At 53.4% G+C, this 57,671-nt stretch carries 42 protein-coding genes, 1 tRNA gene, 1 pseudogene and 2 CRISPR repeat arrays (1 of these 46 running past the window's edge); of the genes and pseudogenes, 27 read left to right on the forward strand and 17 right to left on the reverse strand.

From position 1 onward, the window contains the following. Positions 1-759: 759 nt before the first annotated feature. The 8 genes from csx2 (at position 760) to csx16 (ending at position 11,295) form a co-directional block, all read left to right on the forward strand. Complete coding sequence (gene csx2, locus MOY_RS11235; protein WP_009099766.1) at positions 760-1,986, forward strand: TIGR02221 family CRISPR-associated protein; 1,227 nt, start codon at positions 760-762, stop codon at positions 1,984-1,986. A gap of 54 nt (positions 1,987-2,040) precedes the next feature. Then, positions 2,041-3,315 (forward strand): RAMP superfamily CRISPR-associated protein, encoded by a 1,275-nt coding sequence (locus MOY_RS11240; protein WP_009099768.1) that lies wholly within the window; start codon positions 2,041-2,043, stop codon positions 3,313-3,315. Continuing rightward, positions 3,312-5,300 carry a type III-B CRISPR-associated protein Cas10/Cmr2 gene (gene cas10, locus MOY_RS11245; protein WP_009099770.1) on the forward strand — a complete coding sequence of 663 codons (1,989 nt, stop codon included), beginning with the start codon at positions 3,312-3,314 and terminating at the stop codon, positions 5,298-5,300. The genes MOY_RS11240 and cas10 overlap by 4 nt, the downstream gene beginning before the upstream one ends. Positions 5,301-5,324: 24 nt before the next feature. Then, complete coding sequence (locus tag MOY_RS11250) at positions 5,325-6,545, forward strand: type III-B CRISPR module-associated Cmr3 family protein (RefSeq protein WP_009099772.1); 1,221 nt, start codon at positions 5,325-5,327, stop codon at positions 6,543-6,545. Positions 6,546-6,606: 61 nt separating this feature from the next. Beyond that, entirely contained in the window at positions 6,607-7,500 is an 894-nt protein-coding gene (cmr4, locus tag MOY_RS11255) for a type III-B CRISPR module RAMP protein Cmr4 (RefSeq protein WP_009099775.1), read from the forward strand. Further along, positions 7,487-8,017 carry a type III-B CRISPR module-associated protein Cmr5 gene (cmr5, locus tag MOY_RS11260; RefSeq protein ID WP_009099777.1) on the forward strand — a complete coding sequence of 177 codons (531 nt, stop codon included), beginning with the start codon at positions 7,487-7,489 and terminating at the stop codon, positions 8,015-8,017. Before cmr4 ends, cmr5 begins: the two co-directional genes overlap by 14 nt. Then, entirely contained in the window at positions 8,017-9,210 is a 1,194-nt protein-coding gene (gene cmr6, locus MOY_RS16700; RefSeq protein WP_009099779.1) for a type III-B CRISPR module RAMP protein Cmr6, read from the forward strand. The genes cmr5 and cmr6 overlap by 1 nt, the downstream gene beginning before the upstream one ends. Before the next feature lie 839 nt (positions 9,211-10,049). Next, a CRISPR array of direct repeats spans positions 10,050-10,696; the repeat unit is 36 nt; unit sequence GTCTTAATCCCTTTGAAGTCAGGGAAGTGTCCGGAC. A gap of 305 nt (positions 10,697-11,001) precedes the next feature. Continuing rightward, a complete protein-coding gene (gene csx16, locus MOY_RS11270; protein ID WP_009099783.1) occupies positions 11,002-11,295 on the forward strand; it encodes a CRISPR-associated protein Csx16 in 294 nt (97 codons plus the stop codon). A 150-nt stretch (positions 11,296-11,445) separates the two neighbouring features. On the opposite strand, the gene MOY_RS11275 is transcribed toward csx16, so the two are convergent. Continuing rightward, positions 11,446-15,111, reverse strand: a complete 3,666-nt coding sequence (locus MOY_RS11275) for a hypothetical protein (RefSeq protein ID WP_139029315.1) — start codon at positions 15,109-15,111, stop codon at positions 11,446-11,448. Positions 15,112-15,368: 257 nt separating this feature from the next. Between MOY_RS11275 and cas6 the strand changes: the two genes are divergently transcribed. The 3 genes from cas6 (at position 15,369) to MOY_RS11290 (ending at position 17,932) form a co-directional block, all read left to right on the forward strand. Beyond that, positions 15,369-16,334, forward strand: coding sequence for a CRISPR system precrRNA processing endoribonuclease RAMP protein Cas6 (gene cas6, locus MOY_RS11280; protein ID WP_009099787.1), 966 nt, complete (start codon positions 15,369-15,371; stop codon positions 16,332-16,334). Between the two features lie 91 nt (positions 16,335-16,425). Further along, positions 16,426-17,211: a DarT ssDNA thymidine ADP-ribosyltransferase family protein gene (locus MOY_RS11285; protein WP_009099789.1), complete on the forward strand. Its 786-nt coding sequence runs from the start codon at positions 16,426-16,428 to the stop codon at positions 17,209-17,211. A gap of 10 nt (positions 17,212-17,221) precedes the next feature. Next, positions 17,222-17,932: a macro domain-containing protein gene (locus MOY_RS11290; protein WP_009099791.1), complete on the forward strand. Its 711-nt coding sequence runs from the start codon at positions 17,222-17,224 to the stop codon at positions 17,930-17,932. A gap of 63 nt (positions 17,933-17,995) precedes the next feature. Beyond that, positions 17,996-18,713: a CRISPR direct-repeat array (repeat unit 36 nt; unit sequence GTCTTAATCCCTTCAAAGTCAGGGAAGGATCCGGAC). 120 nt (positions 18,714-18,833) lie between these two features. On the opposite strand, the gene cas2 is transcribed toward MOY_RS11290, so the two are convergent. The 4 genes and pseudogenes from cas2 to MOY_RS11310 form a co-directional block, all read right to left on the reverse strand. After that, positions 18,834-19,157 (reverse strand): CRISPR-associated endonuclease Cas2, encoded by a 324-nt coding sequence (cas2, locus tag MOY_RS11295; RefSeq protein WP_009099792.1) that lies wholly within the window; start codon positions 19,155-19,157, stop codon positions 18,834-18,836. After that, positions 19,154-20,091, reverse strand: a pseudogene (gene cas1 / locus MOY_RS17780) (CRISPR-associated endonuclease Cas1). The gene cas2 and the pseudogene cas1 overlap by 4 nt, the downstream one beginning before the upstream one ends. Positions 20,092-20,107: 16 nt before the next feature. After that, positions 20,108-20,386, reverse strand: a complete 279-nt coding sequence (locus MOY_RS11305) for a CRISPR-associated endonuclease Cas2 (RefSeq protein ID WP_009099800.1) — start codon at positions 20,384-20,386, stop codon at positions 20,108-20,110. Between the two features lie 3 nt (positions 20,387-20,389). Further along, positions 20,390-20,614 carry a hypothetical protein gene (locus tag MOY_RS11310; RefSeq protein WP_009099803.1) on the reverse strand — a complete coding sequence of 75 codons (225 nt, stop codon included), beginning with the start codon at positions 20,612-20,614 and terminating at the stop codon, positions 20,390-20,392. A 180-nt stretch (positions 20,615-20,794) separates the two neighbouring features. Here MOY_RS11310 and csm6 point away from each other — a divergent pair, with 180 nt between their 5' ends. Continuing rightward, on the forward strand, positions 20,795-22,030 hold the full coding sequence (csm6, locus tag MOY_RS16715) for a CRISPR-associated ring nuclease Csm6 (RefSeq protein WP_009099805.1): 1,236 nt from the start codon (positions 20,795-20,797) through the stop codon (positions 22,028-22,030). A gap of 611 nt (positions 22,031-22,641) precedes the next feature. Here the strand turns inward: csm6 and MOY_RS11320 are convergent. From MOY_RS11320 to MOY_RS11340, 5 genes are all read right to left on the reverse strand, one after another. Continuing rightward, positions 22,642-22,718: transfer RNA gene (locus MOY_RS11320), tRNA-Arg, on the reverse strand. Between the two features lie 72 nt (positions 22,719-22,790). Beyond that, positions 22,791-24,122, reverse strand: coding sequence for an ATP-binding protein (locus MOY_RS11325; RefSeq protein ID WP_009099807.1), 1,332 nt, complete (start codon positions 24,120-24,122; stop codon positions 22,791-22,793). Between the two features lie 344 nt (positions 24,123-24,466). Further along, positions 24,467-25,618 (reverse strand): lipocalin-like domain-containing protein, encoded by a 1,152-nt coding sequence (locus tag MOY_RS11330; protein ID WP_009099809.1) that lies wholly within the window; start codon positions 25,616-25,618, stop codon positions 24,467-24,469. Next, positions 25,615-28,098: an ABC transporter permease gene (locus tag MOY_RS11335; protein ID WP_009099811.1), complete on the reverse strand. Its 2,484-nt coding sequence runs from the start codon at positions 28,096-28,098 to the stop codon at positions 25,615-25,617. The genes MOY_RS11330 and MOY_RS11335 overlap by 4 nt, the downstream gene beginning before the upstream one ends. Further along, entirely contained in the window at positions 28,095-28,760 is a 666-nt protein-coding gene (locus tag MOY_RS11340) for an ABC transporter ATP-binding protein (protein ID WP_009099813.1), read from the reverse strand. The genes MOY_RS11335 and MOY_RS11340 overlap by 4 nt, the downstream gene beginning before the upstream one ends. 493 nt (positions 28,761-29,253) lie before the next feature. Here MOY_RS11340 and MOY_RS17575 point away from each other — a divergent pair, with 493 nt between their 5' ends. The 14 genes from MOY_RS17575 (at position 29,254) to MOY_RS11410 (ending at position 48,657) form a co-directional block, all read left to right on the forward strand. Continuing rightward, complete coding sequence (locus MOY_RS17575) at positions 29,254-30,771, forward strand: SrfA family protein (protein ID WP_009099815.1); 1,518 nt, start codon at positions 29,254-29,256, stop codon at positions 30,769-30,771. Positions 30,772-30,801: 30 nt separating this feature from the next. Continuing rightward, complete coding sequence (locus tag MOY_RS11350) at positions 30,802-33,882, forward strand: virulence factor SrfB (RefSeq protein ID WP_009099817.1); 3,081 nt, start codon at positions 30,802-30,804, stop codon at positions 33,880-33,882. Continuing rightward, positions 33,879-36,620 (forward strand): putative virulence factor, encoded by a 2,742-nt coding sequence (locus MOY_RS11355; RefSeq protein WP_009099818.1) that lies wholly within the window; start codon positions 33,879-33,881, stop codon positions 36,618-36,620. The genes MOY_RS11350 and MOY_RS11355 overlap by 4 nt, the downstream gene beginning before the upstream one ends. Then, positions 36,610-37,725 carry a hypothetical protein gene (locus MOY_RS16720; RefSeq protein ID WP_009099819.1) on the forward strand — a complete coding sequence of 372 codons (1,116 nt, stop codon included), beginning with the start codon at positions 36,610-36,612 and terminating at the stop codon, positions 37,723-37,725. Before MOY_RS11355 ends, MOY_RS16720 begins: the two co-directional genes overlap by 11 nt. After that, positions 37,722-39,722 (forward strand): vWA domain-containing protein, encoded by a 2,001-nt coding sequence (locus MOY_RS11365; RefSeq protein WP_009099821.1) that lies wholly within the window; start codon positions 37,722-37,724, stop codon positions 39,720-39,722. The genes MOY_RS16720 and MOY_RS11365 overlap by 4 nt, the downstream gene beginning before the upstream one ends. A gap of 32 nt (positions 39,723-39,754) precedes the next feature. Beyond that, entirely contained in the window at positions 39,755-40,453 is a 699-nt protein-coding gene (locus MOY_RS11370) for an ABC transporter ATP-binding protein (protein WP_009099824.1), read from the forward strand. Further along, positions 40,437-41,666 carry an ABC transporter permease gene (locus tag MOY_RS11375; protein WP_009099826.1) on the forward strand — a complete coding sequence of 410 codons (1,230 nt, stop codon included), beginning with the start codon at positions 40,437-40,439 and terminating at the stop codon, positions 41,664-41,666. The genes MOY_RS11370 and MOY_RS11375 overlap by 17 nt, the downstream gene beginning before the upstream one ends. A gap of 109 nt (positions 41,667-41,775) precedes the next feature. After that, positions 41,776-43,227, forward strand: a complete 1,452-nt coding sequence (locus MOY_RS11380; RefSeq protein WP_009099828.1) for a formylglycine-generating enzyme family protein — start codon at positions 41,776-41,778, stop codon at positions 43,225-43,227. A gap of 22 nt (positions 43,228-43,249) precedes the next feature. Continuing rightward, complete coding sequence (locus tag MOY_RS11385) at positions 43,250-44,014, forward strand: hypothetical protein (protein ID WP_009099829.1); 765 nt, start codon at positions 43,250-43,252, stop codon at positions 44,012-44,014. A gap of 30 nt (positions 44,015-44,044) precedes the next feature. Further along, on the forward strand, positions 44,045-44,539 hold the full coding sequence (locus tag MOY_RS11390; RefSeq protein WP_035540655.1) for a hypothetical protein: 495 nt from the start codon (positions 44,045-44,047) through the stop codon (positions 44,537-44,539). A gap of 15 nt (positions 44,540-44,554) precedes the next feature. Beyond that, the gene (locus MOY_RS11395) at positions 44,555-45,844 is read left to right on the forward strand and encodes a vWA domain-containing protein (protein ID WP_009099833.1); all 1,290 of its coding nucleotides are present in this window, start codon (positions 44,555-44,557) and stop codon (positions 45,842-45,844) included. A gap of 116 nt (positions 45,845-45,960) precedes the next feature. After that, positions 45,961-46,413, forward strand: a complete 453-nt coding sequence (locus MOY_RS11400) for a hypothetical protein (RefSeq protein WP_009099835.1) — start codon at positions 45,961-45,963, stop codon at positions 46,411-46,413. Between the two features lie 215 nt (positions 46,414-46,628). Then, positions 46,629-47,600 carry a GlxA family transcriptional regulator gene (locus tag MOY_RS11405; RefSeq protein ID WP_009099837.1) on the forward strand — a complete coding sequence of 324 codons (972 nt, stop codon included), beginning with the start codon at positions 46,629-46,631 and terminating at the stop codon, positions 47,598-47,600. A 109-nt stretch (positions 47,601-47,709) separates the two neighbouring features. After that, a complete protein-coding gene (locus tag MOY_RS11410; RefSeq protein WP_009099838.1) occupies positions 47,710-48,657 on the forward strand; it encodes an ABC transporter substrate-binding protein in 948 nt (315 codons plus the stop codon). Between the two features lie 7 nt (positions 48,658-48,664). Here MOY_RS11410 and MOY_RS11415 read toward each other — a convergent pair whose 3' ends face one another. The 7 genes from MOY_RS11415 to MOY_RS11445 form a co-directional block, all read right to left on the reverse strand. Further along, positions 48,665-49,483, reverse strand: a complete 819-nt coding sequence (locus MOY_RS11415; RefSeq protein ID WP_009099840.1) for an alpha/beta hydrolase — start codon at positions 49,481-49,483, stop codon at positions 48,665-48,667. A 99-nt stretch (positions 49,484-49,582) separates the two neighbouring features. Next, positions 49,583-51,268 (reverse strand): BCCT family transporter, encoded by a 1,686-nt coding sequence (locus tag MOY_RS11420; protein WP_009099842.1) that lies wholly within the window; start codon positions 51,266-51,268, stop codon positions 49,583-49,585. Positions 51,269-51,349: 81 nt separating this feature from the next. Beyond that, positions 51,350-51,805: a thioesterase family protein gene (locus MOY_RS11425; RefSeq protein WP_009099843.1), complete on the reverse strand. Its 456-nt coding sequence runs from the start codon at positions 51,803-51,805 to the stop codon at positions 51,350-51,352. Next, positions 51,805-52,761: an L-carnitine dehydrogenase gene (locus tag MOY_RS11430; RefSeq protein ID WP_009099845.1), complete on the reverse strand. Its 957-nt coding sequence runs from the start codon at positions 52,759-52,761 to the stop codon at positions 51,805-51,807. Before MOY_RS11430 ends, MOY_RS11425 begins: the two co-directional genes overlap by 1 nt. Further along, on the reverse strand, positions 52,758-53,678 hold the full coding sequence (locus MOY_RS11435; RefSeq protein WP_009099846.1) for a 3-keto-5-aminohexanoate cleavage protein: 921 nt from the start codon (positions 53,676-53,678) through the stop codon (positions 52,758-52,760). Before MOY_RS11435 ends, MOY_RS11430 begins: the two co-directional genes overlap by 4 nt. A gap of 320 nt (positions 53,679-53,998) precedes the next feature. Continuing rightward, positions 53,999-55,153 (reverse strand): linear amide C-N hydrolase, encoded by a 1,155-nt coding sequence (locus tag MOY_RS11440; protein ID WP_050949569.1) that lies wholly within the window; start codon positions 55,151-55,153, stop codon positions 53,999-54,001. Positions 55,154-55,323: 170 nt separating this feature from the next. Next, complete coding sequence (locus tag MOY_RS11445) at positions 55,324-56,721, reverse strand: glutamate decarboxylase (protein WP_009099851.1); 1,398 nt, start codon at positions 56,719-56,721, stop codon at positions 55,324-55,326. Between the two features lie 364 nt (positions 56,722-57,085). Here MOY_RS11445 and aspT point away from each other — a divergent pair, with 364 nt between their 5' ends. Then, positions 57,086-57,671 carry the 5' portion of an aspartate-alanine antiporter gene (aspT, locus tag MOY_RS11450; RefSeq protein WP_009099854.1) on the forward strand. The gene runs 1,127 nt beyond the window's last position, so only the first 586 of its 1,713 coding nucleotides appear in the window; its start codon is at positions 57,086-57,088; its stop codon lies off the right edge, out of view.

Here is a 57,671-nt window from a genome sequence, read left to right on the forward strand (position 1 = left end):
CTGGCAATGGAGCAGATCGCCGCCCACTTGGACGGGTATTCGCCTTGCTGTTCAAGGACTAATCGAACAGCTCGCTCCCGGACTTCTGGGGAATATCGTTTTGGTGAGTTCATAACTCCATCCTCTCAAGATATGGAGTCTCCGGTAAAGCCGGGGCGGTTCAGAATTTAGCGAAAATTTTTGCTAGGTGCCTGGTACTAAATTCTTCGTATGATTCTGGAGCCAGGTATTTCTAAAGGATAGAATCATGTTGAATGTTGCGTCGCTCTCCTTGCTGATCCTGTATAGCAGACACAGTGCGCCTATTATTATGAGAAACATGCGCTACGCAGTTGTGTTATGTCGGGATAATGGGGACTAGCCCTCTAAGGCCCGATATTCATGCTCTTTTGCTTCGCATTGCACTGTGTAAAATTTATCAAAAGCCTACAGGTTTTTTTACCCTAAGAAAGTGTGTTTTTATAAGCTACGCATGCAAATAAGAATTAGTATGAATGTGAGTGCTGGCTGCTATCATGTTGTCAAATATGAGAAAGTTACCCCGACTGTTTTTGCCACGAACAGGCGTCCGCCTAGTGCTTATTAAGTATAAGGCATGTAGTAGGTCGATAATGTGTTGATTTGAAGAAGCCCACGCTATATGGGTAGTTCTGTACAAGTCTATGTAAGCATTGTGCCCAACCTTTAGTGCATGGTAGTGCACACTCAATAGATAGATTCAAAGTAAGCATTAAAATTACCATAACAGGGAGGTTTTCAATGTCACATGTTCTTGTCACCCATCTTGGCAAACCCCGCCTGCCCCATGGGGTAACAGATGGCCCCAGCCAAGTGCGTGACTATGTTGATGCCAAATATTCACTCGATGGTCATACCTTTGAAACGCCTATGATTGGTTTCGGGCTGATTGATCGCGTCAAGCCAAATCGTGTGATTATGTTGGGTACCACAGGCAGTGCATGGTCTTCGGCGGTAGGCGTATGTATGAACCGTGAGATCTGCCCCGCCGATGATGAGCACGCCTGGGCTTTGATGGATGACCTGCTGGCGCTTGAAAAAGCCGATGCCATGAGTGCCACGCTGCTGGAAACACTCAGTGCCTTTCTGAGCCACTGGCTTAACTTATCAGTGACCTGCCAGCTTGTCCCTTATGTAGAAGAGAATCCTCGTCAGGATACCGCTCGTTACCTGAAAGCCCTGGATGACGTGATTCATCCCGAAGAGCGTCTATCCATCGACGTGACCCATGGCCTGCGCTATCACCCCATGCTGGCCCTGGTGGCGGCCCAGTACTTTGCCAGCCTGCGCCAGACACAGCTGGAGGCCATCTACTACGGGGCATTCGACCGCATGAAAGAGGGGGTGGCCCCCGTACTGCGGCTGGACGGCATGCTCGATGTGCTCAACTGGGTTCAGGCCCTGAACAGTTTCGACAAGGATGGCGATTACGGTGTCTTTGCTGGTTTGCTGGAACAGGATGGCGTTGCCCAGGATGTCTGTGCGTCAATCCGTCAGGCGGCTTTCTTTGAACGTGTCACCAACGCCTCCCAGGCCAAACAAAAACTGACACCGCTGCGCCAGTACACCTTTGATGCTGAGGCCGAACCGCTGGCGGAACTCTTTGCCCCTGCTCTGAGGGAGCGCACTGACTGGGCCTCTGTTTCCAGCCGAGGCAACGCAGAACTTCGATTAGCTGAGGAATACCTGGGCCGTGGTGACTATCTTCGCGCCGTGATTTACGCCCAGGAAGGCTACATCAGCAAGCGTATTGACCTGGAGCGCGGCAACCCGAATGATTTTGACCACCGCGACGAGGTTTCCCGCGGGGATGATCTGCCAACCGCTTTCAGAACACTTAAAAAGCTGCGTAATACGCTGGTACACGGTTTGCGCAACACGGATAAAAAACTGGCTCGCCAGCAGCAGGATGAAAGCAGCTTGAAAAACACTATCAAGCAGCTGATCAGCGAGATCAAGCAGGGGTGAGTGATCCCCATCACCACTCGCCTGTCACTGAATAAATATCAAGGAGGAGCCTGAATGTCACCACCCACGCGCTTTCCAGCGCTACCCGGCGTGCCGCAGTTGCTTAAAGCTGAAATGCTGATTACCACGCCTATGTTTCTGGGGGATGGCGGGCAGAAAGCCACGTCCATTCGTCCACCCTCCATCAAAGGCGCACTGCGCTTCTGGTGGCGGGCACTGCAATGGCCGAGGCTCTATCAGCGCCATAGTCACGTTGGCACGGCGCTGGCAGACCTGCATACCCGGGAAGCAGCCCTGTTTGGTCTGGCTGCCGGGCACAAGGTTGCTCAAAACCATGATGATCAACATGAGCATCAAGACAAAGAGTCCGGTGGGCAAGGGCGTTTTCGGATCAGTGTTACTCAGCCGGAAGTCAAAGCAGACCCTGATTTCCGGCCGTCTGCTTCGATGCAGTACCTGTTGGGGCAAGGGTTATATAAAGGCAAGCTAAATCGTGACCCACTGCAACAAGACAAACGGTTCACGCTGGAACTGACGGCCAAACCCGGTGGCCAGCCCGTGACAGAGGCTCTATGGCAGAGCTTGGAAGAAGCCCTGCTGTGCTGGGGTCTGTTGGGCGGGCTGGGTGCTCGCGCCCGTAAAGGGCTTGGTTCGGTAAGCTTGCAATCTTTGGAAGGAGGGCAGTATCAGGCACCTCAGAATCGTACCGACTATGAAACTCTCCTAGAAACGTTGCTAGCACCATTGCAAGGCCAGGATGGCAAGCTGCCTCCGTTTACGGCGTTTTCTTCGGTCAGCCGGGTGGACATTGCATTGGAAGGCAAAAGCCCTGACAAAGTGCTGGAAACCCTTGGTCATGAAATGCAGATGTATCGGTCTTATGGTCGCAATAAGGAAGTTAATCGTCAGCCAGCAGAACAGAATTTTGCCGATGACCATGACCTGGTACTCCATGCCATCAATACCGATACTCTTAAACAAGCACCAAGGCGCACGGTGTTCGGCTTGCCGCATAACTATTTCTTCTCAAGCGTCAAAAAAGGGTACGAGCTTTCCGCCGCCCTGGGTGACCGTCGTGCCTCGCCGTTGTTGCTCCATGTACATCAGTTGCCTGAAGGCGAGGTGCTTGGGGTGGCTAGCGTAATGCCAGCGGTTTTCCTGCCGCCTGATAATGCCCGGTTAAAAGCGGGTTCAAGGCGTAAATCCGAGTATCGCTTGACCTCAGACGACATCGACTGGTCTGTGCTGCATGGCTATCTGGACCGTTTCTCTCAACGCCAGACACTGATCTCCCCGTTAACCCCTAACACTCAGGAGGCACAGGGATGAGCCAGCCAGTCAATAATGAACAGTTTTTCCACCTGACGCTGGGGCCGGTGCAGGGCTTTGTCGCCCAAGCACGGCGCACCCGGGATTTCTGGGCGGGCTCCTTTCTGCTTTCCTGGATGGCAGGCGTGGCCATGCACGCTGTGACCGCACAAAAAGGCAAGATTAACTTTCCTGCGCCTGATAACGGGTTTCTCAACGCCATGCATGGCAATACTTCCCAAGGGTTGCCCAGGCAAGGTAGCCTGCCCAACCGCTTCAAGGCTATCGAGGCCAAAGTGGAGGCAGGCTTTGAACCAGAAAAAGTTACCGATGCTTTAAAGGCTGCCTGGGTTGCCCTAGCCGAACATATCTGGCAACAAGACCTGGAAGTGCCGCTACGTGCCATGGGCGATAGACAGTACCGTACCACGCGGGCCATCTGGGAGCGCCAGCTTGCCAGCTTCTGGGAGGTGAGCTGGGTGTTGACCGCCGACGAGGCCAACGCCCAGCTGCTGGATAGGCGCAAAAACTGGCGTAACCACTGGCCGGCCGAAGAAGGCGGGGTCACCTGCATGATGATGGCCGACCAGCAGGAGTTGTCCGGTGCGTCCGGGCCTGATCGCAAAACGCTGGATGCGTTCTGGGAACCGCTGCGCGGTGACATGCAGACCGATCTGCGAGAAGGTGAAGTGCTCTCCACCCTGGCTTTTATCAAGCGCCGCTTTGCCCGCCATTTTGCCGAGTTTGAGTGGAGCCTGCCCGCTGAGCCAAGCTTTACCTTGAAAGGCTGGCAACTACCGGTCAGTGTGCCGTCCGTAATGCACTTGGCGGCCTGGCCCTGGCTGCAGTCCATGCTGCAAGAAGCGCAAACCGATGATGAACTGCGTGATGCCCTCAGCAACCAACTGGCCCGTGGCCATGACCTGCTGGGTGACCCGGAGCATGACTCCCTGCTACCCGGCCTGAAGCAAGACTTTGTGCAGGCGGGGTTGCGCCCCGATCAGGCGGGTGTTGACCCCTCCATTTTCTTCTCCAGCGTACTGGAAAACCCTCGGCGCTTTGCCGATAGCGAGGTGGAGGATAGTCAGCGCCAGAAACTGCTTGATGGGTTAGCAGGAATCCGCCGCCTGGGCGGGAAAGGCGAGCCTGCTCCCTTTTATACCATTCTGCTGATGGATGGCGACAGCCTGGGCAGCCAGCTCAGCGAGCCTGCCAAACAGGCGCCGATTTCTGAAGCGCTGAATGCCTTTACCAAGGCTGTGCCGGATATCGTCCAAGACCATCACGGCTTTCTGGTCTACGCCGGGGGAGACGATGTGCTGGCGCTACTGCCGGTGACTACAGCTTTGACGTGCGCAGCTGAGCTACGCCAGCGTTATATCGGCTGCTTTAACGAAGCGGCTAAAGAAAAAGGCCTAACTATTCCCGCCAGCCTTTCTGGGGCGGCGCTGTTCTGTCATATCAAGCGTCCTCTGGTCAGCGTGTTAATGGATGCTCACCATGTACTCGATGATATCGCCAAGGACACCACCGGCCGCGATGCCCTGGCCGTGCGTGTGTGGCAGCCAGGCGGGGTGCATGCCACTTGGTCGGTGCCCTGGGAAACGGCACTGGACAATAACGCTGTGGTCATCGAGCAGCTTGCGGCTACCCTGCGCGAGCAGGACAACGCCCGCTTTACCCATGGTTTCCTATTCCGGATCAAGGCCCTTGGTGAGCAGCTCGGCTGGCTGGCGGAAAAGGACGACGCCGAAGCGCACAATTTGCTACGCCAACTGGTGCGTGCCGAGATGCTCCACTCTGGGCTGGAGCTCAATACCAGCTTCAACAGCCAGGCACTGGATAAGCTGATTGAACGGCTGTTGAGGCAGGCCCGTACAACGGTCAGGGATTTTGATGCCGCAACCGGTACCGCCACTTTTGCCACCACGCCTGCACTAATGGGCGATACCTTCAAGGTGCTGCGTTTTCTGGCCCGTGAAGGCCATATCGACCGTGACCGCTAACCGTCCGCTTTCAAGGAGACAATCATGACGGAACCCACTAGCCGCGACCAACTAAGTTGCTGGCGTTTTCAGGCGGTCGATTCCTGGTTCTTCCGCGAGACCCGAGCCCACGATGCGGTGGGGGTAAGCGAGCTGAACAGCGTCTTTCCTCCGCCGGTGCGCACACTGTTTGGGGCGGTGCGCACCTGGCTGGGTGATCAGCAGGGCGTGAACTGGAAGGCATTTGCCGGTAACCCGGAACACGCCTGGCTGGGGGATGCCGACTCTCCCGGGCAGCTGTCACTGGTGGGCATGCAGCTACGTGCCCGGGATAACAAGGGGAAATGGCAGAGGCTATGGCCTTGCCCTGCCAACCTGCTGCAGGGAAAAAAAGCCGCTGATAAGCGTGAGGATACGCCTAAGCTGACTATCACACGTCTGGTGCCGGGCAAGGTGGAATATACCGATCTGGGCCATGTGGCACTGCCAGAGGCCGACCCTGCGGCACCTAAACCGCCGCCGGGCAGCAAGGTGCTGGAAGATGCCTGGCTCACTGATGCCGGGGCCAGTGCTTGGCTGGCCGGAAAGGTGCCGTTGCCCTCGGATATCTGGACACTGGATGACCTGGTGGCCAGCGAGCCACGCCTGGGCATTGCCCGTAACAACCAAAGCGCCACCGTGGTCAAGGGGCAGCTCTACCAGACCCGCCACCTGCGCTTTACCCGCGATGTCACGGTGGAGCTATGGCTACGCGGTGTGCCTGATGCTTTGCTAGGCACTGCCACCGCTCACCCGCAGACCCTGCGCCTGGGGGGTGAAGGCCGAATGGCTGAAGTAACTGTCACTCGGGAAGTCCGCATGGCCCTTCCAGCCGCTGGCACCCCAGCACAAACCCAGCAGCTGGCGCTCTGGCTGACCAGCCCGTTACCGTTGGCCACGCTGGATGCAGATGCTGGCTTGCCTGGCTTTAAAGACAAACGGGTAACGGTAGGCAACGCATCACAGGATGTGTGGGAAGGGGAGTTGAACGGTATCCCGTTGCAGATTATCGCTAATTGCCGCCCTCGGGCTTACCGCGAAGGCGGCTGGGATCAGCAGAACCACCGCCCGAAAGCCGTGCGTAGCTACCTGCCACCGGGCAGCGTGGTGTTCTGCCAATGCCTGGATGATACTCCTTGGCAGCAGGTGGTGGACGCCCTGCACGGCAGGTTTATTGGCGGAGAACCGGATTGGGGCAGGGGCCATTGTCTGGTAGGCCTGTACTGACAAGAAAGTATTGAAATAGCCAGTAAGAAATGGATAGACCAAGCATTTAAAGGAGATACTCATGGTAGCAATGGCACACCGTTTGATCGGGCTGATGACCCAGACCCCCCTACACGCCGGCGCAGGCAGCGCCACCGAAGTGATTGATCTGCCTATTCAGCGTGAAGCTCACACGGATTGGCCCTGCGTGTTCGGCTCTTCCATGAAAGGGGCGCTGCGTGCCGCTGCCGAAACTCATGGCGGCCTGAATGAGCAACGCATCACGACCCTGTTCGGTCCAGATGCTGCCAATGCCTCGGAGCACGCCGGTAACCTGCTGGTCAGTGATGCACGGCTGCTGCTGTTGCCGATACGCTCGCTGACCGGTCATTACCGCTGGGTCACCTGCCCTGCACTTTTGCGCCGTTGCCTGCGTGATGCCCAGCGCTGTGGCCATGTGATGGACGCACCAACGCTTCCAGCGGTGGCTGAAGGTGAAGCTCTGGTGGCACGCGCCGTGGCGAACCAGGCGCTTTATCTGGAAGAATTCAGCTTTACGCCCCGGGTGGAGGATACTCTGAATACGCTAGCCGAGTTGATTGCCGTGCTGGTGGACGCTGATCGCGAGGAGGAACTTGCTAGCCAGCTGACGTTGGTGGACGACGACAGTTTCCGTCATCTTTGCCGCAGCGCGATTCCGGTGCAGCCGCATATCCGCATCAAGAATGACACCAAGACTGTCGCGGACGGGGCACTTTGGTACGAAGAGAATATTTCGCCGGATACGCTGTTCTACTGGACACTGACGGCTCAGCCTTCGCGCAATACCAAGGATGAGGAGGCACCCGACGCCATGTTGAACGATTTGCTGGGTACATTATTCCCAGTAGGGCAGGCCTGGCTGCAGGTCGGTGGCAACGAAACCGTAGGCATGGGCTGGTGCCAGGTACAGGAGGTGCGTTATGGCCAAGTATAAAAAGAAAAAGCAGCCTCACGAGATGGCAAGTGTTGCTGAGGTAGCAAAAAAACAGACACAACCGTCAAGCCAGCCGCAGACTGGAAAAAACACCCCACAGCTGATGACCCAGCAGCGTGCCAACTTTGCCTTGCAGGCGGTACAGGATGCTATCGCCAATCCGTCCATCGAGAGCAAGGAGTTCAAAAGCCAGGTGCGCCGTTTGCCCGGTATGCTCCAGGTCAACGGCTTTGGCCAGGCGATTGCCTTTTATTACGCCAAGGGAAAAAGTGGCAAACTGCCCGCCTGTGGCGAGGTCTACGCCCTGTTGGAGCGCTGGCTGTGCGAGAAGAGTCCTCACTCCCCTTACCGTGGGGTTGGCGCGGCTGAACCGCGTTTGCTGACAGCTATAACAAGCGCCGACCAGCAAGCCTACCGCCAGGCCCAGGCCGAAACCCAGGCGCTGCTGCAGTGGGTCAAACGCTTCTGTGAAGGCCTGATCGTCAAGGAAGATAGCGAGCCACGCGAGGAGACCTGATGCAGCCGTTATATAAGGATGAGCACCATACACCACCGCGCACACGCGGTACTGGCCACCCGGGCCTATGGTTCGAGCGCTTTTACAACCGCTACCAGCCGGACTGGCAGGTTGACGCCACCGCCAAGCGCGATTTTCTCCAATCCTTGTTGGGGCACGGTGAAAACGAACACCAGTGTCAGGTGGGAGATGTCAACGCGCTGCAACAGCAGGCTAATGCTCTGGCCTCGATTGCCCAGCAGCAGGGTGGGCTGGCGATTGAACGCCAGTCCAGCTGGCACTTTTTGACCGGGCTTGGCAACCCGCACCCGGTGGAAAATGGCCTGACCTGGCACTCTGTGCTAGGAGTCCCTTACCTGCCCGGTAGTGCCGTAAAAGGCATTACCCGCGCCTGGCTGGAACTTAATGGCTACGATGCCCAGGTTCGCAAGCGCCTGTTCGGCAGCGATGACAAAGACCCTCGCGAGGCGCGCACCTTCGCGGATGAGCCCGAGTTGATCAGCGGTGAGGTGATTTTCTTTGATGCCCTGCCGGTTGAGCCTGTCACCCTGATGATTGATACCATGACGCCGCACATGGGCAAATGGTATGAGAGCGGCGACAAACAGCCGGGCAGCGCAGCCAACACCCCTGCCGACTGGCATGCCCCTAACCCGGTGGTATTCTTGGCGGCGACCAAGGTGGTAATGCGTTTTGCCGTGGCCCCGCGCCTGCGCCCGGGAATGACGGATGATCAGCGCGAAGAGGCCAAGGCATTGGCAGAACTGGCCAGCCAGGCCTTGAGCGATGCCCTTGAACACTTGGGCGCAGGGGCCAAGACCGCTGCCGGTTATGGCACCTTTGTGGCGCTGGACGAAGATAATCAGCGTAAGGCCGACAGGCGCCTCAAGGACTACGAAGCCGACCGTCAGGCCCAGGCCGAGCAGGCCGCCCTAGCGCAACTATCGCCGGAGCAGCGTACCCTTGAGGCACTGAAAAAAGGCATGGACGTACCGGCTAACCAGAACGCAGGCAGCGGCGGGGAGTTTCACCGAGAACTGTTGACGACATTGGAAGGTGCGGTGGACTGGCCCCAGCCTGAGCAGGATGAGCTGATCACCGAAGTGCGCAGGTTCATGAAGCAATACAGGCTCAAAAACAAGGAGAAGGAGGCCAAACGCATCATCCGTGAGGTGCTTAAACGCGAGCTGTAAGCAAGGCTTCCAGCAACGCAAAAAGCCCGCCAACCGTCAGGTCAGTGGGCTTTTCTCATCTATTTGAAATCCCTTACCATGGCGCGAGCCTTATTGACCATGCTAACGGCTTCCCGCCAGGCATAACCGGCGTGATTAAAACCTTCTATCAGCGTTTTTGGTGTCTCGGATTCTTCTTGTAGCCATATCGCCATGGTAGAAACGGAAATACCGACCAGATGCGAATAATCCCGCCTCTTGTCGGCAGCGACCGGCGTTTTTCATTGTTGCGAAAACTTCATCGCAATGGCCTTGTTGGCTGCCGCAATACCAATATTACCCAGCCCCCACAGCAGAGTGATTTGCGACAGTTTCAAACCACAGAAAAAGCCCAACTCCCGAGGAGTCGGTAGCAAAGTAACCCCAATGAGAATCTTCCGGTATTTTTTTGTGATGGCTTTACAGGCGCTGTTGAAAGGCCTGAATCTTCTTGTCATTCAGCATGAAAAGGTTAACGAAGCATAGATATTCGAGTAAAGCAGCAAGATGAACCACCTGCTGTCTCGCTGCTACTCAAGCGCTGATTTAAACGCGCAGTAGTGCCAGCACTAAAATCGCTACCAGGATAACGTCACCCATGTGCACCTCCTTTGTCACTGCGATATTGCCATGGTCTGAACCCCTTGATTCCCGGTCCAGAGCGTGAAGACCTCATCTTAATTTCTTTGCAAGCAGTGAAGGGGCCGTAAAAATTATTGGCCAGTCGTGTTGGTCGGTGCGTTCCAGGGACTGACTCAACCTCAACACTGTCATTACTGAGAGGGTTGGCGGGAATGACGGGGTGCAGGGCATGCGTGTACGTCTTAATCCCTTCGAAGTCAGAGAAGTGTCCGGACGGCGTTGATAGTTACATTGTACGCTATGGCTTGGTCTTAATCCCTTCGAAGTCAGGGAAGTGTCCGGACAATGCGCTTATTCTTATACTTAACTCTACTAGTCTTAATCCCTTTGAAGTCAGGGAAGTGTCCGGACGCACTGGCGAACCGGGCATATCGTCACCCCTAGTCTTAATCCCTTCGAAGTCAGGGAAGTGTCCGGACACGGCGTCATGATGCAGAACATGGCGTCCTTGGTCTTAATCCCTTCGAAGTCAGGGAAGTGTCCGGACCAAAACGTTGACATCTTCAATCAGGCAACCCGTCTTAATCCCTTTGAAGTCAGGGAAGTGTCCGGACGCCAACCTCAAGGAACCCCAACCATGCAGAGTGTCTTAATCCCTTTGAAGTCAGGGAAGTGTCCGGACAATAAACTGGCTGAAGTTGTCCAGCAGTATCTGTCTTAATCCCTTTGAAGTCAGGGAAGTGTCCGGACGGTTCGGCAGTGGTGGCGCCGTGCTGGCGCAAGTCTTAATCCCTTTGAAGTCAGGGAAGTGTCCGGACGTAGACCGCCTGTTGAAGGCTTGGGAAGTCGAGTCTTAATCCCTTTGAAGTCAGGGAAGTGTCCGGACCGCAGGCTAAAAAATAGTCGTTTCATATCAATTAGTTGGAAGCGATTTTTTATGACTGTTTTTGACATAAAAAGTTTGCTATTTATCTAAAAGTGTGAAGGTAATTTTTAGCCATTGCCAGCATCATCATGCCGCAGATATGGCAGTGGTGCAAGTTGCGCTTGCCAACGTCTTTCACATTACACCTACACCTTTCTCTGAACCTACAGAACAGTGCGGTCTGAATGTGAATCACTAAAAATTTTTGCATAGATTGCCGAAGGGCAGACTCAGTTACTATAGGGCATCAGAAGGAGGGAGCCGCTATGTCAACAACTTGGATTATCTCACGTCACCCAGGCGCTATTGATTGGTTGAATTTAAAAGGTGTTAACGGAAAGCTGTTGGATCACTTGGATATAGAGTGTGTGGCGCCGGGCGATACGGTAATCGGTACGTTGCCAGTTAATCTTGCGTCTCGTGTCTGTGAAAAAGGAGCTGCGTATTGGCACCTGAGCCTTGAACTGCCCCGGAAGTGGCGGGGGTGCGAGCTGACGCCTGATCAGATGGAAGCCTTTGGCGCTACGTTAACGGCGTATCAAGTTCAGCCAATCGTGTGAGGGTTTTCAGCCTTATTGTCCCTAAAACGCCAGAGAACATTAACATATGGTCCTATGGGGATTGCGAGCCTGAACACTTCTCTGACGTGTTATATGCGTCGCCAGAGCTGGCGGCAGAAGGCTTACTTGCAGGCAGCTCTGGCTAATGCGTTAATGAAAATTAAAGGGTAAGCATTCAGCTAATAAAGCATAGCGGGCGTCATGTGGTGCCTGTGGTGACAGTTGCGCAAGCTTATTACGTGCCTGGTGTGGGGCTGAGGCTAACGTTTGGTTAAGTGTTTTAGGGGCCGATACCTTGGCTTGAAAAGCAGGTAGCAAGGAGGTGGCAAGTGCGTTAAGCACTACGCCCATCCAGTGCAACGTGATACCACTAGCGCTATCAAAGCAGATAGCCAACGCCGCATGAAAGTGCTGTTCAGCTCGCACTTTATCAGGTGTGGCTGCCAGCAACAGCAGCCAACCACGATACGCATGAATCAGCCCCCACGGATGGCCGGTGTGCCACTGCCAAGCATGTGACTGCTCCCGATAAGCTATTATCACGTCTTGCAGCTTATCAGGATACCCAAGGCAGGCACGCAGCAGCAAATGATGCAGATACACGTCGCTGCCGCTTCCGCCTGCAGCGAAACGCCTTGCCACCCCTGGCAAATCCTGTCTTCTTGTGATGCTGAGTAGCAGGGCTTCTAGTTCGCTTCGCGGTTCTAAGGCGGGGCGAGACGTGTCATCTAAGCGTGCCATTACTTGATAGCTACGTGTTTGCTGATGCTCGCGCGCCGCCTGCTGAGCATCTGAGAGCGGTGCCAGAACCGCCAATGCTTTTGTAAAGTGCGCATCGGCATCTTTTAAACGGTGTTCAAAGGCGGCCAATTGGCCCAGTGTTGAATGCAGCTTAACGTGATTGAGACGCCCAGCGACTGCAATAGGCTTATTAACCCATTCATTGAGCATAGGAGCCATGACCCCAAACTCAAAGTGATTAGTGGTAGTAACCGCTGCTCTCAGCAGCGCCTGACACACCGCTGGCGCATTCTCGTCTTCGAGCTGTTGGCTGAGTTTTAACAACGTCTTTAGCGCGTCCATATCCACGTGGCCATGATGGTTAGCCAACGCCAGCCGAGCGCTGACAAACTCTAGCCTCAGCTCACCACTCAATGTTGTATCAGCAGGCATAAAGCGCTCCAGCCAGGCCAGTGCCGCTGAAAGGGTTACTAGCGAAGTATCTTTGTAACGTAATCGTTGCTGGACTTCATTAAGCAGCCTGTGCCAATGGCCGCGCTCTTTTTTTACCTTTTCTCCTAGCCTTGTCAGCCATCGTTCTAGCAAACCATAAGGACCATCACGTTCGGCAGCGCCGCATAATTCGTACCACTGATCGGGTGGTAACTGGTCATGGTAGGAGAGCGCTTGGTAAAGATGTGCCAGTGTATTATCGGCATATGGGTGCAGCAGACATGGCCCTAGCAGTTTGGCCTTTTTTAGGCGATCATCGCTAACGGCTGACGGGCTTCCCCAGGTATAAGCAACGGCATCTGCATACGCCAGCTGCGGGTGCGTTTTGCCCACAATAGATAACCTGAGTGAAAGACGGGCAAAGCGCGCCTGATCAAGTGCCTTAAACTCACCCTCTAACGTTTGTGAAAGTGCTTTTAGGTGGTTGTGGTCGGGCGTGTAACCGCTGCGTTGCTCAATGCTGACGTCCACACGCGTCGGTTGATTCTCTTCTACTGGTAGCATGTATAGCACCCAGCGTACTAGCTGCGAGACATGGTTCATCCAGTAGCTACCAAAGGCAATAGGGTCTTTTACAGAAAAGCCAAAAATGCCCACTTGGGGCGTATCAATCAAGTGCTGCAAAGCCCGGTCGACAGCCTCCGGCGGCTCATCTTTGCCATGAAAGTGAGGAGAAATAGGGGGTAAGCGGGCGTCGTGCGCTTTGACAATAGCGACAACACGGCCCAATCCTACCTCTTTTAAAGAAGCCGGCTCCGCTGTGCTGTCAAATTCACGGCCTGTTTCGTCAATAAGAATTTCCCAGCGAGAGGCGGGTGAAAGGCTGGCGAGGCTTTTTGGGTGGTGGCTACCAGTCTTCCATTTAACGGGTGTTAGAGTAGAACGGAACGTGCGGGTGCCTGTTTGGTGCCGCTGTTGACGGCGCAGCTGATCTTTGCGCCACTTGTCAAGTTCGATACTGAGGTGTCGAAAAACGCGAGCCGCGCTATGTTGTTTGATCGTTTTTAGCCACTCTTTGACGCTCTCACCATCTCCGTGCGTTGCTAGTTTTTGCTTAAGCTGTTGATGCAATTCATAAGCGTGGCGGCCATGGCGCTGAGCCAACTCAAACGTCGATAAACCATGTGGGTGATTCAAGGCAAGAATGTCGCGTTGGATTTGTTCAATATCACGGCACCGTTCCGGATCGTTTTCTCCCCAAGCGGTATAGATAAATACCTTATGGCAGTGTTGTTTCAATGTTTCTGGCAGGTTATGACGCGAAGGAGAGCGCTGCGGTGCCAGTGAAGGTGTTTGTGGCTTGGGTGGCGCCTTATCCAGAGCGACGCAATGAGAGCGTTTGTCTACGGCCCCGTCATTGGCATCCCCAAGACGCTGGGTAGTTTCCATTGGCTGGCCGGATAGCTTTAGTGCCGCCAGCAATTCATGGCGGTTAGTGCATAAAATGCTCTTGCTAGCAGTCACTCGGTCAACAAAAGCCAACCACTTCTCTTCACTTATCTGGCGGCGAAACTGCGGGCCGACAAAAAGCAACAGCTGCGCACGCCCAAAGTGATCTTGAAGGCTAGTAAGCTGTGTTTGGATGGCGCGCATGTCGGGTGTGGGGGGCGCCGTTACTTTGACCTCTATTACATGGGTACGGCTATGGTGTTGAATAAGCAGATCGGCTTCGCGCTGTGTACTACTATTACGCTTATCTTCACCACCTTCCACGTTGAGTGCAATGCTGTGAGCAGGGACACCTCCTTCTTGTATCCAGTCATACAATAATTGCTCAAGCCACTCGCTGGTTAGCCATCGTTTAAGCGTACTGGCTTGTGGGGATAACTTGCCGTTGCCTGGGAAGGTGAGTCTGCCGGTGTTCAGCATAAAGTGACCAGGTAATAGCGCGTCAAACGCGTTTACCCATTGCTGGATGTCAGCAGTCAGCGGTTGTCCTATTAGTAAAGTTATTTCGGCATCCGTTAATGTGACTGCGGCGACGTTAAAGGTAGGGTCGCTTTTGTTTGCATACCACACTTCATTTAAAAGTTTAAATAGCGCAAGCAGCGCGGCATCATTATCGTCAAGCGCCTTAAATATCTCGCCAGCCAGCGTAGTCCGTATATCAGCAGCCAGTGGCGACTCATCGGTTGATCGTGCTGTGACATTCGTGTTGTAAAGTCGTGCGACATCTATTGCGGCGACTTCAAGCAGCGGGGTGCGAAGGGAGGCTTCAGTGGGGCTTTCAAGGTGTGCGATTTCAGGCTGACAGGGCGATAGCGTAAAGTGCAACAGCTCATTGGTGCCGGCAGGTTTATAGTCGACTCCGTCCCAGGTCAGTCGGGTTAGCAGCGCTAATGAAAGCGCTTTTGTGCCGCCGGTCATATTTAGCCAGCAGCGCTTATCCGCAAATGCAGAAGCGTTGAGAAGAGGGCGTAAGACCTTGTCTACCCACTGCTGGGCGTCTAATGGGTGCTCGCCTGGCAATGCAGCTGAATCAACCAGTTGGTCGGTACGATGAATTAATAGTGCTGGTAGGCGCTGATGAAGCACGTTGGTGAGACGCTCAGCGGCCACGCGTGCGGGTTCAAAGTCGCTCACGATCAACACAAGCTCTTCAGGCTCGCGCGTTATGATTGCCTCAAGGTTAGGCAATGAGTAGTTTGACATCACACAAACATAAACTAGGGGTTTGCGATGAGCTGTAGAGTCAGCCATAGGGTGCGTCCTTTCGGTGGCGGAGTGCGAGCTTTTGGAGACCTTAAACAGAATATGTTGACGATACCATGGCTCCTCTACACGCTATATTCCTAGAAGTCATTTCATATATTCAAGGTGTTAATGCAAGGAGTGCTCTTATGCCCATCGCTTTTCCTGATGCTATGCCCATAGCGCGTTATCGCTTAACGCTACGTGCTGAAGCGCCTTTTCGGCTGACGGGGTATCCAGGTGCCATGCTGCGTGGGGCTTGGGGACATGCCTTGCGCCGTTTGGCGTGCAGCACAGGGCGTGATGATTGTCAGGGATGCCCAGTACGGCCAAGTTGCCGTTATGTTCAGTTGTTTGAGCCTGTACCGGATAAGGTTCGAGAGGTGGCGCGGGATATTCCACCACCCTATATCGTACAAGCGGCGCTTTCACAGCCTAAAGCGTTGTCGGTAGGAGATAGCTGGGCGTTTGAGATGGTGCTATTTGGCAAAGCGCTAGCAGAGCTACCGCTGATTGTGTGGGCATGGCAGCTGGCAGCACGCGCTGGACTGGGTGATCAACAGTCACCTATGCGCCTAGTGAGTGTCGATTATCAGGTCGCTACCCATCACTGGGAGACGGTTTGGGAGGCAGGAGAGACAGCATTGGTGCCCACCCAAGCGCCACGTATACGTGCGCATCACGCAGTGCTCAACCTGGGGTCGGCGCTTGAACCAGTGCCTACTAGCGTGAAATTAGCGCTTATCACGCCGATGCGTTTGCAGCATAAAGGAAGGATCTGTGAGCCACACCAGCTCACAGCAGATGTGTTTTTTAACAGCTTATGGCGAAAGCTAGCGTTGTATCTTGGCCATTATGCCAGCATGACGTTACCAACCATGCCTTCAAAACAGGGGTTACGGCTGCAGCCGCTCTCTTTGGAGCGCCAACGGTGGGCGCGACACTCGCGAAGGCAGCAACATGCCATGCGATTAGATGGCGTGACGGGCACACTAAGCATACATGGCGCGTTACAGGAGTGGTGGCCTTGGCTGTTGCTTGGCCAGTATACGCATCTAGGTAAGAATACTAGCTTTGGCTTAGGGCAGTACCACTTGGTGTTAGAAGCCGCCTGATCAACGCGATTAGGCGCAAAAATTTTCGCTCCCAGCGTTGACGAATGATAGGCCTTACTGTGTGTGCACATCCGCTGTCGAGGAGTTGCCCATGCAGAAAGGCCACAAAGTTGTTCACGTTGCACGTCCTGAATTGGGAGTGGGCGAAATTGAATCCGTGGTAGGTGAACGGTTCAACGTACGCTTTGGATCTTCTGGTTTCAGTGGTATCCCTACGAGTGCCCTTGCCCCTGCGGCACTAGCTGCTACAAGCAAGACGGACGCTCCTTTGGCGCTAACGCCCGAAGCTCATCTGCAAAGCGTTAGCCAACGCTACGGCATTGGCTCACTCTGGCACATAACAAGCCGTGAAAACGTAGCGACGATTTTAGGCAGGGGCCTTATGAGCCGCCACCTTATGCAGCAGTCAGGGCTGGCTATGGTTGATATCTCCGACGCAACGGTTCAGGACTACCGTGTGGCTAAGGGTATCCGCAATGGGCTATCACTCCACGACTACGTACCGCTATATTTGCGCGCCCAGAATCCTATGCTGTTTTGCCGTCGTGCTTACAACCGTACGCTGTGCCTGCTGGAAATCGACATTTCGGCTTGGTTGCAACAAGGCGTGCTTTTCACCGACGGCAATGCGGCGTCCTTAAATACATGTTTTTACGAGCGCCTTTCGGATTTGCGGTTCCTGGACTGGGATGCACTAAATGCCACATATTGGACCAATGTGCCCGATGGCAAACGTAAGCGCTGTGCGGAAGTGCTCGTACCTAATCGCCTGCCGGCGCGCTTTATTTTGCGTGTGCACACAGCGTCACTGGAAAGCGCTGCTTGGTTAGCGCAGCAGGGTGTTCAGGCGACATTTTCACCGCACCGTTTCTTTTAAGGAGTAGGCCATGGCCTTTCATATTATTGAAGGCAATATATTTACCAGTGACTGTCAGACGATAGTGAATACTGTTAACTGCGTTGGCGTGATGGGTGCCGGTATTGCGTTAGAGTGCCGCCTGCGCTATCCGAAAATGTATGAGCGATATGTAGAGATCTGTCAAAAAGGCCAGTTAGATATTGGCAGGCTATGGTTGTACCGAACGGATAGCCGTTGGATCTTAAACTTTCCGACCAAGAAACACTGGCGCTACCCCTCAAAGGAGGCTTATCTACGTCAAGGGCTAGAAAAATTCACCGCCACTTATGCCCAGAAAGGAATCCGCTCTATTGCGATGCCGCTGCTAGGTGCCGATAAAGGGGGGATTGATCCAGAGATTAGCCTAAGCCTTATACAAGAGCATTTAGCGAACGGCCATGAAGGCCTGCATATAGAAGTGTACCGCTATGATCCCACTGCCCATGATGACGTATTTGAACGCTTCAAAGCGCGCCTTCTCCGCGAAACCAGTGTCCATATCCAAAACGCGAGTGGTTTGAAGCCAAAAGCACTGGAAAATCTACGTGAGGCCTTGCAAAGAGATGACATTGTTCAGCTTAACCAGTTATTGCAAGTAAAAGGTGTTGGGCTAGCAACGTTGGAAAAAGCATTTCGTTACGCGCAGGCACCAGACGCTACAGCTCACGATCTGTTTGCGGCTGAATCCGCGACTAATTGATGGTGAATATTGTAAGTACGGTTCTTGGCACTACGCCACTAGGCGAACGGCCAAGGCTTTCCCTTGCTAATCCCTTCAAAGTCAGGGAAGGATCCGGACCTAACCCGTGAGGGGTGGAATCGACTTGCGCAGTCTTAATCCCTTCAAAGTCAGGGAAGGATCCGGACTTTCCTGTACGACCTGGGAGTCCACCCAGCGAGTCTTAATCCCTTCAAAGTCAGGGAAGGATCCGGACAGGTGTATCTAGTCTGTGCCGTCATCGTCGGTTGTCTTAATCCCTTCAAAGTCAGGGAAGGATCCGGACGATGCTAATGGCTCTGGCGATTCCGGCGACGGTCTTAATCCCTTCAAAGTCAGGGAAGGATCCGGACCTTAAATACGATGACCCTACCTTCCTAAGGGGAGTCTTAATCCCTTCAAAGTCAGGGAAGGATCCGGACATAACGAAGACATTGAGCAGTGGGCGGCTATCGTCTTAATCCCTTCAAAGTCAGGGAAGGATCCGGACATATTGCGTCGTTATCCTACTAATACCACTAAGGTCTTAATCCCTTCAAAGTCAGGGAAGGATCCGGACTGAAAATGGTATTCAGACCGTTTCCATCAAAATGTCTTAATCCCTTCAAAGTCAGGGAAGGATCCGGACTGAATCTCGAAAATCCTGAGCGCCGAAAATTGTCTTAATCCCTTCAAAGTCAGGGAAGGATCCGGACGATCAAGAGGTTTGGATCATGCCAAACACTCAGTCTTAATCCCTTCAAAGTCAGGGAAGGATCCGGACCCCGAGGCCTTTAAAAAGTCGTTGACTATCAAAGGGTTGGAAGCGAAATTTTATGACTGTTTTTGCCATGAAAAGTTTGCTTGTTTTCCTTGGATGTGCTAAGTGGATTTTTAATGAGCCTCAAGGGGCATCTTGCCCGAAAAAACCGCGCTGCTCAAGCGTTGGAAAGCCTTCGATATGCAGCCCCGCGGGTAACGGCATCTTTCCCCACCAAACGATATTGTGTTCGGCCAACAGCGGATAACCGCGAACATCGTCGGCCTTTGGGTCTATCGCCAGGGCGAGTTCCGATTTGAGCCGCTGTAGCTGGCGGGGGGTGCCATGCCATGCAAAGACGGAGGCCTGCAGGGAAAAGGCGCAACGCTTGAGCAGGCCATGCACTTTGCGCAGGCGTTTAATGTCCCGGATGTCATAAACGATGATCTGCCATTGTGTATCGCTCATAGGGCTTCCTCAGGTAGGCGGTGTTGGTCAATTTTACGCGCCAAAGTGCGGGCATACCCGGCTAGGCAGCGGCGCCATTGACGCTGGGCGTCGTCCAGATGCGCGTAGTAGATTTCCCGCCCACCTTTGCCTAGCCAGCAACCACGCTCGCTAGGCGGTGAAAAATGCCGGCCAGTGAGAATACCCTCGTTGAACAACTCGACCACCCAGGCCTCAATGCGTGGGCGCAGGGGTTCCATCAAGTCGCAGGCCAACGATTTTCGGCCACTGACCAGTCGGTGGTAGCAGCCTAGCTCTGGGTCGAGCCCCATTTTTTTGAGTTGACGAACGCTTTCTTCATAAGCCAGCACATAGCTGAGCGAAAGAGTCGCGTTGACCGGGTCTGGCGGCGGGCGGCGCTGGCGCTGCTGAAACCCCAGCGAGGCAGGCAGTTTTTTGCGCCAGAAGGCAAACAGGGATTTCTGGCGTTGCCTTCCCAGCCCCGCAGAGTGGCCTCGTTGGGGGTGTCAAGGACCTGTGTTACGCCTGTCATGATGGAGGTATATGGTGTGTTGGCAGTCTCCCCCTGGGCACGCAGCACACTGGCAGTGACTTTGAGTTTGTGGCTGACTAGATGCCGAGACCATATCAGCCGGTCATTGGCATGGGATTGCCAGTGATATTGCACGCTGCGCCGGTGCGCTTGCTGGCTGTGGTTGGCATAGAGCGAGAAGCTGTTATCCGCGTGGCGCTGATTGACCACGATAAAGTCGATGCCGCGCTGGAGCAGCTGGCCTACCAGCTGCGTGGTCACTTGAACACTGTGCATGCAGATGAGTTGAGTCATGCGTGATAGCGGCAGGCTGCGAGGAGGCTGTTCCGGCTCGCGGATAATTAGACAATCAGTGGTGTATTCCAGGGACAGCTTGCGACGGTCAAGAATGACTCGGCTCATGTGGTTTACCTCTAGGTCAGCTAATCACCAATAAATCGCCACTGGGCGAACAAAAACCGGTGCCCAGTTGCCAAGCATGCTGGTAAGGCAGGGTGCGGGCAGCAAAGAGACTGTCTTGGATATCCAGTTCGCAAGCCAGGGTGTCCAGCCAGACCAGCATTTCATCGCGTTTTTCCTGCATTTCAAACACGGATTTCTGATACCCCTCGGCATGTCCCCGCAGGGCACGCAGGCAGCGACAACGCGTGCGGTTGTCGTGAATGTCATAGGCCACGACCCAGGCGGATAACGCCATGTATCACCGCTTGCCCACACGCTCATTTGAATCACCTGCCGCGAGGTCATTCATCCTGGCTAAATGTCTCTCTACCTTCTGCCAGGTGGCGCGGGTATCTCGCTTCAGTGACTCCTGGCTCTGGGTCAAACGTTGCTCATGAGTATCGGCTAGCCGCTGATCAAAAGTTCGCAGCGCCTTAGCCCTAGCACGTAAGAGCCTTTTCAGCCCTTGGCCGTGTGTCGCCATTGGGTGTCTCCTGGTTGAGCAAGTTACTGTCAGTGTGCTGAATCGCAAAACAACAAAGGAGAAAGGAAAATTTGTGGATGGCCTGCTAAAAATTTTTGCTAGTGGACGCCTAAAGCGAGCAGGCTAGAATGGCTCTGCTTAAGCAAACTAAAAATTGGCCCTATCTGACATGGAGATGTTATGTCCCTCACCCTTCTTGCTGTTACCGGCATGACCCCGCAGGTGATTACTGAAACGCTGTATGGTCTGCATCGTCAACGCAGCCCCTGGCCGTCTCGTATTCACATCATTACTACTGAGGTAGGTAAAGGAGTGCTGGAGCAGAGTTTGTTGGCGGACCGAAAACTAGCGTCGCTATGTGAAGAGCTAGAAAGGCCAGACTTTTCTCGTGAACAAGTGCGGATTGATGTCGTGCCGGATGCCGAGGGCAACCCCGTGGATGATGCCAGAACACTCGCGGATCATGAGGCATTGGCCGATTTTATTATGCAGACCGTACGTGAATTGACAGCAGACGAACGTATTGACCTGCATGCCTCCATTGCTGGAGGGCGCAAGACGATGACCTTTTATCTAGGCTATGCGATGAGCCTGTTCGGGCGCCCAGGTGACCGCATGTCACATGTGCTAGTGAGCGAGGGTTATGAGAGCCATCCCGAGTTCTTTTTTCCGACCGCTACTACACAATGGATCACTGATCGTCACGGTAACCAATGGGATGCGGCAAAAGCGGATGTCAGCCTGGCGGATATTCCGTTTATCCGTCAGCGCGATCAGTTGCCGAACCTTTTGCAGCAACAGGGTGATTCTAATGGTAAGCGGATGCGTTTTCGCCAGCTGGTGGAGCTGATCAACCTGGGTGCGCAGTCGCATCGCCTTGGTATCCGGCTAAATGCGTCGGAGCAGCAGCTGGAGATACTGGCAGAGGGTGAGTGTGTATACCGCCTGGCTTTTGCTGGCTTGTTTGACTGGTGTTGGTATGAGGTAGTGGCACGGGCAACCCGGGAAAACGATGGTTCTCTGCGGCGTCATACTGATGACGGTAGCGAGAACACGGCATATTTTGGTCATGCGGTGATGGCGCGTCTGGCGGTTCATCTGGGCTTGCCCTATGACGCCGAGCGGGACTTGCGGCCTCAGGTGGAAGAGTGGCTTGATCAACACGTAGCTACTTTGGAGGCGGCTCGTATCCGGTCGGTGGATTTTGAATCCAGCATGTTGCGCGGGCTGGATGTTAGCCAGGCAACCAACCGTATCAAACGTCGTTTGACTGCAGAGCTCCCGGCAGGCATCGCTACACGCCTAGCCCCTGGGCTGTATTTTGATGGTGCGGGCATTAAGCACACCCGTACGCGCCGGGGAGGGGGGTATGGGCTGAACCTTGACCCGGAGCAGATCCTGCTGAGTGAGGAGTAGCCGCAGGCGGCTCAACGGCTGAGCCAGCATTTCCCGTATACAGGCAGTACGCTTTTTTGCATGGATATTGATAAGGAAAGGATGCGCATTAATGGAGAGCTCGCGGGAAAGGCAATCGACGAAGGATTGGATGAGGGCGTATCTGGCCAGGCGAGGGTGAACCGCGCCGGCTTGACCAGTGCGGTTGGAAGATTGGCTTTGGGTGTCGCCTTAAACGTCCCTCCCTGCTGCATGGCGTAGTCAAGGATTAACGACAAGTAGCGCATGAGTGGGCTGGTGGATAAGTCGTCGGGTGGGTGGATGTTAACTCCAGAGACCTCATTAAACGGTGCATATAGCCAGTTGTACCTTTGCTCGGGCGTGCGTCCACAAAACGCTTCCACGGCGGACAACCACTGACGCGTGAAATAAGCCCCCCAAAAACGCAGCGCAAATAAAAATTTTCCAGACACAGACAGACACAGCAGCAAAAGCCAATCTGAGATTACAGTCAGCGGCTAAGGCCATCATAAGTAACCTAATGCTTGCAAAACTAGGGGAACCACTAGGGGAACCGAAGCAAAAAGCGCAGATGCTTCAAAGGAAGGGAAAGTATAACTCACTGATTTACATGGCGTCCCTGGCAGGAGTCGAACCTGCGACCTGCCGCTTAGGAGGCGGCTGCTCTATCCTACTGAGCTACAGGGACTTATGGCGCGCGTAGTATAGCGCGTCACAGCGCCACGGCCAACCGCATCGGTTTATGGGAGTTGGGTGGGGTCTAGCTGCCACTCTCCAGCCCGACCCTCTGCTGTAAAAACTGGGTATAGTAAAGGGGCATCACAATATTGGTTTGCGCTAGGGCTGAGGAACCCTGTGTGCCCGTTAGCTTAAATGTTTTGTTTGGTGAGCATTTTTCGATGTAGGACGCCAGTGATTTGGCTCGTGTGCGTTTCCCGCTTTTGACTTCGACTGGGACAATGCCCCCTTCATCCGTTGCTAAAATAAATTCAATTTCGGCGCGTGCGTCATTCCACGAATAGCTTGGATCGACGCCAATGGCCGTGAGCTCTTGCTGCACAAAATTTTCTGCCACATACCCTTTGTACTCATAGTTTTGTTGTTTGAGCTCTTTGTAACTGCTACCCAACATGTGGTTGAGCAGCCCAACATCAAACATAAATAGTTTCACCATATTCGCTTTTTTATAGGCCGCCAGAGGTGATCTTGGTTTACCTTCAGTGGGGTAGTTCGCCAAGGCCAGTCGGCAGCATGTTAACCAATGGATGGCGGTCTCAAAATCGCTATAACGTGATTTACGCTCATGCACATGTTTAAACTTAAAACGTTTAACGGACGCATCGGCAACCAGAGACAGCTGTGACGGAATGCTGTTGAATACTGATTCAATCAGCGTTGCATCAACTTTGCCCGCATATTTGCCAAAATCGCGACGATAGCCTTCGACTAAATCAGCATGAATTTTAGACACCTTTTCAACGCGTTCTAAAATGCTCGAGTCTTTATATTGATACCAAGTAGCTACTGCTTCCGGCATACCACCGGTAAAAAAGTAATCTGTCAGTTTATCCATCAATTTAGTGTGGACTGCCGGTGTGTTTGCTTGGCTATCAAAGGCTTTGATCAGCGCCTGTTCCTGTGATGCATAAATAAATTCTTGGAAGGTTAGCGGGCGTAGGTTGTATTGTTCTACCTTGCCAACAGGAAAGGTATTGAGCAAACCAATGTTTGAGCCACTGGCGGCGATAAAATAAGACGGCGCTTTTTCGGCAAAATACTTTAGTGCCGTAACGGCGCGTTCACACTCACCAATCTCATCTAAGATCAGTAGGTCAGTTTCTGGGTTAAATGTCTGGTTGGTCAGTAGCTCAATGTTCATCATCAGGTCGTCAGGTGACAGTGAACCATCGAACGCTTCTTTGTAAGCAGGACTTTCCAGGAAGTCGATACGGAGGATGTTGGTAAAGGTGTTGCCAAATAACTCCTGCAGCAAGAAAGTTTTACCCGTTTGCCTCGCGCCATCAATCAGTAATGGCTTACGCGTAGGTTGTTTTTTCCATGCTATTAAGGCGTTGAGTAAAGTACGCTGCATAGTATCGTCCTGCTCATAAATGGCTTACTGGTATACAGTATAGCTCAATAAACACTTTCATGCGCATAAAAGTGTAAAATATAGCATTTTTATGCGCATGAAAGTGTTTGATTTTGCGCTCTGTTTGGACTAAACGGAAGCGCCTTTAGCTGCAGGTCTTCTTGCGGATCCTCCACAGCGGGGACAGTGTGGTAGTTTACTCAAGTTAACCAATAATTCCTTAGGACACGGCACACGAAGTCTTCATCCTATGAGACATTCCCAAACATGCTTACAAATCTGCATAGATCAATCGACTCTCCTTGCTTGGTCAAGCGAGTATCAGTCAATCCAGGTCATCAAAACTACTCATAGCCTGTCATTTCAAGGTAGCCAACGCCGATCTCTTCTTGGGTCGGTGTACTGCGTACGATTACGTCGCCTTCCCAGTAGGGAACGCTGGTGGGCATCCAGCGGTTGGGGTGGCGCGCTTCAATGGTCATATCAATCTCAGCGTTGGGGAGTGTTAGTTGCCAACGGGTGGGAATATCTCGCTCAGCCACGCGTGCGGTGGAAAGAGGCGTGAGTGTCAGGATATCGGTGCCTATTTGCTGGGTATTGCCTTCGGCATCAAATAAGTGAGCGAACAGGTAGTCGCCACCGTTTTCACCTCCGCCTCTTAGTCGGTAGGCCATTAGCTTGCGGCCGTCGTTTAAATGCAGCGAAAACCAGTCCCAACCGGTTTGTTCGGGGGTCAGCAGTTGGCTGCTCCACTCCCGATCCAGCCAGCCGTTGCCCTGAACCTCATGGGTTTCTCCGTTCAACGTTACGCTGCCTTTAACGGTTAGAAAGGGCTGGCTGTAGTAGTGAGAGCCTTGGCCTTCCACGGTCTTGGCGTTAAACCCGTTTTCGCCGTGCCATACTAGAGGGCCTTCTGCCTGTAGGGTAAGTTCATAGCCAAAACGTTCTTCGCCTTCACCGCTGTAGGCGTTTAGGGTGAAGCGTTCAAAGTTATCATCTGAAGGGCTTTGCAGCGTCCAGTCGTCAATCCACGCTTGAAAAGGAAGAGCGATTACGCCGGCTTGCCCTTGGGGTTGGGCGCTATGGCTGCGTGCAAAGCGTTCCGCGGCGAGATGGGTGTCTTGTTGTGAGATGCCCATATGCGCCATCCATACTTGGTCGCTGGCCCAAGGGGATGGGGAGGGCCGCTCCTGTGGCGGCATTAACGCCTGGCGAAAGAGCGTCCATTGCAGCCCTAGAGGTTCACCTGACTCATCTTCAAGGTTAGCGGTTAGGTACCACCACTCAATACGATAATCAGGGTGGGGGCCGTGATCGTCAGGAAACATCAGCGGCGTAGAAGCGTCAGCGTGGGCAAACCCTTCTGCCTGTGCGCCAAGCCCAGCAAAGCCCTCCTGAGCAGGCGGCGAGCTTTCAGTGCCGCCTTCGCTACAGCCGCTGAGACTCATTAACGCCAGGGCGCTAAACACTATTGTGCTTAACCAGTGTCTGTTCATGTGTTGCCCTCATTGAGTAGGGCGCGGGGCGACGTGCGCCAGAGCTGTACGCAGGGCAGGGCAGCGGCAAGTAGAGCAACGCCAATTGCCGTTAGTAGCATTGTGACGATATCCAGCGGGAATAGCTGCAGTGGGAGCCGCCACCCGAAGGCGGAGACGTTGATCACCGCCACTAACAACCAGGTAATGGCGATACCAAGCGGTAAGGCGATAAGGCCCGTTAATAGCGCAAGCCCGCCCAGCTGAAGTAACGGTAGTTTCACCAGCGTGGCGCGAGGAACGCCCAGCGCCCAGAGGGCTGCCAGCTGGCGCTGTCGTTGATGCGCCTGGGCCAGCAGCGTCGCGAGTAGCGCCAGAGCAGCCACGCCGAGCGTTAACCCATTAAGGGCGCGGGTAATGCTAAAAGTGCGCTCAAAAATTTGGGTGGCGATCCGCTTAACTTCTTGCTGGTTCACTAGTGCTTCGGCGGAGAGGTTGAATTCATTCATCAGGGTCTGGCGAAACTGATCTTCATCGGCATTCTCGTTTAGGGCAACACCGATTGAAGCTAGCTCCCCGTCAAAGCGCTGCGTTAACGCTTCTACCGTTAGCAGTATCTGCTGTTGGGGGTTGCCGTAGTCAGGGTAAATAGCGGCTATCTTAAAATTGTCAGCGCCTTGTCGGGTATTGAGTGTCACTGTATCGCCCGGTGCCAGGGCGCGCGCTATCGCCATCTGTTCGTTGATAAAGACGCTGTCGCTACCTAGCGCTTGCCAAGCGGACGCGGCATCGTCGTGAGTGTCCAGTAGTGGCCAGTTTGCGGTTAATAACGGCGAGGAGCTAACGCCAAACAGCGTAACCGTGCCTTGGGAGGTTAATTCAGTATTGGTGGGTGAAGGTGTGGCCAGTAGGTCTGTACTTCCTCTTGCGGTGGGTAACGTTGCCATTACGCTCTCTTGCGTTAGCAGCCACTCGTTCAGTGGGGCTAATGTCGACGGCACGGCATTGATATAGAGTGGCGCGCTTAGGCGTTGGTCTAGCCACTCTAAAAACGTCAGCCGGAAACCGCCTACCATGCTACTCACCCCCAGGTTAGTTGCCAGTGCAATCAACAGCGCCACCATGGCAAGCGATAAACGAGGCAGCTGTAGCTGCATATCGGCCACGGCCCACTGCATTAACGCAAAGCGGCGCAATACTTTTTGCAGGGTGTGAAGCACACCATAGAGTAGCGGCGGTAAACACAGGGCGCAGGTCAGCAGTAGCGCCGCCACTAGGCTAAAGCTCGCCACCAGACCGCTGCCAGCGGGAAGCCTACTCAGCCAGAATGCCAGGCCAAGGGTGAGCAGAGCCGCTAAGCCGCCTGCTTTTAGCATACGCGTGAGCTGGCGCTGATAGCCGCTGCGCCACGCGAAGGCGTGACCGAGTGCCAGTACATTTAATCGTGCCGCGCGCCACAGCGTTCCGCTGCCGGCGAGCAGTAGACCGCCCAGGGTAATCGCGACGCTGCCGAGCCAGTAGTGCCAGGGGAGCGATAACGACTGTTGAACATCTGCTCGGTAGAGCGAGGAAATAGTGCTCGCAACGTCTGGTAGAAGCTTTCCGGCGAGCCAAAGTCCGCTGGTTAGGCCAAGAGAAGCGCCGAGTATCCCAAAAACGAGCAGCTCCATGAGGATGGCGAGCGTTAAGGTGGTGGCTGGCACGCCCAGTGCGCGTAGCGTGCGCAGCGTGGCTAAGCGCTGTTCCATGGCCAACCCTAAAGCGGCTTGAACAATAAATAGCCCAACCACCAGCGAGAGTAGCGCTAAGGCCGTTAAATTAAGATGGAAACTATCGGTAAGCTGCTCTGGTGACGCCAGATTGGCTGCACGGGTTATCCGGTAGCCATCCGGCGGCTGGTCAAGCGCTCCTGTAGCGGATGCCAGGCTAAGCGTTGCCTGCTCACCAAACAGGTTGGAAGCCGCCGCAATATCCATGATGAGCGTGTCAGGCGGTAAGTCGTTACGCAGTGTAAGGGGCGGTAGCGCCTGCCCGGCAACAGTAGGCGTTGCGCCTGTGGCCTCCTCGCGGCGAAGCCCTAAGGATGGCAAGGTGTCTGGCGCTAGCTGTGTTTGCCAAGGTGGGGTGATGAAATCGTTGAGAGACCCATCACCTCCAGCACCTGAGGAGGGCAGTGTGAAAGGGTCAATGCCCAGTACGGAAAAGCGGGTGCCATTATGCGTGAAGGTGGCCTCTAGCAGCGGCGAAACGGGGAGGCCTGCACGACGAAGCGTTAAATAGTCGTCAATAGTTAGCGGGTTACCATTACGTCGGTCAAGCTGGTCGGTGTCAGCGCTGAAGAGCGCATTGGCTCGGGCATAGCTCTCTTTTGCTGTGGTGTTAATCGCTTGAACACTGCTCCATAGGGCGCTGGCCACCCACAGCCCCACCAGCAGCATTACAAGCTGTGCCGGGTGGCGCTTGTAGTGGCTCAGTAGCGTAATAAGCACGCGCCCTATCATGCGCTCATTTCCTGCAGTTGGCCTAGGTGAAGCCGATAGGTGCGGTCGAGTGGGGCGGCGACGCGCGCGCTGTGGGTCACCATCAGTAGGGCGCACTGCGTCTCTTTAACGAGTGCTAATAGCAGGTTGAGTACAATATCTGCCGTTTGCTCGTCCAGGTTGCCCGTAGGTTCGTCGGCTAATAGCAACGCTGGGCGAACGGCTAATGCGCGGCCAATGGCAAGGCGTTGCTGTTGGCCGCCGGAGAGTTGCTCTGGGTAGTTCGATTCTCGTCCGCCAAGCCCTAATCGTTCCAGCAGGTGGCGGCTCCATTCGGGGTTTTCTCGGCCCGCAAGACGTGCTTGCAACCGAAGATTATCGGCAACGTTTAAGCTGGGCACCAGATGGAATTGTTGAAAGATAAGCCCCAGTTGTTGGCGGCGCAGTGCAGAGCGTGCGGTCTCATTCAGGCCAGAAAGCGTCTGCCCATTGATAGTGACACTACCGTGGTCCGGCGTATCTAGCCCCGCGGCAAGGTGAAGTAGGGTCGATTTACCGCTGCCTGATTCGCCCATAAGCGCCACACTGCTTCCTTGCGGGAGGGTTAGGTCAACGTGGTTGAGCACATGAATATCGCCCTGCGGCGTGCTGAACGTTTTGCTGATGTGTTGCAGGGCTAACATGGCGCCGCTCCTGAGGGACTTTAAGCATCACTATAGCAAAGCCCCAAAAGAAGTGGTTAAACCTATACGCATGTGAAGATTGATTTTATTTTTGTATAGCCTTTGGTTGCGTTGGTGGCGGACATGATGCTAGTGCGCCTGGCATGACGCGTATCTGTTGAGCAATGGCTTACTCCAAAAGATAGTTTATTTACTAAACAGAATTAGTTAATGTGTATTAGTTTTTTCATGATAACGAACAAAAAATTGTTGGCTCGTATGGCCTAGCTAACCTTATGTCGTATCGAAAAAATTGACGCACATCAGATAAATAGTAGAGAACGAAAAAAAGAGAAGGCTGTTTGTCTATTGTGAGCTAAAAAGTGGCATTTTTGGGAAAGTGCCATTTGGGGAGCGCGCCTGCACGTTTTTTTTATTCTAAAAATCACCTCTCTATTTTTAAAACGAGTGCCTGTTGGTGCTGGGTAAAATATAAAAACTCAAGGGTTCAAGTATGCAGGGCGTATTACTACGCAGCGGTAAAAGTGAGCAGTTTTCAGCGTTGGGGGAGACTGGACAGCCTGTCTTTCGCTCGGCTCTTCAGCTCCGTGAGTCCATCCGGCGTGAGTCGCATAAACGGAAGTTGCAAGAGCCTGGTTTTCCAAACATGGAGCGCCATCTAGCAATTCCCCAAAGTGACCAGCAGGGTGAACTCCTAGATTGGTACAGCGCAATTGAAGGCGACGTTATACCGTGGAGCGCGGCCAGCGAAGAAGAGCGAGCACCGGCTCGACAGGAGTTGCGTCAATTTGAAAGCTTTTTAAAAAGCTTCAGCGACACTTCAATGGCCAAAGCAGATGGGGCACATAACGACCGCGGCGTGTTGGCGAAGTTGCTCAAGCAAGTCATTAGAATTCCCGATCAAGACCATGTTTACCTTGTAAACGGCACGCCCGTGCTTACCTTTTGGGGGTTTGAGTACCCCGATGCGAAGCGCTCTTCCGATCCCTTGCATTTTCTTTATCCACAAGAGCACGCACCTGCTCCGAAACCAACCATACCGCTAGCGGCAGCTACTCCGGTTGAGCCAGTTTCTGAGCCGGAGTCGCCTTTGATGGTTGCAAGGCGCCCCTGGTGGCGGCGTTGGTGGCCGTTAGCTCTCCTCTTGCCATTGCTACTTCTTCTAGGTTTCTTTGGACTGCGCAGTTGCACACCACAAGCTAATTTGCCTGGCGTTGGCACTGGTAATTTGCAAGCACCTGACTTCCAGGCACCCGGTACGGGCTCGAACAATCTACGTATGCCTAAGATACCCGATTTGCATTTTCCTGCTATTTCAATGCCGGATCTTTCTAGCCCGCGGTGGTGGGGAGGTGCCGGTAATAGCGGTTTGGCGCTGGATGGTCGTGGCTCAGGATTACCAGCCGTTGGTTTGCCGGAGATAGGAGCGCCAGATCTGGGTGTTCCTGGCTTAGGTATGCCGGAAGCTGGTATGCCTGAACTGCCCACTTTGCCTGAAGGCGGCGGGGCGGTAAGTGAGCTATCAGCGGAGGGAACCGCTCCTGAAATACCCGCTGGTAATCAGCCCGAAGCGCCGATGGCCCCACCCGAGCTGGGGCAAGAAATGTTGCCTGATAATGCAGCGTTAGCTCCTCCGGCCTCGTTTGAGCCGCTTACTATTCCCTCCCAGGCGGCGGATGGCCCCGCTAACTTTTTAAATGGTAACTGGCGTGCGGCAGGCGTCATGGATAGCGATACAGGACGCCCGTTACGTGTCTCGTATGAGTTTGAAGAGGGCAGGGGGCAAGTGCAGCTGCGTCAAGGTGGCGTTACCTGTACAGGCCCAATCGATGCGGCAATGCAGGGGGGCGCACTTTCGATCCAAAGTCAGGGCCAAGCTAGCTGTGAAGATGGCAGCCATTACGATATGCCCGAAGTGCTTTGCGAGCAGGGTGCCACTGACATGGCCGACTGCGCTGTCAGCTACGCCAACGAGACCTTTCCCATGCAAATGTGGAAAGACAACGAATAATTGCGGAATAGTTGAGAGAAGAGTTACGACATGTTGCCTGAAGTCACTCAGTTCCAAGACGTTGTCCCGTTGGTCAACGATACCGGTGTTCAGTTTGTAGATTTTGCCCTGACGCTTGAGCCTCGTAAGGAAGCCGGCGGTGAGTTTGCTAAATTGGCAGATGACCTTTTGGTACGCCTGCTCACCAATGAAGAAGATGGCACTACTTTTTATGAGCCGGAACCCAACAAGGTTGAGCGAGTTAGTAAGCCGTACCTCGACATGGATATGGAGTCGAGTTTGGCATTGTTGGATCGGCAGTGGGTGCCGATACCGTTTTTTCGGCACATGCCGCCGCATCGATTTGATGAGGGCCCCAGCAACTGGTCGCGTCTGCGTTTGGTAGCGCTGGATACGCCCGATGTTGATGGCCACACCCATCGTATGACGATCGCGTTTGATACGCGGAGTATGCTTAAGCGCGAAGGCACGGCTTACTTGGCACCCAATGAAGAAGACGTGCGTTCGGGAGAGACATTTAAGCTTGCCTTGACTCCCCATGAAATGGGCTGGTTCATGGACTTGGCTTGGGTTAAAGAGTGGCTCAATGATTTATACCGGGAAGGCCATCCGGAGATGGATCAGAATGAGCTGGAGGATGACATTAAGGCGCTACATCCCCAGGCCCACTACTTGAACCTGCTGAGTCTGTTGTGGAAACCGATTCCCGCCGAGCGTACACAGCGAAAGCCCAAGGTGCGAGTACCTGAGGTTCGCTTAGTAGGTAAAGATGCTAGCCAGAAAACCCCCATCTCTGTCGACCTTGTTTTGGATGTGGGCAATTCGCGCACCTGCGGTATTCTGATTGAGCACCATGAGCAGTCAGGCTCTGGTTTAAAGCAGAACTATGTTCTCGAGTTACGTGACCTGGTCGACCCAGAGTGCGTTTACAACGAACCTTTCGAAAGTCGTGTCGAGTTTTCCCAGACTTTCTTTGGTAAGGATCATCTCTCGGTTAAGAGCGGCCGCCATGATGCTTTCCGCTGGCCCACCATTGCTCGAGTGGGAGGTGAGGCGGGGCGCCTGGCTAGTCGTCGTCGCGGTACCGAAGGCTCGACGGGTCTTTCAAGCCCCAAGCGTTATTTGTGGGACGGCAGTCGGTACACACACGGCTGGCGGTTTAATAGTGCTTATGTCAAAGCAGATAAAGAGCCTTTCGCCACGGCCGCTCCTTTTTCCAACCTGATCAATGAGCGCGGCAAAGCGATCTATGCGGTCATGCGTGATGATGAGGAGGATGATCTTCCAGTCTTCAAACCGCACTATTCGCGTAGCTCCTTGATGACTTTCATGCTTTCGGAAGTGTTGGCGCAGGCGCTGATGCAAATCAATAGCCCGGCCCAACGCTCTCGTCAGGGCAATATCGATGTTCCGCGCCGCCTACGTTCAATCATCTTGACGGTGCCCCCGGCTATGCCGCTTGCAGAGCGCAGTATCCTGGATGAGCGTATGCGTGAAGCGGTGGGACTGATTTGGCAGGGCATGGGGTGGTATCAGGGTGAGGATGACCCCTTTGAGCCTGTTGAGGCTGACGCGCCGTCACCACCGCTGCCAAAAATTCGTGTCGAGTGGGACGAAGCGACCTGCGGGCAGCTGGTTTATCTATATACCGAAATCAATGAAAACTTCGCAGGCCATCCTGAAGAATTTTTCGACACTTTGGCGCGCCCAGAAAAACAGCAGCGGGATCGGATAACGCTTGCCAGTATCGATATTGGTGGTGGCACCACCGATTTAGTGATCACCGATTACCGTATCGAGAGCGATGAAAGAAGCGGCAACAGTAGCAATGTTCATATCGTTCCTGAGCAACGTTTTCGTGATGGCTTCCGTATTGCCGGCGATGACATTCTGCTTGATGTCATTCAGACCTTTGTACTGAAGAGCTTTGAAGAGGCACTTAGGCTGACGGGGGTGTCTTCCCCGGATGCCATGATGTCACGCTTGCTGGGTGGAGAAAGCCTGAGTGCTCAGGAGCAGGTGCTGCGTCAGCAGCTCAATTTGCAGGTCTTCACGCCTCTTGGGTTGAAATTGCTCAGTTATTACGAAAATTTTGATCCTCAAGAAAAAGAAAGTGAGGAGAACCCGCACGTCATCACTGCGACGTACCGAGAGCTGTTGGGTGATCACGCGGCAAGCGAGGCGGTTAGGGAATATGTACATGGGGCCGTGCGACGTGATGTGAAAAACCATAGCGCCACACCGTTCGAGCTAATGGACATCCCGATTACCTTTAACCTCCCTCACGTGCATAAAGCGTTTTTGGGCGATGGCATCAATATCGGTAAAACCCTCGGCGCTCTATGTGAGGTGATCCATCAATATAGCTGCGACATGTTGCTGCTAACGGGCCGTCCATCACGATTACCAGGTATCCAAGCGTTTTTACGCAAAATGCTGCCGCTACCCCCTGGGCGGATTCTGCCCATGCAGAACTATCGCACTGGTAACTGGTACCCCTTCCACTCTAATGGCGAGATTGATGACCCCAAAAGTACTGCGGCGGTCGGCGCGATGCTGTGCCTGTTGTGTGATCAGTTAGATTTACCCAGTTTTTACTTCCGTACTCAGGAGCTCAGGCCTTACTCATTGATTCGCCACTTAGGCTCGATTGATAACAACAACGTCATGAAAAGCGACGACGTGGTCTATCGGGATATCAAAGCCAATGAAAACGGCACCGCGATTGAGCTGCCAGAAGACGACGAAACAAAAGTACAGGTGCGCGGGGGGATTGTGCGTCTTGGTTATCGTCAGTTAGATGCCGAGCGTTGGGTGGCCTCACCGCTCTATACCCTTGAGCTGACCGAGTCGGGCAAGGATAAATATAGAGAAGCAGTAGTGAATGATGGAAACGGCAACCAGCCGGTGGTCGAAGTGGAACTCAAAGTCGTTGATAAAAAAGACAAAGTCGGCCTCATCAGTGATGAGCTAAAAGTTAGCCGAGTTAGCTCCAATACCAACAAGTCATTTAGCAAAACAGATATTAATCTTCAGCTCAATACGATGATTGATGCAGGGCTGGGCGATTCTAATTACTGGCTGGACAGCGGGAGTGTGAAGCGCAAATGAGCAATCTGACGGCTAAACAACACCAACTGGGCCAAGGCTGGAATGCTGTGCACGCCGGTGCCGGTCAAGCTATCGAGTGGATCGAAAATGTCCGTGGCAATGCCCCGCGTCTGGATAGTGAAGCGGATAACTTGATTCTGGAATTGCACAAGGCACGTAACCTAGCCTCAAGCCTGGGGCGTGCTGCGGGCACCCCAATGACCATTGGTTTTTTCGGGCTTTCCCAAGCAGGGAAGTCCTACTTGATCTCGGCAATGGCCGCGGGACACAACGGCAAGCTGGAAACCGATTACGGCGGCAAGCGTCTTGATTTCATTGAGCACGTAAACCCTGTTGGTGGGGGTAAGGAAGCCACTGGTTTGGTAACCCGCTTCAGTCGTACGGCGATGAGCGGGCCAGCAGATTCGCCTGTTGAACTGCGCCTTTTCAGTGAAGTTGAAATTGCCAAGATATTGGCTAACGCCTGGTTTAACGATTTCGACCATGAACAGCTGCACTATGAACTTGATGAAGCACGTATTGAGCGAATTCTCAGGCCGTTCGAAGGTGTTGATATTACGGCAGACGAACAGCCAGGGTTAAGCGGTGATGATGTAGTGTCATTATGGGATTACCTCACTGGCAGCTTTAAGAAATCGATTAGCAAACTGGAAGCGCGTTACTGGCCGCGGGTTCTCAAATTAGCGCCGCGCCTCTCCTGCGAACAGCGTGCTGATCTATTCTCTCTGCTGTGGGGCGAGCAAGAAGAGCTTACTCGTCTTTATGTGCAGTTGGCGTCCACCTTACGGCGCCTTGGCAACGCCCCTACCGTTTATGCGCCGCTGACGTGTCTCGTGACCCCCGAAGGCGAGGGCTATAGCCAGCGTGACAGCATTATGAACGTGGATATTCTTGAGCGTTTAGGAAGTGCCAGTGATCATAGTTTAGAGGTGCGCCCAGTAGAGCAGGAAGCGCCCGGCAAAGCGGTAGCGGTATCGGTAGCTCAGTTAGCAGCACTGACCGCCGAGCTTACGTTCCCGCTGATTGAGCCAACCCAAGACCCTCACGTTGAAAAAGTTGATTTATTAGACTTTCCTGGTTATCGCGGCCGCCTTAGCCTGAAGAGTGTTACTGAAGCTGCCAGTCAAGCCAGTAGCGAAGGGGGCAACCCAGTTTCACAGCTAGTACTGCGCGGCAAAGTAGCTTATTTATTCGAACGGTATACAGACAGCCAGGAAATGAACGCTCTGGTGGTGTGTACGAGCTCGGATAAACAAAGCGACGTGACCTCGGTCGGCCCGGTGCTAACGCGCTGGATTGAAAAGACCCAAGGCGTAACCAGCCAAGACCGTGCGGGTAAAGCGCCGGGGCTAATCTGGACGCTTACCATGTTTGATAAGCGTATCAGTGGCGCGTTGAACCTGACGGAAAGCCAGTTACGTGAAGGCTGGGAAGGGTTGATTAAGATGACTCTGTTGGAGCGTTTTGGTCAGTACGACTGGATGAGCCAGTGGGCGCCGGGTGAACCCTTCAACAATACTTTTCTAGTGCGCAAGCCGCGGCTGCCCGTTCCTTTCCTTGATAGCCGTGATAACGAAGAGCTGGGTATTAACGACGACTGCGCAGCGCCTCTTGTGCGTATGGCGTCTACCTTTGCTGAGAATGCCAGCGTTCAAAAGCACGTGCACGCGCCTGACGAAGCTTGGGAAGCGATGCTGGCGCTTAACGATGGCGGCATCAAGCGCATCAGCCAGTACTTAGGCCGCATTGCCACGCTGGACTTTAAGTTGGCCAGTATCGAAAAGCAGCTGAACGACACACTAACCTCTTTGGTTGAAAAACGCTTGGCTCCTCTTCATCACACCGATGGCAGTGGCGAAGTGGCTAAAAAACGCGAGGCCGCCAAGCTTTTGTGGCAAAGCCTAGGGCAGCGCCTGGCAACCCTAGGTGAGTTGCAGCACCAGTTGGAGCTACCCCAGCAAACAGTTCGCGATCTGTACTTGAGCGATAGCGAAGAAGAAGGTGTGCCAGCCACAGAAGGCGATGCAGATAAAGAGGAAGCTAAGCAGGCCGATAGCCTCTACTGCAATAGCGGCTTTAGCCTGAATGATGACCCCTTCTCCAGCGGCTCTCCCTTTGATGATAATGCCGCGGCTGCACCTGCCTCCAATAACGCGCCAGTGCTACAAGGTGCGGATCACCGCTTCGCACGCAAGGTTTTCCAGGCATGGGTGGCTCATCTGCGAGAAATACCCGGGCGGCAGGCGTTGCTTCAACTGTTGGGATTGGAAAAAGCCGTGGTTGAGTCGCTGACCGACGAGCTGATCACAGCCGCTAATCGTATGGAGCTACAGCAGCATTTGGATCAAGCGCTGCTAAGGCGTGCCCAAAGCAGTGCTAAACGTGATCAGTTGGTAGAGCGTCAAGTATTAGCCGCTCAATTGGTGCTGCGCGACTTTATTGCATGGCTGGGGTATCAGAATGTGCCGGTTGACCAGCGACCTAACAGCCTCGCGGGTAAAAAAGAAAAGCTGTTTTTGCCGAATCCCCCCATTTTGCCGGGGGAGCTACCGCACCTTGCGCCTCAACCGGTGAATCAAGCCGTACTTTACTTGGCCGACTGGCTTTCAGGACTGTGTATCGTGACGCAGGAAAATGCAGGTCATACCGCGGGACGGGAAATTACCATGGAACAAAACGAGCGCCTGGGTGCTGTACTGTCAACGTTTCGCCAACCGGAGGTGACCCATGCGGGTTGAACTGCGTCCGCTGGAATCCGGTACGCCGGGTCAAGGCCGTTTACTGCTCAAGGGATGGAAAGGAGCAACGACGACACTGCAACTGACGATTCAAGAAAGCCAGGATCAACAATTTCTGCATCCGGGCAAAACGTGGAGCACTAAGACTCACTCGTTTGAATTGGCAAGGTTGGAAGAAGCCGATGCCGAGCGTCTCCAGGTAGTGCTCGACAGCACGATTATTGATCCTCTTTTAGAGCTTCCCGGCTCTACGCAATATCTGCTGACACTGCAGGATGCTCAGGGAACGAAAGGTGAAGGGGTAATTCGGCTATCACGCGATTTAATGCCGTCCAGCGCTGCGGGTTCTACGCCTTCTGCAGCTGCCAGTACGGCCCTGCATTCGCCCCCTGTCACGGACAAAACGCCTGACCCAGCGCCAGAGACAGAACCTGAATTAAAAGCGCCGCCTAAGCCTGAACCCGTGCCGGTCGTGGAAACTCCGCCAGTGAACAAGACAAGCAAGCGGGGGCCTTTGTTGTTTCTATTGTTGGGGCTTGGACTCTTGGCTGCCGTGGCATTCGGTGCTTGGTACTGGTTTAGCAACAATGCCAATACCACGGAAACTGAGCCGACTACTCAAGAGAACATCGAGGAAGAAGGCAGTTTCGAAGAGGAGGAAATCGTACAAGAAGATAACGACGTTAGCGAAGCAGAGGCTGACCTCTCTTCTGAAGAAAATCTGCAAGAAAGCAGTGCTGAATCATCGGCCGGCCCGGCAATGGCATGTTCGATAGAAGCACTGGGTGAGCAGGATGAGTTGGCATTTGTACAAGGCTGTTCCCAAGCAGATATGACGTCAGAAGCGCTGCTGTCTGTGATCGAAGCAGCACGTGATGCCAATCAGTGCGGAATAGCGCGGCGTCTATACGCCAACCGCGCTATCGCTGGCGATGCCACTATTGCGCTGGCTTATGCTCGTGAATACGACCCAGCCTATCACCAGGCTAACACCTGCTTTAGCTCAGCCGATGCGGAAACCGCGGGCTATTGGTACCAGATCGTACTCGATGTTGAGCCTGAAAATAGTGAAGCACAGGCACGTTTTGAGGAGTTGGGCGGATGATGCGTAAAACGCTCGCGACCTTCGTTTTTTCGACGGTTGCTTTATCAGGCATAGGGCTGGGTGCCACTGTAGCGCTGGCCGATCCACGTCCGCTACTGCAAGAAGGTAAGCAAACTCTGCATCAGCGTGTGCTGACGACACCCGGGTGTGAATTAACGCAGACGGCGGGAAGCAGTGGCGAACTTCAGCCAGCGTTTACCCGTTTTTATGTTTATGAGCGCAGCGACGTTGATGGACGTGAGTGGCTGAAAGTTGGGCCGGATAGCTATGGTGACACGAGCGGGTGGTTACCGGCGGATTGCAGTGTTGCATGGAAAATGCAGTTAACGCTGGCGTTCACTAATCCAGCAAACCGTCAGCGCCTGTTGTTCTTCCGTGAGAGAAATGACCTGCAAGACATTCTCGATGAATACGAGCCTTCCAGTCAGGTAGTTCCTTTACATGCTGCTCTGGATCGTGATGAAGAGGTGTCTGCGGTTTTGGCACGGGAGCCTGAGTACTTTGTCGATCTTCAGGAACAGTTTTACTTGTTGCCCATACTCGAAGGTGAAGAGGTATTCACTGAAGCTGGCTTTCGTGCACGCTTATTGAACGTGGCGTCAGTTAGTAAAGCGGGTGAGCTGGATCCTGCTGGGGTTGAAACAGGCCCTGAAGGTGGCACGCAGGCCAGTCAGTTGCGTGAATTTAACGCAGGCGTTGTGTTCGTGATTGACTCGACGATTTCCATGGGGCCGTATATCGAGCGTACTCGTGAAGCAGTGAGCAAGATACTCGATCGAATCGAAGCGGAAAACCTTGATCAGCAAGTCAAATTTGGTTTGGTGTCTTTTCGCGACAGCGTAGAGATGGTGCCTGAACTTGAGTACGTCAGCCGCATGTATGCCAACCCGATGGAGGTTCAAGGCAGGGAAGACTTGATGGCGCGCATGGATAAGCTCCATGAAGCTACGGTTTCCACGCCGGGTTTTGAAGAAGATGCTTATGCCGGGGTGATGCAGGCAATTGATGAAGTAGATTGGAGCCAGTATGGCGCTCGCTATATTGTTTTAATTACCGATGCCAGCGCCATCGAGGGTGATCATGAGCGCTCCTCAACCGGGTTAAGTGCTGACCAAGTGCGGCTAGAGGCTGCTAATCCAGGTGTGGCCATTTACACACTTCACTTGAAAACGGCAAGCGGCGAACGTTTTAACGACCATGCTAGGGCTGCAGCCCAATACGCAAACCTCTCGACCTATGCGGGCACCAACACCTCTTTGTACTACCCAGTGGAAGCAGGCGATGTCGAGGCTTTCGGCGCTAAAGTGGATGCCTTGGCTGAGGCAATTACGTCTCAAGTGCGTGCGGCTTACCTGGGTGACGGTGCTATCGGAAGCGCCTTGAATGCGCAACAGTCTGACCCTGATGAGACTGACCCCGATCAGCAGCGCCTGCTGGAAGATGCGAGCCTCATTGGCCACGCGATGCAACTTGCTTACCTTGGCCAGCAGAAGGGGAGTGTAGCTCCGCCGGTTTTCGAGGCCTGGATTAGCGATCGTGATCTAGTACAGCAAAACCGTCCAAGTACTGACGTTCGAGTGCTACTGACGAAATCGCAGTTGAGCGATCTTAGTGATGTTGTAACGCAGATTTTGGATGCTGCCAACCAGGGGCTTATTTCACCTACTGACATGTTTGATCGGCTGCGTTCGGTGGCAGCAGCCATGGGCACCGACCCTAATCAGCTGCAGCAAAACGAGACTACACAGTTGGCCGAGTTGGGTTTGATGGGAGAGTACCTAGAAGACCTACCTTACCAGAGCGAAGTGCTCAATTTAGATGAAGCCACCTGGAAGAGCTGGGATGGTCTATCTCAAGAGCGCTTCATTCGTAATCTGAGCATTAAGCTGCGTCACTATCAGCGCTATAACGAGGATGTCGATCGATGGGTTTCGCTTGCTGAAGGCAGTGATCCAAGAGACGACGTCTATCCTGTTCCTCTTGAAATGATGCCCTGATATAGGCATTTAAAACAACTGAGGTAAACAGGATGTTGGCGATACAGGGCATGGTGGTGCAGCGTGGTCAAGGCACGCAAGCACATAAAATACGCTTGCCAAAATTATGCCTATCACCAGGTGAGTGCTTGGCGATTACCGGCCCTAGTGGGTGTGGAAAAAGCACCTTATTAGAAGCGGTGGGGCTGCTTTTGGCACCCAGCGCGCTTGAGCATTTTATTCTGGGGAAAGCACAGCACGACGTTGCAACGCTTTGGCGTAATCACGAGCAAGGTGAACTGGCTAAGCTTCGTGCACGTGATATAGGGTTTGTGCTGCAAAACGGTGGGTTACTGCCGTTTTTAAATGTGGCTGACAATATTGCCCTGCCGCGTCGTCTGCAGGGGTTGCCCAATAAAAGCGATCGTGTTGAGCAAGCCGTCGAACGCCTGGGTTTAACGCTGCTGATGGATAAACGTCCGGCAATGCTTTCCATTGGTGAGCGTCAACGGGTCGCTTTTGTGCGTGCTTTGGCACACGAGCCACATCTGTTATTGGCTGATGAACCCACCGCCGCACTTGACCCTCATAGCGCGCATGGGCTCTTTGCACTGTTTATGGAAGTAGTGGAAGAGCTACAGCTTGCCGCGCTAGTCGTCTCTCATGACTGGGATCTCGTTCAGACATTCGGTTTAGCGCGCTTTGATGCCATCACGTTAAAAGGGGAGACCGTCTTTGAACCCCGCAACTAAGCGTTTTCGACTGCTGGCATCGTTAGCATTAAAAGATCTCTGGCATGACCGCAAGGTGTCGATGTGTATTGCCGCGGCGCTGGTTGCCGTGATTGCGCCCTTATTATTGCTGTTCGGGCTTAAGCATGGGGTCGTCAGCCAATTACAGTCGGAGCTACTTAATGACCCTCGCAATTTGGAAATTCGTATGATTTCCAGCGGTCGTTATGATGCTGAATGGCTTGAAGAGCTGCGCAACCGCGCTGAGGTGGGTTTTGCAATTGGTATGACACGCTCACTTAATACCCAAGCAGATTTAGTGCGGGATCGCCGCCATTTCGTCGATAACGCTGAAATTATTCCCACAGCGGAAGGTGATCCTCTACTGGCATCACTTTCGCTATCTCAGCCCCTTCAAGGAACTGCGGTCGTACTGAGTGAATCGGCTGCTCGTCGCTTAAATGTGGGCGTTGACGAAGAGTTGAGTTTGTTTGTCAGCCGCCGTCTTGATGGCCGAGCAGAGCGTGGTCAGCAATCTGTCATTGTGAAAGGTATTTTACCCGCTGACGTTTTCCCCCGACCGGCTGCTTTTGTCACGCTACCGCTATTGATTGCACTTGAAGATTTTCGCGATGGCTACCGTATAGACTCCCTTGGGGTGGAGACAGGTGAGCAACGAGGTGACAGGGAAACACATTTTTCTCGTGCTCGTTTGTATGCCGCCGACATGGATCAGGTGGCGAAACTGGAACAGTGGCTCAATGCCCAGCATATCGATACGGCCAGCCGCTTGGCTGAGATCGAGAATGTAAAGGCCATCAACCATGTGTTGGGGCTGGTGTTTGGGGTTATTGCGAGTACCGCGTTGGTAGGTTGTTTAGCGTCAATGCTAGGCGCTTTCTTAGCTAACATCGATCGTAAGCGCAAGGATTTAGCAGTGCTTCGCCTATTGGGCTTTGATCGTCCGGCAATCGCGGGATATATCGTCTTGCAGGCCAGCACGCTAACGCTTGCAGCGTACGGGGTTGGACTTGCTCTCTATGGGCTGGGAAGCCAGATATTTAACCAGGCCCTGGCAATGAGTACGACAACCGGGAGCGTTGTCTGCCGGATCACCTTCGTGCACGGCGTGATGGCCCTTTTATTGGCGTTGTTAGTTGCCCTCGTCGTGGCGTTGATTGGCATGCTGCGCGCTTTCAGTATTGAACCTGCGGAGAGTCTGCGTGAATTATAAATCCCTTAGAGAGTTTTCCCGACATTGGGGTGGTGCAGGGTGCGCTGCTGTTTTGCTTTTTCAGGTGGGCACTGCCTCAGCCGAATGGGATGAGCGATTGTATAATCCCATGCCTCAAGATGATGATGTCATTCTGCCGATGCCTTGTGATGGCGCCATGGCGTTTCGCAAAGTGCATATTCCGGCGACTGGACCCCTTGATGATTTCCCAATCAATATCGGTCAGGACGGTACTGGCTGGGGGTATGTTGAGCAGCGTCGGCCTTCCTATGTTTCCGGTAATTTCAGTGAAAGCGAAGGCGTCTCGCGTTACTACCTACTGGCTAAGTATGAAACAACGCAATTGCAGTATGACGCCTTAATGAGGGACGAGTGTCCGTCACCTTCAACGCGCTTACGCTTGCCGGTGGTATCAGTGAGTTGGTTCGAGGCAACAGCGGCAGCGGACCGTTATAACCTTTGGCTGCGTGAGAACAGTGAAGATGCTTTGCCGCAGGAGGATGGAGTGCTGGGTTTTGTGCGCTTGCCCACAGAAATTGAGTGGGAATATGCCGCGCGGGGTGGCTTAGAAGTTGATGTTGCTGAGTTTCGTGATGGTCGATATCCCATGCCGGAAGGCTTGAATGCATATGAGTGGTTTGCTGGCCCCCAGTCGGCTAACGGTCAATTGCAATTAGCGGGTTTACTGCATCCTAACCCACTGGGCCTGCATGACATGTTGGGAAATGCGGCAGAAATGATGTTTGAGCCGTTTCGCCTCAATAAATTAGATCGCCAGCATGGGCAAGCAGGTGGATTCGTTGTGCGCGGCGGCAGTTATCTAACACCCCAGAGCGATATTCGCACAGCATTACGCGGCGAAGAGCCTTATTACCGGGACAGCGGCCAATCCCAAAGTGGACAAGTAGGCTTTCGCTTGTCGCTGGTGGCACCGACTTTGACCTCGCGGGATCGAATTGCTGAGATCGAAGCCAGCTGGCGCGAACTGGGCGCAGATTTAGAGTCTACAGACGGATCTCAAGATACAGCCGGAACGGTTGAGCAGCTGAGTAACTTGGCGTCTGAGCTTCAAGATAGTGCATTACAAGAGCAGTTGCGCGACTTAGAGAGCCAGCTAAGAGCAAGTAACCAGCGCCAAGAAGAAGCACGCAACTTAGCCGTGCGCGCGAGTCTTAATCTGGGGAGTTTTCTCTGCACTAAGTTAGAGGATGACGGCGTTTTCCTCGATTTTCTCCATAATAATTACCAAATTAACTGTGAGTCTGGCAACGCAGATGCAAGCTGCGGCATGCGTCAACAGCGCCTAGAAGAGCAGGATGCGAGGCTGCAGGCATTAAGCCGTTACTACGCCAGTAGCTTGGTCGAGTCAGCCACGTTGTACGGTGAAAGCTTGCTCAAAGAGCAAGTTGAAGTATTTGAGGAAATTATCACTCGTAATCGACAGCTCACTCCGCTTAAGCCCTATCTACACACTCACTGGGAAAACCAGCGGGAGTATCTGCAAGAGCAACACATTTCCACCAATGCCTGGCTGGAAAACTGCAAAGCTATGGCCAATTAAAAAAAACGCAAGGGAACTTACTATGCAAAGCAATCAGATGTCTTTTAAAGCACGCACGTTAAGTTTGAAGAAAGCACTAATGATGTCAGCAGTGGCTGGCAGTATGTTGGTGCTCAGCGGCTGTGTGACGACAGGAAGCTCGATGCTATCTGGTAACGGCAGTAACGCTGCTGCGGACCCGCGACTAACCCAAGGTAGTGATGCGCAGTTCTTTAGTCGTTCAGGTTATCAAGCCTGTGCAGCCGGTGCCGCAGCAGGCATGTTGGGTTGTGCTATCACCAATCCGAGTAATAGGACGCAGTGCATGATTATTGCCGGGTTAGGTGCTTGCGGTGTTGCCATGGGTGCCAACTATTATCTTGATCAACGTCGCAGCGAGTATGCCAATACCAGCGAGCGTTTAGAGGCAATGAGTGCGGATATTCAAGAAGACACTCGTAATGTCATCGCGCGGACTGAAACCGTGCGCGAGGTGATGGAAGAAGATAAAGCGCGTATTCAGCGCATTCAAACTGATATGGAAGCACAGCAACTTGACCAAGCGGCCGCGGAGCGTGACTTGGCAGCTATCGATAGCAATATTGGGATTTTGCGTCGTGAACTAGCTAACATGCGTAAGAAAGCAGATAGTTATCAAGAGGTTGCTGCCGCAGAGAGAGTGGAAGCCAGTCCCGCAGAAATGGCGCGTGTCGAACAGGATATCGACGTGATGAACCAGCAGGTGTTGGCACTGCAGCAAGAAGTGGATGAACTCTACAACATGCGCTCTGCTATCACGTTGGGTTAAGGAATCGAGCAAAACATTATGAAAAACGCCATGATAAGTAAAACCATAATGATAGCCAGCAGCGTGGTGTTGCTGGCCGGTTGTGCGACTACGCCGGAACAGTGTGATCCTTATAATCGCGATGCGAGCCTTGTAGCAAAACTCTCTTGTGATACCTCTGGGGCCTATCGTGCTCAAGTTGAGCAGCGCGAACAGCAGGTTCGTCTGGATCAAGAAGAAAACGCCTTGTTTCATCAAGTTTATAGCGACATTCGCGCCCAGCAGCAGGCTACCCGCGAGGACTTGAGTGTTCAGCAAGAAAAGCAGCAAGCACTCAATAGCTCTCTACAAACATTACTGACACGCTTGCAAGCGCGTAGTGGTGAGGAACTTGGGCTTCAGCATCGTCTTAATGCCATTGAGCAGCAATTGAACGCTAATCAAGAGCCTGCCCGTGACGAAGCAGAAATTGAGGCCCGCAGAGCGCGTTTAGCTGAACTTGAGCAGCAGGTAAGCCGTCTTCAGCAAAGCTTAGGCTATGAATAAGGCGGAAGAGTAACAATGCAACGGATCCTGCGTGATACCCAAGTGATGCTGGGTGGTACTTTTGAAAGCTATCAGGCCAAAGTCGCGCTTATTCATCGTCATTTTCCTCCTAGCATTGGCAGTATGTTCGCCCTACCACGTAACGGTCAGGGGGATACGCTGGAGTGGTGGACGGAACTGCCGGGTCAGCCGCTGGTGTTTGATGCTTTAACAAAAGATGAGCAATCTTTATTGTTGGAGCGTTATGAGCAACGCCAGCAGAGCTTAGGGCGTTTGGCCGATGAGCTGGTTAGACGCGGTGATAGTGACGCTGGCGAAAGCTTGCGAACCTTAATAGGCCCCGCTGAAAAGCAGCACCTTTATAGCCTCAACGGCGAACCCGTAGTGATTCGTTGGGGCGCGGATATGGTGAAAGCCACCGCGCCTATCGTTACGCCTAAGCCTGCTCCGGTGGTTACGCCCGTTGCCCCTGTAGCAGCGGCGTCACGCCGTAGATCGTTCAAGCCGCTGTTGTGGTTGTTGCCGTTACTTCTACTCTTTGCTCTGGGCTGGCTGCTGTATCTATTTTGGCCTTTGGATCGCTACTGGCCGCGCTGGTTTGGAAACGATTCAGGGGCCGTGCCTTACGCATGCCGTGAGGGTGAGCAAGGCTTACCACCAGAGTTTGTATTGATTTTTGATACGTCCGGTTCGATGAATCTCAATATTGCGGCAACACAAGAGGATGAAGAGTGGTATTTCGGCTTATCTGGGTTTCATCAGATGATGCTGCGTAATACAGGCAATGAGCGTCTCTTATCATTGGAGTCAGGAACCTCTCGATTAGAGGTCGCCAAGGATTCTGTATCTCATATTATTAACCAGCTTCACCCCGATATTGATACTGGCCTCATTACCTATGCAGGGTGTGGTTCTCCAGTCAAACAAGGGATATTCAGCTTTGACCAGCGAGAGCAGCTGATTGCCGGTATCCAGTCTTTACATGCCTATGATGGCACCCCCTTGGCTGAAAGCTTGGTGGCAGCAGCCGGCTTAGTGGATGGCCGGGAGCGGGATGCAACCATCATCGCTTTTGTCGACGGAACCGACGGTTGTGGGCAGGATCAGTGTCACATTGCAGCAGAGATTGCCCAAAATCAGCCACGGCTTACGATTAACGTCGTCGATGTGACTAAAGATGGTCTCTCTAATTGCTTGGCGGAACAGACCGGTGGTCAAGTGTTTAGCTCACAGGATGCTATTGAAATTAGCAGCATGCTGGAAAAAGCCAGCGCTCAGCTACTCAATGCTAACTATTGTGAGTAAGAAGAACTTGCCAGCCGGTCAGGTTGGTTCTACTGCGAGTAATAAACAAGCAGTTAACGGTGAGGCAATGATGCCTCTGCGCCAATGGCGCGACAAAAATTCAAAAGGAAACGGAAATGTCTCAGTTAAAAAACCAAATTGGTACGGCTATTGTGCCAGCGGTTATCCAGGCGCTTATGGTATGTGTCGTACGATTTTTTACTATTCCCTGGTCAATTTGGAAAGGAGCGGCGTTACGCCTGGCTGCAATGCGCCAAAGTAGCGATGAAGAAAAAGTTGCTTCTAGCAAGTCCGAATTTCCGGTTTTTGATTGGTTCAGGGCCGCTTGGGATGGTGCTATTTTTTTGTCTTGGTTTGTTGGCATACTGGCAAGTGTCATTGCGCTGATTGGCGGTAGTATGGGGTATGGGGGCCTCATGGCAGGTATAGCGGCGGGTATTACCGTGTTGGTGTATTTTTACTTCGCGGTTATTGGCATGTCGCTGCTAAAAGAAGGTTTAATCTTGGTGTTGTCAATTGCATTGAATATGGAACGCTTAGTCAATAAAGGCGAAAAACAGTCTTCATAGTTGTTTGGCACCCAATCAACTAGCAACACGGCAAGTTCTTCTTCGTTCGAAACGCCATAGGATAACGTGATCCTGAATGCAGCGGAGATCTCCCTGCACTCCTCTTCAACCCGTCGGCCACCGTCTAGGGTGGTCAACGGCTACATACTTCAGCAAGCCGGAAATGTGGCTGCTGCGCGGTTTCTCTCCGCAAAGCCTAATAAGGAGTTAGCCACGTGCGTTTGCATTACCACGGCCTTATGCCCGAGCGAATAGGGTTTGTTTTATTGCCCCGCTTTTCAATGATGGCATTTTTTTCCGCTGTTGAACCCTTACGTATTGCCAACCGTATGAGCGGTCGCCCCCTGTTTGACTGGACGCTGTTTAGTTTGGATGGTGAACCCGTCAGTGCCAGCAACGGCATGACGCTGATGGTTGATCAGCCGATTGGCGACTGTTGGGACTTACCCTCGCTGGCTGTCTGCAGCGGCTTTGAACCAGAAGCGTATCTAACGCGGCCTTTGGTCAGTTGGCTACACCGTTTAGACCAGGCTGGCTGCGCACTGGGCGGCATTGATACCGGCTGTTTTCTACTGGCTGCTGCCGAACTGCTGAAAGGTGAGCGAGTAACGCTGCACTGGGAGAGCCTGCCTGCTTTCCGTGAACGTTTTCCGCTGATTGACACATCCGATGAGCTGTTTGAGCTAGGGGAGCGCCGGTTTTCCTGTGCAGGCGGTGCGGCGGCGATGGACATGGCGTTAGAGGTTATCAAGCAGCGCCACGGCGCCAAGCTGGCGGTGGATGTCTCTGAGCAGCTAATTCATGAGCGCTTAAGAAATCGCCACGATCAGCAGCGTATGTCGCTGGCGCGCCGATTAGGCTCGCATAATCGGCGTTTAATTGAAGCGGTTGCGTTAATGGAGCGCCACCTGGAAGCGCCGTTACCCCTGATAAAGATTGCCGAGCGAACGGGGGTGTCGTTACGCCATCTTCAACGGCTATTTGAGGAGCATCTTCATCGAACGCCGCGTCAGTGGTATTTGTCACTTCGTTTGTCGCGGGCGCAGCGCCTGCTGATGGAAACCGATATGGACGTGTTAGAGGTAGGTATTGCGTGTGGCTTTGCATCAAGCTCCAGCTTTGCACGTGCGTATCGCACGCATTTTGGCTGTTCACCGGTAGAAGCACGACGCCAGTCACGTCAGTAGCTAAGCGGTAATTTGTCGCTTTATGAGTGTTTTATGTCGCTCAATGTCGTTTGAATTGTTGTTTAGTTGGCAGACTTGACGAGGTATATCGCCAAAAGAGGACATAATAATGCAGCGTACATTCATTGGTGTGAAAAGTATTGGCGCACTCAGCTTGGCAGGTTTCACGGCGTTGGCTGTCTCCGCCCCTGCATCGGCTGGCCTTGATGAGGTGCGGTTTGGTGTGCCGCCCTGGCCTGGAGTTACCGTGAAGTCCGAGGTAGCGGCACAGCTGATGGAAACGATGGGCTACCAAACCCGCCAACGAGATTTAGCGGTTAGTGTTATTTTGGCTGGCTTAACCCGTAACGATGTGGATGTTTACTTGGGCGGTTGGTATCCGGTGCAGACGGATATGGTAGAGCCGCTGGTGGCCGATAATAAAGTGGAAAAACTGGTCTCCAATATTCAGGGAGCGAACTCTGGTTTAGTGGTACCGCAGTACGTGTATGACGCCGGCGTAACGTCGGTGGCCGACCTGGACGCCCACCGAGACCGCTTCGACGGCGAGATACAGGGCATCGAGGCGGGCACCGGTATTAACACGGCGATCCTCGCGGCGATTGATAACGATATTGTGGGGCTAGGCGACTGGTCGCTCAGAGAGAGCTCTACGGCGGCAATGCTGGCGCAAGCCGAGCAGAAAATGGCCAACGGCGAGTGGGTGACCTTTGTAGGCTGGGAACCCCACTGGATGAACGTCAGCTTCGATATGGCCTATCTGGATGATGCCGAAGGTGCCGGTATTGCTCAAATTGGGAGCACTGTATGGACGATTGTGCCTGCCAGCATGGCGGCAGAAGACCCCCAGTTGCATAGGTTCCTTTCTCAATATGTGGTGGATATTGAGGATCAAAATGCCTGGGTGCATAGCTATAGCTACGAAGATCGTCCCGCGGATGAGGTGGCCTCTGAGTGGATCAGTGCCAATTTAAGCACTGTAGAGACTTGGCTGGAGGGGGTCATGGCGAAAAATGGTCAGCCGGCAATAGAGGCAGTGCGCGCCAATTACCAGTAACTGAGCGTTAATGCTCTAATCGTTGGTTGAGCGCCTGGCAAAAATCTTGCCAGGCGCTTTGCATTTCTGGCAGCAGGGCATGGGCATGTAAGGCGGCGTGCACCATCGTGCTGGCGCTGCGATACCCTACCTGCACACCGTTACGGCGCCAGGCAGCAACGGCTTGTTCAAGTGGAGCGGTTAATGGGTCGTGCTCAACGCTAAGCACTTCCAGCTGCGCTTTGGGTGGGAGTGCATCGATCTGAGTGTTCAACCCCGGGCAGAAAGAAAGCAGTGATAAGACATCGTTACGGCTAAGCAGCGGGGCATCAGGACCCAGCGTTTGTGGGTTAAGCGGGCCAACCGGCGGATAAATAAGCCCTAGCGGAACGCTATGCGTTAGCCGCGTTAACACGTCCAGCGCCAAGCGCCCGCCTGCGCTATCACCAACGATGGCAGCAGGCGTTATCACGCGGGTGGCGCTTAAGCACTCCCCCAGCATGTCGCTGTAGTCCGCTTCAGGCGCTAAGCAATAGTCGAGACTGACAACGTGGCGCGAGAGTCGGTCAGCTAGGCTTGCCGCAATACCATGGTGGCTGTGGACGGATCCCAGCGTAAACCCCCCGCCGTGAATATACATAATGCGACCCGGCTTGGCGGAGGCAGGAATAAAATGCCGAAGTACGCTGCCTTCCCAAGGCTCGTCGGTAATGCGCATGCCGGCTGGGTTAGGTGGGGCAAATGTTTGGCACAGCTGGTCGTAGCGCTGGCGCGCCTCTGCGGGCGTACTACGCGTGACGTTAGCTAAGCCTCGCTCAAAGCGGGTGATAAAGGTGTCGATATTCATAGCGATACTCGTTATTCACGGCTGCTTTCGTTAACCTCCCGAGGCTTATTGAGCACTAGGCGTCAACGAGAGACGCCTAGTGTCATCGTGTGCCTTAGCTCAACGTTTCTTACGGCCTGTATTAAGCGACTCGCGGAACAGCGAAAGCAGTACGCCGGCTGTCATTACCAGCACCACCACGCTCAGCGGTAGAGCAGCTGCAATCAGCGCTGTTTGCAGTGCGCTTAGACCGCCTGCCACCAGCAGCACCGCCGCGACTAAGCCAATCACTACGCCCCAGAAAACGCGAAAGCGTATGGGCGGCTCGTTATCGCCTAGCGACAAAATAGTGGTGAGCACTAACGTCCCTGAGTCTGAAGAGGTAACAAACCAGCTCATTAGCAGAAAGACCATGAGGGCTGAGAGAATCCACCCAAAGGTACCGCTACCCACAATCCCATCCGCCGTGGCAAACAGTGCAGCCGGTAGGTTCCAGGCGTTTACTAGCTCTATAATGCCAGCGCTGCCCGGTCCGCCCGTGGCATAAAGCTCCTGGTGCATGGCGTTGCCCCCGAAGATGATCAGCCAAACAAAGATGATCAGGGTAGGCACTAACAGAACGCCCAGTACAAACTCGCGCAATGTACGGCCCTTGGAAATGCGGGCAATGAAAAGGCCCACAAAGGGAGCCCAGGCGAGCCACCAGCCCCAGTAGAAGATTGTCCAGCCCTGTTGCCAGGCGGCGTCTCCCTCCTCATCGGCGTACCAAAGCCCCATGGGAATGAAGTTGATGGCGTAGTCGAGTAACGTCTCGCCGAAGGTCATGATGAGCCACAGCGTGGGGCCTGCAATGAGGAAAATGCCGACGACAATCAGGGATACCCAAATATTCAACTCTGAAATAAGACGAATACCGCCACGTACGCCGGATACAGCGGAAAGTATTGAGATAACTGAAATGCCAGCAATCAGCATCAGCTGAGTAGTTAGCCCAGGGTCAACCCCCACGAGCCGCTCTAACCCAACGGCCATTTGGCTAACCCCAAGGCCCAGAGATGTTGCCACACCAAATACGCAGCCCAGTACGCCCAGGATATCGAAGAGATGACCAATAGGGCCAAAAATGCGTTCACCTATAAACGGATAAAGCGCCGAGCGCAGTGCGAGTGGCAAGCCTTTTCGGTAAGCAAAATAAGCCAGTGACATACCCACGATGACATAGATGGCCCAGCCGTGAAGCCCCCAGTGAAAAAGGGTCACGCGTAGCGCATCGATAGCACGTTCGTGCCCAATCGCGGTAGCACCCGCCATATCTGCATGAGGGTTGTTGGGATAGCCAAAGGCGCCGGTATCGTCGAGATAGAAGACGGGTTCTGCGACGCCGAAAAACAGAATGCCAATGCCAATGCCGGCAGACAGCAACATCGCAAACCACGCAAAATTGCTGAACTCCGGGCGGCTATCGTCAGCGCCAAGCCTTACGCTGCCGAAGCGACTAAAGATGATAAAGGCACAGACGGCGAGTAGCAGCATGACGGTTACGAGGTAGTAGCCGCTGAAGGTGCTCTCAATCCAGGCGCGTGTGGTACCAAAGACGCCGCTCGCGGTCTCTGAACCAAACCCAGTGAAAAGTACAAAAAGCAGCACAAGCGCGCTCGCGGTTAGCGTCATGCCCTTGTGCATGCCTTGGAAAAAGCCGCCTTGCGCCAGCTCAGTCACCATGTAGTCAGTGCTGAGCTCGGCCTTTGGTGAATTGTTATGAGGCGGCGTGGGTCGATGAGGGGGGGTTGGCGTAGCGATATTCATGTCCTCCTGGGCCGGGCGTCGGGCCGGCAGTCCCGATGAACCGCCCGTATTGGCGGACGGTTCTTATTGTTTTTCGTGTTGTTATCGCCGTATAGCGATGATTCGGCTAGCCTGTGACGGCCAAGCCGAGGGCGCCGCTAGGGGCAGCGCATCAATGGCTTGCTCAACGGATAGGGGGAAGGGGGCAGGGCGGCCGGTATCACTGTCGATGCCCATTAGCATCTGCTCGCTGGTCGCTAACAGGCTGCCTTCCTCGTCATGCAGCTTGAAGAAAATATGCAGCCGTTTAGTGTCGCGATCCAGCAGCGTCAGTTCTACGCTGAGTGGCTGCCCTTCGTGAGCCTCGCGGCGATAGCAGAGGTGTGTTTCAAGGGTATAGAGGGTGTAGCCGTGGCGCGCACGGCCTGGTTCGTCTAGGCCGACGTGCTCCATTAACGCCTCGACCGCCAGCGAGAAGACCCGAGCGTATTCGGCATCGTTCATATGTCCGTTGTAGTCGACCCAGTTTGAAGCCACACGGCTCTCTAAAATGACCATTAGATACGTCCTTCCAAGCCCTCGGCTTCGGGCCAATACTTTTGTACCAAGCCCAGCAGCTCCACCAAAAAGTCATCGCGGCGGCGGTCAAGCTCAGCCACTGGACGCCCCGCAGCTTGGTGCTCACAGCCCTCCACCACACGGTCGATCAGCTCATCGGTGAGTTCCGGGGCTTCCAGTTTTGTCCAAGGGAGTTTTAGCGCTGGGCCAAACTGCTCCAGCATGTGGCGCATGCCCTGTTCGCCACCTGCCAAATGGAAGGTGAGGAAGGTGCCCATCAACGACCAGCGCAGACCGCAGCCGTAAACTACTGCGGCATCGATCTCTTCGGTCGTTGCCACTCCATCATTGACTAAGTGCAGCGCTTCACGCCAGAGTGCTTCCATCAGGCGATCGGCAATGTGCCCTTCAATCTCTCGGCGCACAACCAGAGGGCGCATAGCAAGCGCCTGGTAAAGCGTGCGGGCGCGCTCTAGTTGGTTAGATGCGGTCGCTTCACCGCCCACCAGTTCCACAAGCGGCAATAGATAAACTGGATTAAAGGGGTGCGCAACGATCACGCGCCCCGGCGCCCGTGTACAGGCCTGCTGCAAGTCGCTGGGCTTGAAGCCGGATGTAGAGGAACCGATCAGCACCTCTGGCGCGCTAGCCGCATCCAACGCAGCCAGAATCTTACGCTTGAGATCCAAACGCTCTGGCACGTTTTCTTGGATCAGATCAGCACCTTCCACCGCTGCTTCTAAGCTGTCTACAAAGCGCAGCCGCGTTGGGCTGGCGTCTTTAGCGAGACCATGCTTTTCCAGCGCTGCCCAGGCATTGTCAACGAAAGCGCGGGTACGCTGTGGTGCATCGGGGTCTGGGTCGAAGGCCACAACATCCCAGCCGTTTGCGAGCGCCCGTGCAATCCAGCCGTTGCCGATAACGCCCGTGCCGATAACCGTGAGCTGTTGGCTCATGATTGACCTCCATTAGCCTGACCTTCAATACCACCGGTATGCGGGTTACGTAGTTTGAGGTGCGCGCGCGTTTCAGCGGGTGTCATCACGCGGGCGCCCAGGTTCTCAATCAACGTAGCTGCGTGCTCTACCAGCTGGGCGTTGGTGGCTAGGGTGCCTTTTTTTAGGTAGAGGTTATCTTCCAGGCCAACGCGGGCATGGCCGCCTAGCAGCACGGCTTGGGCTGCCATGGGCATTTGATGACGACCGATACCGAAGGCGGCCCACTGGGCGTTTTCTGGCAGCTTATTGCGCATGGCTAACATGGTTTCAGGATCGGCCTCAGCGCCCCAGGGAATACCCAAGCAGAGCTGATAAAGAGGATCGCCTTCAATCAATCCCTCTTTCTGCAGTTGCCGGGCAAACCACACGTGGCCCAGGTCAAAACACTCAAGCTCCGGTTTAACGCCCGCAGCTTGTACCAAGCGGGCGTGTTCGCGAAGCCAGTCAGCGGGGTTTACGTAGACCATATCGCCAAAATTGAGGCTGCCGCAGTCGAGCGTACACAGTTCGGGCAGTAGTTCACCGACCGGCTCATGGCGCTGAGCCGGTGTTTGAATGTCCGTGCCGGGGCCACCACGGGTGGGGTCATTAGCGTCAGGAATCCAGTCGCCGCCACCGCCTGCGGTGATGTTCATAACGATATCCACGTCGGCTTCGCGCACACGCTCCATCACTTCGCGAAAGTGATCTAGCGAGTGGCTGATGCCACCCGTTTCTGGGTCGCGCACATGAATATGCGCTATGCTAGCCCCGGCTTTCGCGGCGGCAATGCAGTCATCGGCTATTTGCTTCGGCGTGATGGGTACGTGTTGGCTTTTTGTTGTCGTGTCGCCAGCGCCAGTGACTGCACAGGTTAAAATCACGTTTCTATTCACTTGCTGCTCCTTTTAGGGCTAAGGGTTTGGCCCTATTGTGGCAACAAGTGCTGACTCTGAGTGTGCGCTAAGCGACGCAAAGAAATTGCAAGGCGACATAAGTGGCTCGACTTAGTTACTGATCTCGGGTTCAGAAGGTACGAGGTGCGTAGCTGCATTATTTGCAAAAAGAAATGCCGCCCCTAGCATAGGCTAGCAGGGCGGCGCTGAGTGTAGACCTTAAAACGTACGTTTAGACCAGTGGTAGGCGATGGCAAGCTAAAAGAATAGTGTTGTTCACTATACTATTAGTAAATCGGTCGTTTTAATTAACCTTTGACTCAGTTAGCGAGAGCGGCTGTCGCGTTATGCATGTCACTATGAAGATCACTGAGTGACACATGCTTGATCTCTTCAATATCGGTCAGTTCTGTAAGGTCAATACTCATATAGTTAAGACTGTCATATGTGCGAACGTAGAGCTTCCTCTGCGCCAAATCAGTAAGCGTGACCCATGACGTATACTCTGAAGTATAGACGCGGTTGTCATGCACACCCGGTGCCGTAATGTTGGCGATACCGTCTTTAAAACGGTTATCTATTGTGATGCCTCGGGGGCGGTCAAAGTTATTCATTATTTGCGACAGCGTTGTGATAGCTCTCTCGGGGGTTTCTGCTTTTTCAGCGAAGTTTGCATAGTAAAAAGCACGCACAAACCTGCCAACTGAGGTGTTAGAAGAAGGTAGTGCGGCTGTTGCTATACCTGAATCTGGTTGCTCTAAACGAACACCTTGGGCGTCAAGGCGTGAGTGGTCAATATTGCTTAAGTGAGTGTAGTTATTCATGTTTGTCATGTGCCAGGAGAACTCTGGGCCATTCGTCATAACACCTAAAGGGTTATCAATGATGTTTTTTTCACCATTAAAGAACTCAATAACCGCCGACTCTCCGCTAGCATCATGAATAACATAGTGAAACGGCGTACTGAGCAGGTGTCCGGGAAGTAACGACGTTACCATAGTCGGCTGCTCTGCTAGTGCATCTTTCACCGCTGAAACCGTATCAAACTGTGACAGAGCCCAGGCACCGAGATCTATGGCCGCTAGTACCGCTTGGGTGTTATCCACCATGTCGGTTGGGCCTTCTGCACTTGGGAACGCCAGAAGGCTGAACGTTAAACCCTTGTCGTTGAGACCCTCAACCACTTTAACATCACCGGATATTGGGTCGGGCACGCCGATAGAGACAAAAGCGTTTTGCCCTGTAAAATCAAGCGCATGGTGTTTATCTGCTTGTGAGCCGTACGTAGCGCCCTGTGGGAAGTACGATACCTTATAAGGAAGCTCCATAGGCAGCTCCAATGTCCGCCCAGCATAGGCGTTGTTGTGAGCATCACTGTAGAGTAGTGATGTGCACGCCAGGAGTGCGGGCGCTATCAACAACCCTGATACAGCCACCGTTAGCGCAGATAGTGTCGATTTTTTACGTTGGGACATGTCGTGATCCTTGCAGAAAGGCATAGCCTTGAAACACACAATAGAGGGCAGCGTTTATTAGCGTTGTGAGTGGCAGCCTTCTGACTGTTTTACACTGCCACTCCTGGCTTCCGCAGGCTATCAGATGCTCCAGCCAGCGCTCTGTGATTAGGCGCGAGCTACATATTTAATCAACATTTGCTGGGCGCGACTTTGTACGCCGTTGCGGCATGGGTATGTAGTTCGGGAGGCTTGCTGTTGCCACCGTACTCCTCTAACCACTTGCAGGCGTTGATGATATCGTTGGCTAACCCTTTGAGAACGTTCTTGTTTAGGTGTGGGCGTACGACGATGCGCAACGAGCGAACTTCTTCAGCGGCGGGTGGCATGGTGTAGGCGGATAGCACCCAGCCACGCTCGCGCACTTTGGCGGACACGTCGAACTCATTAAAATTGCTGTACTGCTCTTTAAGCGTAAGGGCGACCACAGGGATGCGTTGGGTCTCATTCATGATGGTGAAGTAGCCACTGTCTATCAGCAGGTCGCGCAGATACTGAGAGTTCTCGACCGTTTTGGTCATGATGCGCTGATAGCCATCAAACCCCAGTCGTATGAAGCCATAGTATTGCAAAGCGATCTGAACGGCATTGCGCGAGAAGTTAAGCGTTGCTGTAGGCATCTCCCCGCCCAGGTAGTTCACATAAAAAATTAGATCCTTATTAAAGACCTCTTTTTCACGGAATATCACCCATCCAAGACCAGGCGGTACAAGCCCAAATTTATGTCCAGAAGCATTGATGGACTTTACACGGGGAAGGCGGAAATCCCATTCATATTCCGGGTAACAGAAGGGGTTAACAAACCCACCTGAGGCGCCATCGATATGCATAGGAATAGAGATGCCCGTGCGCTTCTCATAGTCATCTAGCCAGTCATGAATTTCCTGAATATCATCATCTTCACCGGTGAAGGTCTGACCCGCAATCGCCACAACGCATATCGTATTTTCATCGACATACTCTTCAAGATGCTCGGCGGTCAGGCGGTAGTTGCCAGGTTTGAGGGGCACGATTCTTGGTTCAACGTCGAAATAGCGAAGGAATTTTTTCCACACAATTTGGACATTTCCGCCTGTGACCATATTCGGGCGTGTTGTGTCTTTACCAGCCTTTTCCCGGGCCTGTCGCCAGTTCCATTTATGAGCAAGCCCTGCAAGCATGCAGGCTTCGGATGAGCCGACGGTAGCCGCGCCGTAGGGCTCAACATCCTGTGGGCCGTTCCACAGCGTATGCAGCCACTTCACCATTCGGCGTTCCATGTTGAACAGTTGTGGATACATATCGTGGTCGATATGGTTTTTAAGAATGTGTTCTTTGGCTAGCTCGACCTCTTCCGGCTCCATAAATGTTGTAACAAAGGATGACAGGTTCATCTCCGGGCGAGCATCTGTCCATGCTTCACTGTTAACAATCGCTTTAGCAGCACGTGGATGAATACCTTGGCGTGGCATATGATCTTCAGGGACTTCCATGTTAAACATATCCCAAGGCGACATTTTGCTTGATTCAGTATGGTTCTGATCACTCATTTCTGCTCTCTCCATGATGTCTTTCTGTAAAGATAAGCCTAAGGCTATCGAAATTTAAAGTTTTTTTATTCAAAAATAAATTATTATTTGGCTTCTCTTTGATGATTGTTTTAGCTTGCTATCTTTTTGGTAGGATTTTTTTATCCTGAATGTAGGAAAGGAAATGATTTTTTTGTTATAAAAATTATTTTTCTTATAATCTGCGAGCGCTGCTATAGAGATGCTGCTTAAATTTTATTGCGTGGATCTGTAGCGTAGTTGTATTGTAAATAAAAACTAAATTAAGCATTGATGGCGATTTTTGACGACTAGCGTTAAATATGAGGTAACGTTAAATTAACGCTAGCAGGGAGCGAACAAGACGATGGTTAATTATTTAGTTGAGTGGATACCGACCACTCTTCGCAATCATCAGGAGCTGGCGATTTTTATTACGTTAGCAGTCGGCTACTGGATCGGAGCGAGACGGTTTGGATCATTTAGCCTTGGCGCTGTAACGGGAACGCTGCTGACCGGTATTGTGGTTGGGCAACTAGGTATTGATATATCAGATCAGATTAAGTCTATCTTTTTTATTATGTTTCTATTTGCCGTTGGTTTTGGCGTGGGGCCGCAGTTTGTTAGAGGTATCGCCTCTGATGGCTTGCCTCAAGCACTGTTTGCTGTGGTGGTTTGTTGCGTCATCTTGGCCTGTGTTGCAGGAGCCGCCATGGTAGCGGGATACGGCCCGGGTCTGGCCGCTGGCTTACTGGCAGGCTCACAAACGATCTCCGCTTCTATCGGTATTGCGACGGATGCGATGGCGCGCACTGGTATGTCGCCAGAGCAAATAGCTGACCAAGAAAATCTCATTCCCGTTGCCTACGCCATTACCTATATTTTTGGCACCGTTGGAACAGGCTGGATATTGGCGTATCTGGGGCCAAAACTGCTGCGCGTTGATATCGCGG

Source organism: Halomonas sp. GFAJ-1 (genome assembly GCF_000236625.2).
Taxonomy (GTDB): domain Bacteria; phylum Pseudomonadota; class Gammaproteobacteria; order Pseudomonadales; family Halomonadaceae; genus Vreelandella.

Coding starts and splice junctions, on each gene's coding strand:
- csx2 (WP_009099766.1), top strand. CDS start 760: ATGTCACATGTTCTTGTCACCCATCTTGGCAAACCCCGCCTGCCCCAT.
- MOY_RS11240 (WP_009099768.1), top strand. CDS start 2,041: ATGTCACCACCCACGCGCTTTCCAGCGCTACCCGGCGTGCCGCAGTTG.
- cas10 (WP_009099770.1), top strand. CDS start 3,312: ATGAGCCAGCCAGTCAATAATGAACAGTTTTTCCACCTGACGCTGGGG.
- MOY_RS11250 (WP_009099772.1), top strand. CDS start 5,325: ATGACGGAACCCACTAGCCGCGACCAACTAAGTTGCTGGCGTTTTCAG.
- cmr4 (WP_009099775.1), top strand. CDS start 6,607: ATGGTAGCAATGGCACACCGTTTGATCGGGCTGATGACCCAGACCCCC.
- cmr5 (WP_009099777.1), top strand. CDS start 7,487: ATGGCCAAGTATAAAAAGAAAAAGCAGCCTCACGAGATGGCAAGTGTT.
- cmr6 (WP_009099779.1), top strand. CDS start 8,017: ATGCAGCCGTTATATAAGGATGAGCACCATACACCACCGCGCACACGC.
- csx16 (WP_009099783.1), top strand. CDS start 11,002: ATGTCAACAACTTGGATTATCTCACGTCACCCAGGCGCTATTGATTGG.
- cas6 (WP_009099787.1), top strand. CDS start 15,369: ATGCCCATCGCTTTTCCTGATGCTATGCCCATAGCGCGTTATCGCTTA.
- MOY_RS11285 (WP_009099789.1), top strand. CDS start 16,426: ATGCAGAAAGGCCACAAAGTTGTTCACGTTGCACGTCCTGAATTGGGA.
- MOY_RS11290 (WP_009099791.1), top strand. CDS start 17,222: ATGGCCTTTCATATTATTGAAGGCAATATATTTACCAGTGACTGTCAG.
- cas2 (WP_009099792.1), bottom strand. CDS start 19,157: ATGAGCGATACACAATGGCAGATCATCGTTTATGACATCCGGGACATT.
- MOY_RS11305 (WP_009099800.1), bottom strand. CDS start 20,386: ATGGCGTTATCCGCCTGGGTCGTGGCCTATGACATTCACGACAACCGC.
- MOY_RS11310 (WP_009099803.1), bottom strand. CDS start 20,614: ATGGCGACACACGGCCAAGGGCTGAAAAGGCTCTTACGTGCTAGGGCT.
- csm6 (WP_009099805.1), top strand. CDS start 20,795: ATGTCCCTCACCCTTCTTGCTGTTACCGGCATGACCCCGCAGGTGATT.
- MOY_RS11325 (WP_009099807.1), bottom strand. CDS start 24,122: ATGCAGCGTACTTTACTCAACGCCTTAATAGCATGGAAAAAACAACCT.
- MOY_RS11330 (WP_009099809.1), bottom strand. CDS start 25,618: ATGAACAGACACTGGTTAAGCACAATAGTGTTTAGCGCCCTGGCGTTA.
- MOY_RS11335 (WP_009099811.1), bottom strand. CDS start 28,098: ATGATAGGGCGCGTGCTTATTACGCTACTGAGCCACTACAAGCGCCAC.
- MOY_RS11340 (WP_009099813.1), bottom strand. CDS start 28,760: ATGTTAGCCCTGCAACACATCAGCAAAACGTTCAGCACGCCGCAGGGC.
- MOY_RS17575 (WP_009099815.1), top strand. CDS start 29,254: ATGCAGGGCGTATTACTACGCAGCGGTAAAAGTGAGCAGTTTTCAGCG.
- MOY_RS11350 (WP_009099817.1), top strand. CDS start 30,802: ATGTTGCCTGAAGTCACTCAGTTCCAAGACGTTGTCCCGTTGGTCAAC.
- MOY_RS11355 (WP_009099818.1), top strand. CDS start 33,879: ATGAGCAATCTGACGGCTAAACAACACCAACTGGGCCAAGGCTGGAAT.
- MOY_RS16720 (WP_009099819.1), top strand. CDS start 36,610: ATGCGGGTTGAACTGCGTCCGCTGGAATCCGGTACGCCGGGTCAAGGC.
- MOY_RS11365 (WP_009099821.1), top strand. CDS start 37,722: ATGATGCGTAAAACGCTCGCGACCTTCGTTTTTTCGACGGTTGCTTTA.
- MOY_RS11370 (WP_009099824.1), top strand. CDS start 39,755: ATGTTGGCGATACAGGGCATGGTGGTGCAGCGTGGTCAAGGCACGCAA.
- MOY_RS11380 (WP_009099828.1), top strand. CDS start 41,776: ATGCCTCAAGATGATGATGTCATTCTGCCGATGCCTTGTGATGGCGCC.
- MOY_RS11385 (WP_009099829.1), top strand. CDS start 43,250: ATGCAAAGCAATCAGATGTCTTTTAAAGCACGCACGTTAAGTTTGAAG.
- MOY_RS11390 (WP_035540655.1), top strand. CDS start 44,045: ATGATAAGTAAAACCATAATGATAGCCAGCAGCGTGGTGTTGCTGGCC.
- MOY_RS11395 (WP_009099833.1), top strand. CDS start 44,555: ATGCAACGGATCCTGCGTGATACCCAAGTGATGCTGGGTGGTACTTTT.
- MOY_RS11400 (WP_009099835.1), top strand. CDS start 45,961: ATGTCTCAGTTAAAAAACCAAATTGGTACGGCTATTGTGCCAGCGGTT.
- MOY_RS11410 (WP_009099838.1), top strand. CDS start 47,710: ATGCAGCGTACATTCATTGGTGTGAAAAGTATTGGCGCACTCAGCTTG.
- MOY_RS11415 (WP_009099840.1), bottom strand. CDS start 49,483: ATGAATATCGACACCTTTATCACCCGCTTTGAGCGAGGCTTAGCTAAC.
- MOY_RS11420 (WP_009099842.1), bottom strand. CDS start 51,268: ATGAATATCGCTACGCCAACCCCCCCTCATCGACCCACGCCGCCTCAT.
- MOY_RS11425 (WP_009099843.1), bottom strand. CDS start 51,805: ATGGTCATTTTAGAGAGCCGTGTGGCTTCAAACTGGGTCGACTACAAC.
- MOY_RS11430 (WP_009099845.1), bottom strand. CDS start 52,761: ATGAGCCAACAGCTCACGGTTATCGGCACGGGCGTTATCGGCAACGGC.
- MOY_RS11440 (WP_050949569.1), bottom strand. CDS start 55,153: ATGTCCCAACGTAAAAAATCGACACTATCTGCGCTAACGGTGGCTGTA.
- MOY_RS11445 (WP_009099851.1), bottom strand. CDS start 56,721: ATGAGTGATCAGAACCATACTGAATCAAGCAAAATGTCGCCTTGGGAT.